General features: G+C 69.2%; 57 protein-coding genes and 2 pseudogenes (1 of these 59 only partly in view). 31 read left to right on the forward strand and 28 right to left on the reverse strand.

The features are described 5' to 3' along the window. Positions 1-31 precede the first annotated feature (31 nt). From QMK34_RS18900 to QMK34_RS18910, 3 genes are all read right to left on the reverse strand, one after another. Positions 32-1,231: a GTPase gene (locus QMK34_RS18900; protein WP_326415410.1), complete on the reverse strand. Its 1,200-nt coding sequence runs from the start codon at positions 1,229-1,231 to the stop codon at positions 32-34. Further along, complete coding sequence (locus tag QMK34_RS18905) at positions 1,228-3,003, reverse strand: dynamin family protein (protein ID WP_326415411.1); 1,776 nt, start codon at positions 3,001-3,003, stop codon at positions 1,228-1,230. Before QMK34_RS18905 ends, QMK34_RS18900 begins: the two co-directional genes overlap by 4 nt. A 109-nt stretch (positions 3,004-3,112) precedes the next feature. Next, on the reverse strand, positions 3,113-4,018 hold the full coding sequence (locus QMK34_RS18910) for an IniB N-terminal domain-containing protein (protein ID WP_326415412.1): 906 nt from the start codon (positions 4,016-4,018) through the stop codon (positions 3,113-3,115). 299 nt (positions 4,019-4,317) lie between these two features. On the opposite strand from QMK34_RS18910, the gene QMK34_RS18915 reads away from it, so the two are divergent. After that, the gene (locus QMK34_RS18915) at positions 4,318-5,427 is read left to right on the forward strand and encodes a molecular chaperone DnaK (protein WP_326415413.1); all 1,110 of its coding nucleotides are present in this window, start codon (positions 4,318-4,320) and stop codon (positions 5,425-5,427) included. Continuing rightward, complete coding sequence (locus tag QMK34_RS18920) at positions 5,424-7,850, forward strand: helix-turn-helix transcriptional regulator (RefSeq protein ID WP_326415414.1); 2,427 nt, start codon at positions 5,424-5,426, stop codon at positions 7,848-7,850. The genes QMK34_RS18915 and QMK34_RS18920 overlap by 4 nt, the downstream gene beginning before the upstream one ends. Positions 7,851-8,078: 228 nt before the next feature. Here the strand turns inward: QMK34_RS18920 and QMK34_RS18925 are convergent, their stop codons facing one another. The 4 genes from QMK34_RS18925 to QMK34_RS18940 form a co-directional block, all read right to left on the reverse strand. Further along, positions 8,079-9,242, reverse strand: coding sequence for an adenosylhomocysteinase (locus QMK34_RS18925; RefSeq protein ID WP_326415415.1), 1,164 nt, complete (start codon positions 9,240-9,242; stop codon positions 8,079-8,081). A gap of 132 nt (positions 9,243-9,374) precedes the next feature. Next, positions 9,375-10,130 (reverse strand): ferredoxin reductase, encoded by a 756-nt coding sequence (locus QMK34_RS18930; protein ID WP_326415416.1) that lies wholly within the window; start codon positions 10,128-10,130, stop codon positions 9,375-9,377. Beyond that, positions 10,100-10,699 carry a sulfite oxidase-like oxidoreductase gene (locus QMK34_RS18935; protein WP_326415417.1) on the reverse strand — a complete coding sequence of 200 codons (600 nt, stop codon included), beginning with the start codon at positions 10,697-10,699 and terminating at the stop codon, positions 10,100-10,102. Before QMK34_RS18935 ends, QMK34_RS18930 begins: the two co-directional genes overlap by 31 nt. A gap of 10 nt (positions 10,700-10,709) precedes the next feature. Further along, a complete protein-coding gene (locus tag QMK34_RS18940) occupies positions 10,710-11,306 on the reverse strand; it encodes a pentapeptide repeat-containing protein (protein ID WP_326415418.1) in 597 nt (198 codons plus the stop codon). Between the two features lie 52 nt (positions 11,307-11,358). Here QMK34_RS18940 and QMK34_RS18945 point away from each other — a divergent pair, with 52 nt between their 5' ends. From QMK34_RS18945 to QMK34_RS18960, 4 genes are all read left to right on the forward strand, one after another. Beyond that, positions 11,359-12,291: an ornithine cyclodeaminase family protein gene (locus QMK34_RS18945; RefSeq protein WP_326415419.1), complete on the forward strand. Its 933-nt coding sequence runs from the start codon at positions 11,359-11,361 to the stop codon at positions 12,289-12,291. A 135-nt stretch (positions 12,292-12,426) separates the two neighbouring features. After that, positions 12,427-12,720, forward strand: a complete 294-nt coding sequence (locus QMK34_RS18950) for a hypothetical protein (protein WP_326415420.1) — start codon at positions 12,427-12,429, stop codon at positions 12,718-12,720. Positions 12,721-12,780: 60 nt separating this feature from the next. Continuing rightward, positions 12,781-13,575, forward strand: a complete 795-nt coding sequence (locus tag QMK34_RS18955; RefSeq protein WP_326415421.1) for an LmeA family phospholipid-binding protein — start codon at positions 12,781-12,783, stop codon at positions 13,573-13,575. Between the two features lie 38 nt (positions 13,576-13,613). Next, positions 13,614-14,177, forward strand: coding sequence for a hypothetical protein (locus QMK34_RS18960; RefSeq protein ID WP_326415422.1), 564 nt, complete (start codon positions 13,614-13,616; stop codon positions 14,175-14,177). Here the strand turns inward: QMK34_RS18960 and QMK34_RS18965 are convergent. The 5 genes and pseudogenes from QMK34_RS18965 to QMK34_RS18985 form a co-directional block, all read right to left on the reverse strand. Then, positions 14,168-14,302: a hypothetical protein gene (locus QMK34_RS18965; protein WP_326415423.1), complete on the reverse strand. Its 135-nt coding sequence runs from the start codon at positions 14,300-14,302 to the stop codon at positions 14,168-14,170. The two genes, QMK34_RS18960 and QMK34_RS18965, sit on opposite strands and share 10 nt — an antisense overlap. Positions 14,303-14,503: 201 nt before the next feature. After that, a complete protein-coding gene (locus QMK34_RS18970) occupies positions 14,504-15,016 on the reverse strand; it encodes a GNAT family N-acetyltransferase (protein WP_326415424.1) in 513 nt (170 codons plus the stop codon). 68 nt (positions 15,017-15,084) lie between these two features. After that, positions 15,085-16,606 (reverse strand): annotated as a pseudogene (locus tag QMK34_RS18975) (carboxylesterase/lipase family protein). Continuing rightward, positions 16,606-18,030 carry an ATP-binding protein gene (locus QMK34_RS18980; protein ID WP_326415425.1) on the reverse strand — a complete coding sequence of 475 codons (1,425 nt, stop codon included), beginning with the start codon at positions 18,028-18,030 and terminating at the stop codon, positions 16,606-16,608. The pseudogene QMK34_RS18975 and the gene QMK34_RS18980 overlap by 1 nt, the downstream one beginning before the upstream one ends. Continuing rightward, on the reverse strand, positions 18,027-19,685 hold the full coding sequence (locus QMK34_RS18985; RefSeq protein WP_326415426.1) for an FAD-dependent oxidoreductase: 1,659 nt from the start codon (positions 19,683-19,685) through the stop codon (positions 18,027-18,029). Before QMK34_RS18985 ends, QMK34_RS18980 begins: the two co-directional genes overlap by 4 nt. 142 nt (positions 19,686-19,827) lie before the next feature. On the opposite strand from QMK34_RS18985, the gene QMK34_RS18990 reads away from it, so the two are divergent. Then, on the forward strand, positions 19,828-19,950 hold the full coding sequence (locus tag QMK34_RS18990; RefSeq protein ID WP_326415427.1) for a hypothetical protein: 123 nt from the start codon (positions 19,828-19,830) through the stop codon (positions 19,948-19,950). Positions 19,951-20,118: 168 nt separating this feature from the next. Further along, positions 20,119-20,475: an alcohol dehydrogenase catalytic domain-containing protein gene (locus QMK34_RS18995; RefSeq protein WP_326415428.1), complete on the forward strand. Its 357-nt coding sequence runs from the start codon at positions 20,119-20,121 to the stop codon at positions 20,473-20,475. Here the strand turns inward: QMK34_RS18995 and QMK34_RS19000 are convergent. Beyond that, a complete protein-coding gene (locus QMK34_RS19000; protein ID WP_326415429.1) occupies positions 20,472-20,837 on the reverse strand; it encodes a hypothetical protein in 366 nt (121 codons plus the stop codon). The two genes, QMK34_RS18995 and QMK34_RS19000, sit on opposite strands and share 4 nt — an antisense overlap. Beyond that, positions 20,834-21,271 (reverse strand): hypothetical protein, encoded by a 438-nt coding sequence (locus tag QMK34_RS19005; RefSeq protein WP_326415430.1) that lies wholly within the window; start codon positions 21,269-21,271, stop codon positions 20,834-20,836. The genes QMK34_RS19000 and QMK34_RS19005 overlap by 4 nt, the downstream gene beginning before the upstream one ends. A gap of 342 nt (positions 21,272-21,613) precedes the next feature. Here QMK34_RS19005 and QMK34_RS19010 point away from each other — a divergent pair, with 342 nt between their 5' ends. Further along, the gene (locus QMK34_RS19010; RefSeq protein WP_326415431.1) at positions 21,614-21,865 is read left to right on the forward strand and encodes a hypothetical protein; all 252 of its coding nucleotides are present in this window, start codon (positions 21,614-21,616) and stop codon (positions 21,863-21,865) included. Between the two features lie 144 nt (positions 21,866-22,009). Next, positions 22,010-22,147, forward strand: coding sequence for a hypothetical protein (locus QMK34_RS19015; RefSeq protein WP_326415432.1), 138 nt, complete (start codon positions 22,010-22,012; stop codon positions 22,145-22,147). Positions 22,148-22,211: 64 nt separating this feature from the next. On the opposite strand, the gene QMK34_RS19020 is transcribed toward QMK34_RS19015, so the two are convergent. The 4 genes from QMK34_RS19020 to QMK34_RS19035 all read right to left on the reverse strand — a co-directional run bounded on the left by QMK34_RS19020 (position 22,212) and on the right by QMK34_RS19035 (position 26,631). Continuing rightward, positions 22,212-23,036, reverse strand: coding sequence for an LLM class F420-dependent oxidoreductase (locus tag QMK34_RS19020; protein ID WP_326415433.1), 825 nt, complete (start codon positions 23,034-23,036; stop codon positions 22,212-22,214). Between the two features lie 89 nt (positions 23,037-23,125). After that, positions 23,126-23,959: an oxidoreductase gene (locus tag QMK34_RS19025; protein ID WP_326415434.1), complete on the reverse strand. Its 834-nt coding sequence runs from the start codon at positions 23,957-23,959 to the stop codon at positions 23,126-23,128. Positions 23,960-24,021: 62 nt separating this feature from the next. After that, a complete protein-coding gene (locus tag QMK34_RS19030) occupies positions 24,022-25,050 on the reverse strand; it encodes an NADPH:quinone reductase (RefSeq protein ID WP_326415435.1) in 1,029 nt (342 codons plus the stop codon). A gap of 21 nt (positions 25,051-25,071) precedes the next feature. Then, complete coding sequence (locus QMK34_RS19035) at positions 25,072-26,631, reverse strand: MFS transporter (RefSeq protein WP_326415436.1); 1,560 nt, start codon at positions 26,629-26,631, stop codon at positions 25,072-25,074. A gap of 178 nt (positions 26,632-26,809) precedes the next feature. Here QMK34_RS19035 and QMK34_RS19040 point away from each other — a divergent pair, with 178 nt between their 5' ends. Both QMK34_RS19040 and QMK34_RS19045 read left to right on the forward strand, forming a co-directional pair. After that, positions 26,810-27,256 (forward strand): MarR family winged helix-turn-helix transcriptional regulator, encoded by a 447-nt coding sequence (locus QMK34_RS19040; RefSeq protein ID WP_326415437.1) that lies wholly within the window; start codon positions 26,810-26,812, stop codon positions 27,254-27,256. Between the two features lie 184 nt (positions 27,257-27,440). Beyond that, a complete protein-coding gene (locus QMK34_RS19045; RefSeq protein WP_326415438.1) occupies positions 27,441-29,060 on the forward strand; it encodes an FAD-dependent monooxygenase in 1,620 nt (539 codons plus the stop codon). 67 nt (positions 29,061-29,127) lie between these two features. Here QMK34_RS19045 and QMK34_RS19050 read toward each other — a convergent pair whose 3' ends face one another. Beyond that, positions 29,128-29,937, reverse strand: coding sequence for an AfsR/SARP family transcriptional regulator (locus QMK34_RS19050; protein WP_326415439.1), 810 nt, complete (start codon positions 29,935-29,937; stop codon positions 29,128-29,130). A 438-nt stretch (positions 29,938-30,375) separates the two neighbouring features. On the opposite strand from QMK34_RS19050, the gene QMK34_RS19055 reads away from it, so the two are divergent. Continuing rightward, the gene (locus tag QMK34_RS19055; protein WP_326415440.1) at positions 30,376-31,521 is read left to right on the forward strand and encodes a sensor histidine kinase; all 1,146 of its coding nucleotides are present in this window, start codon (positions 30,376-30,378) and stop codon (positions 31,519-31,521) included. A gap of 16 nt (positions 31,522-31,537) precedes the next feature. Continuing rightward, positions 31,538-32,281: a response regulator transcription factor gene (locus QMK34_RS19060; RefSeq protein ID WP_326415441.1), complete on the forward strand. Its 744-nt coding sequence runs from the start codon at positions 31,538-31,540 to the stop codon at positions 32,279-32,281. Here the strand turns inward: QMK34_RS19060 and fabG are convergent. Beyond that, positions 32,227-32,931: a 3-oxoacyl-ACP reductase FabG gene (gene fabG / locus QMK34_RS19065; RefSeq protein ID WP_326415442.1), complete on the reverse strand. Its 705-nt coding sequence runs from the start codon at positions 32,929-32,931 to the stop codon at positions 32,227-32,229. The genes QMK34_RS19060 and fabG overlap by 55 nt on opposite strands. 9 nt (positions 32,932-32,940) lie before the next feature. After that, the gene (locus QMK34_RS19070; RefSeq protein WP_326415443.1) at positions 32,941-34,011 is read right to left on the reverse strand and encodes a ketoacyl-ACP synthase III family protein; all 1,071 of its coding nucleotides are present in this window, start codon (positions 34,009-34,011) and stop codon (positions 32,941-32,943) included. Between the two features lie 239 nt (positions 34,012-34,250). Here QMK34_RS19070 and QMK34_RS19075 point away from each other — a divergent pair, with 239 nt between their 5' ends. The 8 genes from QMK34_RS19075 (at position 34,251) to QMK34_RS19110 (ending at position 39,973) form a co-directional block, all read left to right on the forward strand. Then, entirely contained in the window at positions 34,251-34,523 is a 273-nt protein-coding gene (locus QMK34_RS19075) for an acyl carrier protein (RefSeq protein WP_326415444.1), read from the forward strand. Then, positions 34,516-35,742 (forward strand): beta-ketoacyl-[acyl-carrier-protein] synthase family protein, encoded by a 1,227-nt coding sequence (locus tag QMK34_RS19080; RefSeq protein ID WP_326415445.1) that lies wholly within the window; start codon positions 34,516-34,518, stop codon positions 35,740-35,742. The genes QMK34_RS19075 and QMK34_RS19080 overlap by 8 nt, the downstream gene beginning before the upstream one ends. After that, positions 35,742-36,896 (forward strand): beta-ketoacyl synthase N-terminal-like domain-containing protein, encoded by a 1,155-nt coding sequence (locus QMK34_RS19085; protein WP_326415446.1) that lies wholly within the window; start codon positions 35,742-35,744, stop codon positions 36,894-36,896. Before QMK34_RS19080 ends, QMK34_RS19085 begins: the two co-directional genes overlap by 1 nt. A gap of 14 nt (positions 36,897-36,910) precedes the next feature. After that, positions 36,911-37,861 (forward strand): AfsA-related hotdog domain-containing protein, encoded by a 951-nt coding sequence (locus QMK34_RS19090; RefSeq protein ID WP_326415447.1) that lies wholly within the window; start codon positions 36,911-36,913, stop codon positions 37,859-37,861. Positions 37,862-37,910: 49 nt separating this feature from the next. Beyond that, positions 37,911-38,588 carry an HAD family hydrolase gene (locus QMK34_RS19095; protein ID WP_326415448.1) on the forward strand — a complete coding sequence of 226 codons (678 nt, stop codon included), beginning with the start codon at positions 37,911-37,913 and terminating at the stop codon, positions 38,586-38,588. Position 38,589: 1 nt separating this feature from the next. Continuing rightward, positions 38,590-38,997 (forward strand): FAS1-like dehydratase domain-containing protein, encoded by a 408-nt coding sequence (locus QMK34_RS19100; protein ID WP_326415449.1) that lies wholly within the window; start codon positions 38,590-38,592, stop codon positions 38,995-38,997. Then, the gene (locus QMK34_RS19105; protein WP_326415450.1) at positions 38,955-39,416 is read left to right on the forward strand and encodes a MaoC/PaaZ C-terminal domain-containing protein; all 462 of its coding nucleotides are present in this window, start codon (positions 38,955-38,957) and stop codon (positions 39,414-39,416) included. Before QMK34_RS19100 ends, QMK34_RS19105 begins: the two co-directional genes overlap by 43 nt. Before the next feature lie 86 nt (positions 39,417-39,502). Next, on the forward strand, positions 39,503-39,973 hold the full coding sequence (locus QMK34_RS19110) for a helix-turn-helix domain-containing protein (RefSeq protein WP_326415451.1): 471 nt from the start codon (positions 39,503-39,505) through the stop codon (positions 39,971-39,973). A gap of 499 nt (positions 39,974-40,472) precedes the next feature. Here QMK34_RS19110 and QMK34_RS19115 read toward each other — a convergent pair whose 3' ends face one another. From QMK34_RS19115 to QMK34_RS19145, 7 genes are all read right to left on the reverse strand, one after another. Further along, the gene (locus tag QMK34_RS19115; protein WP_326415452.1) at positions 40,473-40,616 is read right to left on the reverse strand and encodes a hypothetical protein; all 144 of its coding nucleotides are present in this window, start codon (positions 40,614-40,616) and stop codon (positions 40,473-40,475) included. Between the two features lie 401 nt (positions 40,617-41,017). Further along, on the reverse strand, positions 41,018-42,490 hold the full coding sequence (locus QMK34_RS19120; protein ID WP_326415453.1) for a helicase: 1,473 nt from the start codon (positions 42,488-42,490) through the stop codon (positions 41,018-41,020). Between the two features lie 17 nt (positions 42,491-42,507). Then, entirely contained in the window at positions 42,508-43,137 is a 630-nt protein-coding gene (locus tag QMK34_RS19125; RefSeq protein WP_326415454.1) for a DEAD/DEAH box helicase family protein, read from the reverse strand. Positions 43,138-43,504: 367 nt separating this feature from the next. After that, positions 43,505-43,834, reverse strand: a complete 330-nt coding sequence (locus QMK34_RS19130; protein ID WP_326415455.1) for a hypothetical protein — start codon at positions 43,832-43,834, stop codon at positions 43,505-43,507. 220 nt (positions 43,835-44,054) lie between these two features. Continuing rightward, positions 44,055-45,017, reverse strand: a complete 963-nt coding sequence (locus QMK34_RS19135; protein ID WP_326415456.1) for an amidohydrolase family protein — start codon at positions 45,015-45,017, stop codon at positions 44,055-44,057. Next, on the reverse strand, positions 45,014-46,081 hold the full coding sequence (locus QMK34_RS19140; protein ID WP_326415457.1) for an amidohydrolase family protein: 1,068 nt from the start codon (positions 46,079-46,081) through the stop codon (positions 45,014-45,016). The genes QMK34_RS19135 and QMK34_RS19140 overlap by 4 nt, the downstream gene beginning before the upstream one ends. A 251-nt stretch (positions 46,082-46,332) precedes the next feature. After that, positions 46,333-47,040: a GntR family transcriptional regulator gene (locus QMK34_RS19145; protein ID WP_326415458.1), complete on the reverse strand. Its 708-nt coding sequence runs from the start codon at positions 47,038-47,040 to the stop codon at positions 46,333-46,335. Positions 47,041-47,198: 158 nt separating this feature from the next. On the opposite strand from QMK34_RS19145, the gene QMK34_RS19150 reads away from it, so the two are divergent. The 9 genes and pseudogenes from QMK34_RS19150 to QMK34_RS19190 form a co-directional block, all read left to right on the forward strand. Next, positions 47,199-48,041 carry a fumarylacetoacetate hydrolase family protein gene (locus tag QMK34_RS19150; protein WP_326415459.1) on the forward strand — a complete coding sequence of 281 codons (843 nt, stop codon included), beginning with the start codon at positions 47,199-47,201 and terminating at the stop codon, positions 48,039-48,041. Then, entirely contained in the window at positions 48,038-48,571 is a 534-nt protein-coding gene (locus QMK34_RS19155; protein WP_326415460.1) for a flavin reductase family protein, read from the forward strand. The genes QMK34_RS19150 and QMK34_RS19155 overlap by 4 nt, the downstream gene beginning before the upstream one ends. A gap of 25 nt (positions 48,572-48,596) precedes the next feature. Further along, positions 48,597-49,793, forward strand: a complete 1,197-nt coding sequence (locus QMK34_RS19160) for an acyl-CoA dehydrogenase family protein (RefSeq protein ID WP_326415461.1) — start codon at positions 48,597-48,599, stop codon at positions 49,791-49,793. A 15-nt stretch (positions 49,794-49,808) separates the two neighbouring features. Further along, positions 49,809-50,729, forward strand: coding sequence for a VOC family protein (locus QMK34_RS19165; RefSeq protein ID WP_326415462.1), 921 nt, complete (start codon positions 49,809-49,811; stop codon positions 50,727-50,729). Further along, positions 50,726-52,576, forward strand: coding sequence for an acetoacetate--CoA ligase (locus tag QMK34_RS19170; protein ID WP_326415463.1), 1,851 nt, complete (start codon positions 50,726-50,728; stop codon positions 52,574-52,576). Before QMK34_RS19165 ends, QMK34_RS19170 begins: the two co-directional genes overlap by 4 nt. A 176-nt stretch (positions 52,577-52,752) precedes the next feature. Further along, entirely contained in the window at positions 52,753-53,250 is a 498-nt protein-coding gene (locus QMK34_RS19175; protein WP_326415485.1) for a DJ-1/PfpI family protein, read from the forward strand. A gap of 204 nt (positions 53,251-53,454) precedes the next feature. Further along, positions 53,455-54,447, forward strand: a complete 993-nt coding sequence (locus QMK34_RS19180) for an amidohydrolase family protein (RefSeq protein WP_326415464.1) — start codon at positions 53,455-53,457, stop codon at positions 54,445-54,447. 633 nt (positions 54,448-55,080) lie between these two features. Then, positions 55,081-55,308: a DUF2637 domain-containing protein gene (locus QMK34_RS19185; protein WP_326415465.1), complete on the forward strand. Its 228-nt coding sequence runs from the start codon at positions 55,081-55,083 to the stop codon at positions 55,306-55,308. Between the two features lie 33 nt (positions 55,309-55,341). Then, positions 55,342-55,590, forward strand: a pseudogene (locus tag QMK34_RS19190) (IS630 family transposase) (it continues 814 nt past the right edge of the window).

A 55,590-nucleotide genomic window follows, 5' to 3' on the forward strand; every position in this document is an offset into this window, starting at 1 on the left:
CAACTCGTCGACGAGTTGCGGGAGGGGGGGGTCAGTCGAACAGGGCGAGGACACCTTCAGCGCTGCGCACCACGACGCGGGCGGCGGCACGCTCGGCCGGGGCGGCGTCGGGGCGCTCGGCCTCGTGGCGCCAGCGCTGCACCGCGACCAGGCCCGCCGCGTAGATCTCGTCGTCCTCGCTCTCCGGCTCCAAGCCGAGGCGGTCGGCCGGGAAGCCGCCCTGCGCGCCCAGCAGCCGGACGGCTTCCTCGGCGACGGGCTCGGCCAGCGCCGTGCGGCCGCCGCGGATGTCGGCGATCAGGCGCAGCTCGGCGACGTCGTGCGCGGCCGCGGCGACCCGCTCCACCCTCGCGGCGAGGCGGTCGCTGTGCGGACGGGGTTCGGCCTGCAGCAGGGCTTCGAGCCGCAGCAGGGCCGTCCGGGCCTTGAGCGCGTCCGCCCTGGCCACGAAACACCCGGCGATCGTGTCCCGCAGCTCGCCGAGACCGCTGCGCCGCACCAGGTCGGCCGACAGTTTGATCCGGTTTTCGCAGCCGGTGCGGATCAACGTCGTGGCCAGCCGGACACCGTAGAGCCCGAAGCGGGTCAGCAGCAGACGGCGCGCGTCCGGGGGCAGCTGCACCGGGAACGGCTCCGCGACGAAGGAGTCCACCGAGAGCAGATGCCGCTCCAGGGTCTCCCTCGGCACGGAAGCGAGCGCCGTGAGCGCGCCGAATTCGTCGTCCTGCAGCGCGCGCCCGGCGTAGGCGAGCTGCCCGGCGACCGCGATCACGCCCTGGAACCCCGTGCACAGCGGGTCTTCGCGCCACGACCGGCGGGCGAGCTGCTTGGCGGTGAGCAGCGCGTCGATCCGCCCGGCACTGACCTCGTCGGCCCTCGACAGCACCAGCACGACGTTCACCGCGCTCTGCCGCGCGAACGCGGACCCGCCCACCGGCCGGACGCCGGCGAGCTCGTCGGGTTCGAGGTGGCGGACCAGCCGGACGGTCGCGTCCACGTGCGCGGCGGGCGACGGGTCGTCCACCAGGGTCAGCTCCCGCAGCGCACGGGTGGGCCACTCGCCGAGCGCGGCGGCCAGCGTCGACTTGCCGGTGCCGTCGGCGCCGGTGAACCCGACCTGGACGGGCTCGCCGATCCGGTCGAGGCATTCGCGCAGCACGGTGGCGGCGCGCGGACTGTCCCGGTAGAGCGCCGCGGCTTCGGCCAGCAGCGCCCGGATGTCCTCGGTCACGCCGAAAGCTCCCGGCGCGGCCGCGCGGCGGTGCCCAGCACCCCGGCCCGCTTGTGCAGCCCGGCCAGCCGGTCGATCTCGCGCCTGACCTGCTGGGTGCGGCGATCCCGCTCGGCCGAGCCGGCGATGATCCCCTCCCGCTCACGGCTCAGCTCGTCGTTGAGCTCGTCCGACAGCGCGGTGAAGTGATCCCGCAGCCGCCGCTGCACCAGCCGGATCGAATCGCGGGTTTCCTTGCTGAACCGCAGGAAGACGTCATCGACGTGCCGTTGCGCGGCGGCCTTGGCCACGACCTGGCGCCGCTGCAGCCGCATGCCGCCCTCGTCACGGACGGTCTTCGCGGCGAACGCCGCGCCCGCGCCGAGCGAGATCGGGTTGATCAGCGACAACCCGGCCAGGCTGGTGACCAGGCCGAACATCAGCACCCCGCCGTAGGAGCCGCGCAGGCCGGTGAACAGCTTCTGGCCGAGTTTGAACCGCTCGATCCGCGGCTGGTGGACGTCGTCGATCTCGGCCACGCCGGCCCCGTCGAGCCCGAGGTCGGGCAGGGGACGATCGTGCCGGGGCCCGAAGGTGGCGGCGACGGCCTGGGCGACCCACCCGGCCCGGTCGGCCAGCCAGGCGTAGTTCGTGTCGACGGCTTCGGCGAGGTTGTCCTCGAGCCACTCCTGGAACTCCGCCCAGACCTGCGCGGGATCGCCCTCGTCGAAGGTCCGGTCGATCGTCTGGACGATCTTGCGGGTGCGCTCGCGCAGGTCGTACTCGACGTCGGAGAGCAGGTCGGTGATCTCGTCGGAAAGCAGGTTCTGCCAGCGGGTGCTGTGGCGGCGCAGCTCGTCGGCGTTGCGCTGGGAGCGGTGCAGCAGCGTGATCTGGGTGACCCCGGCGTCCTGGCCCGCCGACTCCAGCCGGTCGCGCAGGGTGTCGACGAGCTCGGCGGCGGCGGCGCGCACGCTCACCGCGGCGAGCAGCACGCGGGTCTGCTCCATCGGGCGCGCGGCCTGCTCGGCGACCCAGGCCAGCAGCTCCGGGAACCCGGACCGGGCGTTGAGCTCGACGTCCTGGGACTTGGCCGCGGCGAGGCGGACGGTCGCCGAGATGGGCACCACGGTGGCGTTGATCCCGGCTTCGGCGAGCAGCGCGCGATCACGCTCGGCCACCTGGCGCCACTGCGGGCAGACGTCGACCTTGGTCAGCGCCAGCACGACGTTCGGGAACCAGGTGCAGACGTGCTTGGCCAGCGCGAGTTCCGCCTGGTGGAGTTCCTGGGTGGCGTCGGACACGAGCACGACCGCGTGGGCCTCGGCGAGGACGTCGAGCGCGGCGGCCGTGCGCGGCGAACGCGGGTCGCCGATCGAGGGGGTGTCGATCAGGACCAGGCCCGCGGACAGCAGGTCGCGCGGGACGCCGACCTCGACGCTGTGCAGGGAGCCGGGCGGGCGGAGGGCGAGCTCACCGGTGAGCCGTTCCACCGCGACCGGGACCCGGTCGCGGGTGTGACCGATGAGGGTCGCGCCGGGCTCGGCGGCGTAGGAGACCTCGGTGGGCACCGCGGGGGTGGCGGCGTCGCCGACCGGGCAGACGGGGGCGTTCAGCAGCGCGTTGACCAGGTAACCCTTGCCCTGTTTGGGGAAACCGAGCACGACGATCCGAGCCGCGTCGGACGGCTGGTCGCGGCGACGGCGAAGCCGCTCGGCGAGATCGGCGCGGCCGTGCGCGGCACAGGCGTCCAGCGTCTCGTTGAGCACTTCGAGCCAAGCGGGGGCGGTCACGTCGATAGAGTGTTCCTGTTCCCCGACGCCCGCGCTAGCCCGAACGATGGCCCCGCGGTTCGAAAACCGCGGGGCCATCGTGAGCCAGGCACTGGCGCGGATGTGCCGACTAGTGGGAAAGATGCACGTCGTTGCCCGAAAGGATGCCGCCGACGTCGACGTGGCCGATGTCGCCCACGTTACCGATGCCATTGGCGGTGTGCGAGACGACGTCGTGGACGTCGGAGACGCCCGAGCCGGCGCCGATGTTGTTCGCCACGTCACCGATGTGCGAGGTGACCTCGGTGACCGGGCTGTTGTGGCCGACGTTGGCCACATCGCCCACGTGCGAGGTGAGGTCGCCGACGACGTGCTTGACGTCGAGGTCGTTCGCACCCTTGATGCCGCTGGTCAGGTCGCCGAGGTGGTTCGTGACGTCGCCGAGGCCCTGCGTGTGGCCGTTGCCGACGGCGCCGGTGATCGCGGAGGTCAGGTCGCCACCGGAGACGGCGCCGGTGGCGTCGCCACCGGAGACCGCGCCGGTCAGGTCGCTGACGTGGCTGGTGACGTCGCCGAGGCCCTGGGCGTGGTCGACGTTGCCGGTGATGGCGCCGGTCGCGTTGCCCACGATGGAGGAGTCGAGGCCGTGCGAGAGGTCGGCGCCGGAGTGGAAGTCACCGGTCAGGTTCTTGGCGATCGCGGTGAGGCCCGCGGCGTTCGCGATGTTCGCGTCGGCCGGGTTGTCGTTCACGCCGAAGTTCTGGGTGAAGGCCTTGAGCTGCTCGATGGCGCCCTGGGGGCCGTCCTGCGGCACGCCGAAGCCGTGGTCGGTGCCGAGGTTGCCGAGGCTGTTCATGTTGCTGACCGGGGCGTAGTCGAGCACCAGCGGCAGGACTTCGTGCACGTCCGCGGCGCTGACGTCGCCAAGGCCGGCGTCGGAGAGCGAGCGCTCCGGGTCCGCGCCGAAGGCCTGGCGGGCCGCCGAGTCGTTGAGCAGGTTCATCGTGAAGTCGTGCAGCGTCTGGGCGGGGTCCATGGGAGGTCTCTCCTGAGTGCGGAAGCGGTGGATCTACGGCAAAGCGCCGGTCAGTGCGACCCGGCTGCTGAGGATCAAGGTAGGGAAGGCGCTCCCCCGGCACATCGGGGATTACTCCGAGTCGTAGTCCATTCAGCCGATAGGGGATCGATATGTCATCGTTAGGGAGTTAGGGGTTCAGCCGCGCTGCTCTCCGTTGGGTTAAATGCGACGGACTGCCGGATCGGGTGAACCAGAACGAGGACAGCTCCGAACCCCTAGGGCCAGGCCCCGGTCACCGGTGTCCGTGAAGAAGGAGGGTGCCCCCGTTGCCCTATGTCCTCGGCATCGATCTCGCCCCGTCACGCACCAGCGCCGCCACCAGTGGCAAGCACAGTGACGGCTGGGACGCCCCCGAGCCCGTACTGCTCGGCGCGCGCGGCCCGTCGACGGCTTCGGCGTTGTTTCTCGACGACGAGGGCTACCTGCTCACCGGGGACGCCGCCAGGCAGGCCGGGGCGGGTGCGCCGGCCCGGCTGGTCACCGGCTTCCACCAGCGCGTCGGCGACGACGTCCCGCTGGTCGTGGCCGGGGAGCGGTTCTCCCCCGAGTCGCTGAGCACGGTGCTCGTCGAGGCGATCGCCGAACAGGCGGCCGAACACCTTGGCGGCGCCGCGGGGCATCTCGTACTGACCCATCCGGGCAGCTGGGGCGGCTACCGCCGCGAGCTGCTGCGCCAGGCACTCGCCGACACCGGGCTCACCGCGCTGACCCTGATCCCCGCGCCGATCGCCGCACTGCACGCCCACCTGCCCCTGCCCGGACCCGGCGACACCTTCGCCGGGGTCTGCGAATACGGCCCGGACGGGGTTTCGGTGACCCTCGCGGCGTCCGCCTCCGGGGGCTGGCAGCCCCGGCTGAGCGCGGAAGGCGTCGACCCGGCCGCCGCCGTGGGCACCCTGTTCGAACTCGCGCACACGGCCTCCGTTCCCCCGAACGCGCTGGCTGGCGTGGTGTTCTGCGGTGAGGTCGAGCCCGCCGCGCTGCCGCCCCGGCTGCCCTGCCCGGTGTTCGCCGGGCCGGAACCGGTGCTGACGGCGGCGCTCGGCGCGGCGATACTGGCCCGGCGCACGCGAGTCCCCGTCGAGACCACCCTGCTCCCCCGGGTCAGCGCGGTGCCCGAACTCACCGAGCGCCCGCCGAGGCCGCCGGTCGAAGTCACCCCGTTCGTCCTGCCCGAAAAGGTGAGCACGCTCAAACGCCTCGGCAAGCGACGGCCGCTGGCCGCCGCCGCGGCCGTCGTGGCGGTTGCCGCCACCGTCGGTTTCTTCACGCTGAACAACCACGAAGCCACCGCGGTCAAACCCACTCCCCCGAGCTCCTGCACCCCCGCACCGGGCAGTACCCCCTCCCTCGAAGGTCACTGTTGAACCCTCAGCTGTCGCACACCCCGCCCGGCACCGCCCTGGTCCATCCCGCCGCCCGGCAGCTGCTCACCGAGGTCGCCACCCATCCGGGTAACCCCCTGCGACTGGCCGTCGCGGCGCCCGGCGGCTACGGCAAGACCACGGTGCTGACCGCGCTCGGCCGTTCCTTCCGCGACGCCGGGGTGGACGCCGTGCTGATCGACGACGCCGACCGCCTCGACGAGGACGGCCTCGCGAAGCTGGTCGAGCTGGCCGGGCTCGACACCCCGCGCCTCGTACTGGCGCACAGGCCGGGGCGGCTGCCCGCGACGCTGCGTTCGGTGATCGAGGGGTTCGGCCGCGAAACGCTCGTCCTGACCGCGCTCACCCAGGGTGAGGTGAGGCTGCTCGTCGAGAACGTCACCGGTCGCCCGGCGACCGCGGGACTGGCGGCCGAGGTGCACGCGCTGACCGGCGGGGTTCCCCGGTTCGTCGAGCGGGTGGCCGCCGGGCGGACCGCGGAGTTCCGCGGCGAGCTCGCCGAACTCGACGAGGACGTCCTGCACTACCTGATCGCCGCGGAGGCCGGGGCCGGGCGCAACCTCGACCTGCTCTGCGCGCTGCTGGACTGCGACCGCGACCGGCTGCCCGCCGTGTTCGACGGCGCCAGGGCCACCGGGCTGCTCGGCGAGAACGACGTCCTCCTGCCGGTCGCCGCCGACGCCGTGCGGACCCACGCCCCGGCCGCCCGGCGGCTCACCGTCCTTCAGCGGCTGGTCGAGCTGCAGCTGCGCGACGGACTGCCGGTGCTCGACCTGGCGAAGTCGCTCCTGGACACGGGCAGCTCCGGCACCAGCGCGGCCGCCGCGTTCGAAGCAGCGGCAGGGGAGGCGCTGGCCGAGGACGCGAAGCTCGCGGTGCGGCTGTTCGAGGCCGCGGCCGAGGCGGGCGGGCGGGGTTCGAGCCTGTCGGTCGGCTGGGCCACGGCGGCGGCGCTGTCCGGGGACCTCGACACGGCGTTGCGCCTCGGCGACAGCATGCTGTCCGGCGCCGACCCCGAAGCGAGGGCGGCCGGGGCCGAGGTCGCCGCCACCGTGCTCGCGCATCGTGGCGAACTCGCCCGCAGCGCGGAGCTGTACCAATGGTCGGGACGAGGCAGCGCGCCCGCGTTCGCGGCGATCGCACTGCTCGGCACCGGTGACCCGGCGGGCGCCCGGCGGCTGCTGGACACCCCGGCGCCCGGAGCCGTGCCCACGCTGTTCGCCGGGGCCGCCGCCAGGATGGCGCACGGGGTCGTCGAATCGGTCTCGGACGGCGCCACCGAAACGCTGTCGACCCTGCTCGGCGCGGCGGCGATGCTGGAGCCCGCGGGCACCGGCGCCCCACTGCCCGACAGCCCGGCCGCGCTCGCCGCGCTGGTGGCCCTGCACTCCGGGGAGCTCGCGCTGGCCGAATCCGTGCTCAAGCGGGCGCTGGACAACGGGATCGGCGGCGACCTGCTCGCCGCCCGGCACCGGCTGCTGCTCGGCTGGGTGGCGATGACCGCGGGCGACCTCACCACGGCCGCCGCGCATCGCGACGCCGTCGCGGCCGGACCTCTCGAGGCACGCGACGAACTGTTCTTCGCCACCCTCGAACTCGGCCTCGCGCGGCGGGCCAGCGACCTGCTCGGCCTGCAGCGCGGCTGGGACCGGGCGTACCAGGCGTCGATGCGTCAGCAGACCGACCTGTTCACCCTGCTGCCGCTGGGCGAGCTCGCGATCGCGGCGGCCAGGGTCGGCGCCCACCCGAAGCTCACCCGCCAGCTCGACCGGGCGCAGGCACTGCTGGCCGACCTCGGCGACCCTCCACTGTGGACGGCGTCACTGCACTGGAGCAGGCTGCACGCGGCGATCACCCTGGAGGACCACGAGGCCGCCGAGACCCACCTCGCCGCGTTGACCGGGCTGGCCCCGTGCGGCCGGTACGACGCGGCGCTGGCCGAGGCGGCGCGCGGCTGGCTCGCGGTGCTGAGCGGCGAGTTCGACCCGGACGAGATCTCCGCGACGGCCGCCGAACTACACGGCTTCGGGCTGTGCTGGGACGCCGCCCGCCTCGCCGGGCAGGCCGCGATCCGCACGTCCGACCGCAAGGCGATGGTGCTGCTGCTCGAAGCCGCCCGGCAGTTCCAGGGCGCGCCGGGACGTCGCGAACCCAGCGGGCCGGAGAGCGTGGGCACGGCGGGGCTGAGCGCGTTGAGCGAGCGCGAGCTGGAAGTCGCCCGGCTGGTGGTCGACGGGCTCACCTACAAACAGGCGGGCGGCAAGCTGTTCATCTCCGGCAAGACCGTCGAGCACCACATGGCCCGCATCCGCGGCAAGCTCGGCGCGGGCGACCGCCGCGAGCTGCTCGCCACCCTGCGCGACCTCCTCGGCCCCACCCCCGGCCAGCCCGCCGACGAGGTGTAGCCCCTCGGCCGTCGGTCCGGTTTACCTGCCCAGTTGGTCCCTGAAGGCCACCTTCACGGCGTTTTACGCCGTGAAGGTGGCCTTCAGGGACCTTCGAAGTCGGTGGTGGCCGCGCGCGCCTGAGTCGAAAAGCAGAGGTGCGCGACAGCCGGATCAGCCACGATGTGCTGATGAGTGTGTTCAGCGGCAACCGGTCCGCACCCTCCGCGAAGGCGCTTCGAAGCTAGCTCACCGCGTGAGCACGTCGACGAGGTCGGCCGCGATGGCGCGGTCGACCTCGTCCGGCACCGGCTGCGGGCCGGGCGCCAGCGGCGTCGTGGCCACCGCCGCCAGACTCCGCGCCTGCAGGGTGAGCCCGAGGTCCATGGCCTCGATGGGATTGCCCTTGGCTGCGGTCAGGTTGATCATCCTGGTCCCGGCGAGCACGACCAGGCTCCGGCCGTCGTGCAGCAGGTGGGTCGCCCGCTCGGCGCCGCTCTCCCCGATCCGGCTGATCGACGCCGTCCGCTCGGCCAGCGCGTCCGCGTCGAGTTCCCAGGCCACGTGCCCGACCCCGGCCACCAACGTCCCGTCGGCGACCAGGTCGAGCGAGGGCCCGTCGAGCACGGAAGGCGCGCCGGTCGCGAGGAAGAGCAGCCGGGTGTGTGGCAGCAGCTCGGCGAGCGGGGCGACCTCGTGTCCGTGCATGACCGCCTCCAGCGCGCGGTAGGCGTCGGTCTCGGCGACCGAGACCCTGGCGCCGAGGCGCGCCAGGGTGTTCGCGACGCCGCGACCGCACGGGCCGTAGCCCACCACGGTGGCGCGGGCGCCGGGCAGCATCAGGTTGGTGGCGTTCACAAAACCCTGGACCACACTCTGGCCCACCCCGAACTCGTTCTCCACCAGTAGTTTCAGCCTGCTGTCGTTGATCACGACCACCGGGAACGGCGGCGGGGTCTCCCAGGCGCGCACGCGCAGCCCGCCGGTCGTGGTCTCCTCGGTGGCGCCGATCAGGTTCGGCAGGCCACCGGCGGCCATCACCCCGGCGAGCAGGTCCGCGCCGTTGTCGAGCACCAGGTGCGGATCGCAGCCGAGCACCCGCTCGACGTTCCGCCGATGCGCGGCCTCGTCGTCCGACCGCCGTCCGACGACGGTGACCCCCGCCGCGCGCAGGGCGTCGGCGGTGTCCTCCCTGGTCGTCCCGGGCGAGCCGGTCAGGAACACCTCGGCGCCCGCTTCGGCGAGCAGCCCGACGAGCACCGCGGTCTTCGGTTCGATGTGCAGGCACATCGCGATCCGCTTGCCGTCGAAAGCGGCGGCCCGCGCCCGCACGCTTCGCGTCACGAGCGGCATGTGGCGCGCGGCCCAGCGGGTGTCGCCGTCGGCGACGGAGGTCAACGGAGAAAAAGGCATGACGAATCCTGACTACGAAGGGAAAGGGACGCGGAAGCTCCGACGTCGTCAGGCGTAGAAGTCCTGCCGGTAGCAGTGATCACCGAACAACGGCAGCCGGCGCCGCAGTCCCCCACCGAACGCCATCAACGGTCAGTCACGACTCGGGCCGAAGCGCTCGGTGCGGATCCGGTGCGGTTCGTGGCCGAGTTCGACGAGGACGTCCGCGACGGTCTCGACGAATCCCGTCGGCCCGCAGACGTAGCACGCCGGGGCGAAGTCGGGCGGCCAGCCGCCGTGGGCGATCGCCGCCGCGTCCAGCCGTCGCGGGATGCCGGGCCGGTCCGCCGGGAACGCGCGGGTGTAGTTGTACGTGACGTCGAGGCCGGGCCGCGGCAGGCGCAGCTCGGCGGCGTAGTACAGCTCGGCGGGCGTGCGCAAGGAATAGAGGAGGCGGAACGGCGTGCGGCTGCCCGCCGCGCGGCGGGCACGGAGCATCGCCATCACCGGCACGATCCCGGAACCACCCGCGACCAGCAGCACCGGCTCGGGATCTTCGGGCCGCCAGACGAACCAGCCGCCGACCGGGCCGCGCAGCTCGATCGGGTCGCCGAGCGCGTAGCGGCCGGTGAGGTGCTCGGAGACCTCGCCGCCCGGCACCCGCTGGACCGTCAGCTCGACGCGATCGCCGTCCGCGGGCGCGGCCAGCGAATAGCTGCGCTGCGCGCGGTAGCCGTCCTCGGCGGTGAGACGGACGTCCACGTGCTGACCGGCGAGGTGCCCCGGCCAGCCGGGAACGTCCAGCACCAGCGTCCGCGCGGTGGGCGTCTCCTCCCGGATCTCCGCGAGCCTCGCCACGCGCCAGGCGAGGCGGGCGGTCAGTCGCCCTGGTACCGCTGCTCGCGCCATGGGTCTCCATAGTCGTGGTAGCCGAGGTTCTCCCAGAACCCCGGCTCGTCCTTCAGCTTCAGCTCGAGCCCGCGCACCCATTTCGCCGACTTCCAGAAGTACAGGTGCGGCACCAGGAGCCGGGCCGGGCCGCCGTGCTCCGGCGTCAGTTCGGCGCCGCCGAACTGGTAGGCGACCCAGGCCTGGCCGTCGACGAGGTCGGCCAGTGGCAGGTTCGTGGTGTACCCGCCGTAGCTGTGGACCAGTACATAGTCGGCTTCGGTTTCGACGCCTTCGAGCAGGGTGTCCAGCGAGACGCCGCGCCAGCGGGTGTCCAATTTGGACCATTGGGTGACGCAGTGGATGTCGACCCTCGGCTTCTCGCTCGGCAACGCCATCAGCTCGGCCCAGGACCACCGGTGGGCGGCCCCCGTCTCGGTGGTGACCGTGAACTGCCAGCTGTCCGTGCGCACCCGGGGCGTCGGGCCCGCGGACAGCACCGGGAAGTCCTCGACGAGGTACTGCCCCGGCGGCACCCGGGGGTTCCCTTCCCGCGCACGACCGCGGAACCCGGGCGTCACGATGCTCATGGCCGGGAGCCTACCCGCGCACCTGCAGGCCCATCGAGGTCACGAGCACCGTCGCCTGTTCGGGCGACACGATGGCTTCGGTGAGCTCGACGTTGTACGGATCGACCGACGACAGGTCGCTCCCCCGCAGGTCGGCGTTGGTGAACTTCGCGCTGTGGAGCTGCGCCGCGGACAGGTCGACGTCGGCGAACGCGGCGTCGGCGCAGTTCGCGCCGGTCAGGTCCACCTCGCGCATCCGGACGCCCTGGAACCTCGTCCCGCGCAGGTCCGCGCCGGGCAGACCGGCGAACGACCAATCGCCGCCGAGGACCTTCAGCGGCCGCAGCACGCAGTCGGTGAAGATGCTGCCGACGAGCTTGCAGCCGGTGAACTCGGCGTCGAAAAGGTTGCAGCGCGTGAAGGTGCAGCCGGTGAACGCCGAGTCGGTGTGCCGCGACGAGTTGAACCGCACGTTGCCGAACCGGCAGTCGGTGAACACGACGCCCTTCGTCGCCGCCTCGGTGAAGTCGACCTCGAGGAACTCGCACCGCGTGAAGACCCGGCCCGCCCACTCCTCGGCGTACCAGTCCTCGTTGCGAAACGTCTGCTCCTCGATGGTCTCGGTCATGACACCCAGGCTAGCGTCGGGCACCGACAGAAACCGGCCGAGGGGAGCACGCATGTCCGCACCGAGGACGCTCAGCGCCGGGGAAGTGCGCGCGGCCGTCCCCATGGGCGCGGCGGTCGACGCCGTCCGCGAGGCGTTCCGCGAGCTGGCGAACGGGCGATTCACCCAGCCGAACAGGCTGGTCTTCGGCGACGACGCCCAGGCCGTGCTGGTCATGTCGGCGCATCACCAGCCGAGTGGGTCGGCGGTGGTCAAGACGATCGGCCTGGTCCTCGACCGGGTCCCGGCGATACTGGGCACCTTGGTGTGGACCGACCGCGATGGCCAGCTCGTCGCCGACGCGAGCACCGTGACGACGCTGCGGACCGGCGCGGTGGCCGGGGTCGCGACGGATCTGCTCGCGCCACCGGACGCCCGGCGGCTCACGCTGCTCGGCGCGGGCGCGCAGGCCGCCGACCAGGTCCGCGCCGTGCTGGCGGTCCGCGAGATCCGCGAGCTCACCGTGTTCAACCGCGATCGGGCCAAGGCCGAGGCGCTGGTGACCGGCCTGGCGGCGGAGTTCCCCTGGCTCAGCGGCCGGGTCGCGGCGAGCGCCGAGGAAGCCGTCGGGCAGGCCCAGATCGTGTGCTGCGCGACTTCGTCGAGCACGCCGCTGTTCGACGCCGCCGCGCTGCCCGGCCGGGTACACGTCAACGCGATCGGCTCGTTCCGCCCGTCGATGCGGGAGCTGCCGCCCGAGCTGCTGCAAGCCGCGTCTGCGGTGGTCGTCGACCAGCTCGAAGCCGCCGTCGAGGAGGCGGGCGAGATCATCCACGCCCTCGACACCGGGCTGCTGGAGCGCGCCGCGATCCGCGAGCTGGGCCCGGCGCTGGCGGATCCGCCGGACCGCACGGGCCGGACGGTGTTCAAGTCCGTCGGCGTCGCGGCGCAGGACTGGGCGATCGCCCGCCTGCTCGCGGCCCGGATCCGCGCTGTGACCGCGTAGGCCACCGGCTCAGGGGCGCGAGATCGGCCCGGCTTGCGCACCGGACTACCTGAACCGGAGCAATCTCAGCGGCCAATCGGCGCAACTTCGCCGCTGAAGCGTTTGAGCTGGGCACGGAAGCGGCATTTCCCGGGTATGTCCAGATGGCGAACTACCAGCAGTCGCGGCACGGCCGTCCGAGTGGTCACCGGAATCGGGGCCCTGTTCGCGTTCATCGAAGTGCTGTACATGATCATGCTGCTCGTCGGGGCCAACGCCGGCAACGGGTTCTTCGTGTTCATCCGGTCGCTGGCCGACCCACTGGCGTTGTTCTTTCCTGGTCTCTTCCCCGTCAGTGACGCGAGTCTCGCGATCGTGCTGAACTACGGCCTCGCCGCCGTGTTCTGGCTGGTCGTGGCGTCCCTTATCGCCCGCATCGCGGGCCGCTGACCTCCGGTCGGGGCACCCACCCACCCCTCATCGAGCTCTCGCGTCCGCCACAATGGTGTGGTGAGCGACGCGAAGTGGTTCGACGGGTGGGTGCCCTGGCCGGAGCTTTCCGGGCTGGCCGCGGCCGGCCGGGCGCTGCTGCCCGGTGTGCCGACCTCTCCGGCGGCCGCGCTGCGCATGGTCACCGAGCGGCTCATCGGGCGGCGGATCACCGCGAAGGTCGGTGAGCACGACGTCGCGTTCACGCTGACCGAGCTCGACTACCGGGCCGATTCGCTGCGCCTGGCGACCGGCAAAGTGGGCGACGTCCGGATCGTGGCCGAGGACATCGACTGGCCGGACACCCCGCTGCGGCGGATCACCGTGCTGGCCCGCGACGTCCGGCTGAAGTCCCTGCCCTCCCCTTCGGCGACCCCGGCTTCGGTCGGGATCGACATCGCCGTCGCGGGCGACGTCCTGCGCGAGCGGATGGCCGAAGCCCGCCCCGACCTGGTCGTCACCGCGGGCGAGGACGGGCTGATCTGGGTGCGCTGGGCCCGCCGCGCGCACTGGGGCCACCTGACGCTGGAGCCGAGGGTGGACCATTCCGCGATCGTCCTGCTCCCCCGGACGCTGCACGTGCGCGGCCGCCGGTTCCGCGCGCCCGCGAGGCTGAAGCCGATCCTCCTGCCGCTGCCCGAGCTGCCTCCCGGCCTCCGCCTGACCGGCGTCGAACCCCGCGCGGACGAGCTGCTCCTGCACACCGTCGCCGACGAGTGGCCCGAACGGCTTTCCCGCATTCCGCTGACCGACCTGCTGAGCTGGGCGACCACGGCCGCCCTCACGTTGACCCTGCCCCGCCTCGGCTCGCGCTGAATCAGGCTTCGGTACCGCGGTCGCGAAGGTAGCGGGTTGTGGTCGGCCTGCTGGTTCAGCTCCGTCGAATAGAACCGCTCGGCGAGCTTCTGCGCCTCGGCTTCGAGCAGTGCCAGCTGGGTGAGCAGCTCGTCACCCGCGCTCGCCTCGGCGCCCGCCCGGCGTTTGACCGCGAACCACCAGGGCAGGTTCAGGTACGTCTGCACCGAAAGCGGCAGGTCGGTCCTGGCCAGCGTCGTGGCGGCGTGCAGCACGTCGGGGTTCGCGCTCAGCTCCCGCGGACGCGCGAACAGGCCGTCGAGGATCTCCGCGATCCGGCGGACGCTCTCCACCGCGCTGCCCGGCATCCGCCCGGCCTGCTCGGAAACCTTGCGCACCAAGGTTTCCAGCTCGGCGCGCAACCGCCCGGCCTCGGCCGCCGCGTCGGGCACCAGCCGGACGCGCTCCGGCGGCCCGAGCAGGGCCCCCACGCCGTAGAGCCCGGCGACCACCAGCGGCCAGAAGGAACCGACCACGCCGGTCAGGTACAGCACCAGCCCGAGCAGGCCGCCGACGCAGCCGACGAGGTTCTTGGCCGACCCGAGGTAGCGCGTCATTGGTAACCGCGGATGTCCTGGAACACCTTGGACAGCTGCGTTTTCCGCGCGTCGAAGACGTTGCCACCGGTCAGTTTCGCGACGCGCTGGAGCTCATCGGCGTTGCCCTCGCCGAACAGCACGGTGAACACCGGGACCCGCCGGACGTTCTCCGGCAGCGACGGGAACCGGGACTCGAACGCGCCGCGATGGACAGTCGGCGTTTCACCCGTACATCTCCCCCTACCCCAGTCATCCCCCGTACGAGGACGATCCTTCAGTCCCCCAGACTCTTTTGACGCGCGAGCCGACCCCCTGGGCGTGAACGGTTGATGAACGAACGGTGTCCGGTGTCAGCTTGGTGCCACCAGTGGCAGGAACCAGTCCTCGCAACGGATCCAGGAGCCCTTCGGGAACTCGAAGTCGCACTCCCCGCGCAGGCCGAACCCGGCCCGGCGGCACACCGCGCCCGACGCCGCGTTGACCAACGGCGGGAACGCGTGCAACTCCTCACGCGTGCCGTCGACAGCGGCGAACCTGGCCAGCTCGACCGCGGCCCTCGTCGCGACCCCGCGGCCCTGAAACTCCGGCAGGACGTGCCAGCCGGTTTCGTAGACCTCCTCACCCTCCCAGTCCTTCTCCCAGTAGCCGACGGACCCCGCGGGCTGCCCAGCCACCAGGATCACGTACATACGCCCGGCGTCCGAGCCGTTGAGCTCGAGAAACCGTTGATGGCGATCCAGCACGGCCTGTTCGGACTCGGGCCCGCCCAGGTGTTTCCACATCTCGGGCGTGTTCGTCCGGCGCAGCAGCGGCAGGTCGCCCTCGGCCCACGGCCGCAGCTCGATCAGCTCGGTTTCGGTCATGCCACGACGTTAAGCGAGGGGTCCGACAATTCCGGGGTTCCGGCTCCCGCTCGTGCGAGAGGAGGTGGTCAGGCGGGCGAGCCGGGCAGCCCCGGCACCGGGAACCACGTCCCCGACTCCCAGCGCGTGTCGCCCCAGGCCAGCCGTTCCTCGCGGCGCGGGTCGAGCTCGAGGTCGGTGTCCTCGCGGAAGATCATCACCGGCCGGGTATCGGGGCCGTAGAGCGGCCAGTCGGGGCCGTCGGCGGTGGCCACGCCGTCGAGGACGAACCGCGTCCAGCAGCGGTGGATCAGCAGGGCGGTGTGCGCGCGTTTCGGGTTGACGGCGGCGGCGTCGCCGGCCAGCGGCAGCGGGGTCTTCCAGGCCATGGTCGTCTCGGTGCCGTGGCCGCCGTCGAGCAGGTCGGGGACGCCGGGGGCGGCGATGTCGACGCGGTAGCGGTACACCGGGCCGTGCGGGCTGTGCGCGTCGGCGAGCCGCTGGGTCGGGACGCCGTAGCGCTCGTCACCAAGCGCGGCGACCCGCGCGGCCGTCAGATCCGGCAGATTTCGTTGGCGCAGATAGGTTTCAAGTAGACGCCGGGCGCCGACCGGGCCGAGGATCCCGGCGAGTACCTCGTCGGCGGGCGCGGTGACGGCCTCGGGGCCCATCATCAGCGAGTAGGTGCTGCCCTCGTTGCTGTTGGAGCCGATCAGCAGCGCCACCCCGGCGGCGCTGCCACGGGCGATCAGGTCGAGCGGCAGCTCCGGCAGCACCCGTGGGTGCATCGTCGGGCGCCACAGCCACAACGCGCTCAAACCGCCGAGAATCCGTTGCTGCGCCTCAAGGATCTCCTTACCGGGCAACGCACGCAACGCCTTCGGGTCAGGGCAGTCGAGCTCGTCGAGCAGCCGGAGCGCGACGGCCCGACCCGCTTCCGGCGTCGCGACGTGGTCGGCGCCGCCGCTACTGGAGATGGCCTGGGCGAACATCCCGGCGCTCTCGGGACTGCCCATCAGGTTGCCGACGCTCTTCGCGCCCGCGGAAACGCCGTAGACGGTGATCCGCCCCGGGTTCCCGCCGAACGACGCGATGTTGGCGCGGGTCCAGCGCAACGCCGCGATCTGATCCAGCAGCCCGCAGACACCCGCGTCCTGCTCCGCCTCGCCGAAGACCCCGCCGAGGTGCAGGAAACCCAGCGCGCCGAGCCGGTAGTTCACGGTGACCACCACGATCCCGGCGCGCGCGAACTCCTCGCCCTCGCCGACCTGCTCGCCGTGGCCCATCAGGTACGCGCCGCCGTGCAGCCAGAACAGTACCGGCCAGCCACCCTCGGGCGGTTTGCCGACGGGCGCGCAGACGTTGAGGTACAGGCAAATCCTCGTCGCAGCGCGCGGACGGTTGCGCCAGGTCCGGCGGCTGGAGCGCGTGCGGCCCGAACTCCGCGGCCACGTGCACGCCGTAGGGCAGTGCGGGCGGGCGCGGCGCTTTCCACCGAAGCTCGCCGACGGGCGGCCGCGCGTACGGGATCCCGCGCCACCGCCGGACTTCGTCGCCGGCCAGCCCGACCAGCGCGCCGCTGCCGATCGTCACCGTCGGCACCGCAGCCATCAAAGCGAGGCCTGTTCGGTGAGGGGGAGCAGCACCTCGAACCGGGTGTCACCGGGCTCGGAGGTGACGCGCAGATCGCCGTGGTGGCGCTCCACCACGATGCGCCACGAGATGTCCAAGCCCAGCCCGGTGCCCTCGCCGACCGGCTTGGTGGTGAAGAACGGCTCGAAGATCCGCTGCCGCACCTCGTCCGGGATGCCGGAGCCGGAGTCGCCGATCTCGACGACCACGCGGTCGTCCACGCGGGAGGTGCGCAGCGTGAGCGTGCCCTCCTCCCCCATCGCGCCGACGGCGTTGTCGATCAGGTTCGTCCAGACCTGGTTCAGCTCGCCGCCGTACGCCGGGATCGTCGGCAGGGTCCGGTCGTAGTCCTTGACCACCTTGATGCCCTCGCCGAGCTTGCCGGTGAGCATCACCAGCGTCGAGTCGAGGCCCTCGTGCACGTCGATCCACTGATGCGGCGCGCGGTCCATCTGGGAGTACTGCTTCGCGGCACCGACCAGCGCGGAGATGCGGGTGGTCGAGTCCTCGATCTCGCCCATCAGCATCTCGGTCTCCAGCGCGTACGCCAGCCAGCGGACGGAGGCGTCCAGGAAATTCTCGCCGACGGACTCCAGCACGTGGTCCATGCTCTCGGCGGTGAGCCCGGCCGAGACGAAGATGTTGGCGATGTCCCACCCGCGGTCGACGTCGTGGCCGTCGAGCCAGTCGCTGACCTCGTCCTCCCGGTCGGAGGCCTGCATCGCGGTCAGCTTCGGGGCCGACGCCACCTGGCCGACCAGCCTTTCCTGCACGTCGAGCAGCTGCTGAAGCAGGTCGGGGTCGATGTCCTTCTTCGCCAGCAGGGCCAACTTGTGCCGCATCCCGGCGACGCGCTCACGCAGCGAAGCCGTCGCCCGCACCGCCGCGGCGGCGGGGTTGTTGAGCTCGTGGGTCAGCCCCGCGGACAGCTCGCCGAGCGCGAGCAGACGGCGGCGCGAGCCGATCACGGCGTCGCTGTTGCGCCAGCCGAGGTACATGCCCTCCAGCAGGTGGGTCGCCATCGGGAACCAGCTGCGGAACTGCGCGGCGAACGGCTCCGCGGGCAGGGTGAGGAACGTCAGGTCGCTCACCGCGTGCACCGAACCGGCGTAACGCTGCTCGCCCTCCTGACCGACGAAGAACTGCGTCGCGCCTACGTACGCTCCGCGCTGATCAGAGCGGACGGTCTCGACCTCGTTGCCGCCGACCAGCCGCGTCATCCTCAACGCTCCCGAAAGCAGCAGGTAGAAGCAGGTCGCCGGATCACCCTCCCGGATGATCGTCGTGCCGCCGGTGTAGTGCTCCAGCACGACGTGCTCGGCCACCCAGTCCAGCTGCGGCTCGCTCAAGTGCTCGAACAGGAAGAGGGAACGCAGTTCCTCCCGCGACAAGGCCTCGCTCATTGCTGCTCCAGGTAACGGTGCACGAGGGTGACGGCCATGGCGCCTTCGCCGACGGCCGAGGCGACCCGCTTGACGGACTGGGCCCGCACGTCCCCGGCGACGAACACCCCGGGGATCGAGGATTCGAGATAGTGCGGATCGCGTTCGAGCGTCCAGCCGGGTGGTCTCTTCCCCTCCACCAGCAGGTCCGGCCCGGTGCGGACGAACCCGTGGCCGTCCCGCGAGATGTCGTCGCCGAGCCATTCGGTGCGCGGGGCGGCGCCGATGAAGATGAACAGGTGCCCGGCGGGGACGGTCTCGGTGACGTCGTTTTCCTTGTCGCACAACGTGAGTTCCTCGAGGTGCTCGACGCCGTGCGCCTTGATGACGGTGGTGCGGGGCCGGACGTGGATGTTGTCGATCGCCTCGATCTGCTCGATCAGGTAGTGCGACATCGACGCCTGCAGCGACGGCCCGCGCACGAGGATCGAGACTTCGCTGGCGTAGCGCGAGAAGAACACCGCGGCCTGCCCTGCCGAGTTCGCGCCGCCGACGATGTAGACGTGCTCGTTCTTGCACTCCGGCGCCTCGGTGGACGCGGACCCGTAGAACACGCCGCGGCCGGCGAGCTCGGCGATGCCCTCGGCCTCCAGCGCCCGGTAGGCGACCCCGCTGGCGAGCACGACGGAGTGAGCCGAGATCTCGGAGCCGTCACCGAAGGTGATCACCCGGGAGGACCCGCGGGCTTCGAGCCCGGTGACGTCGCGAGCGGTGAGCACCTCAGCGCCGAACTTCTGCGCCTGACGCCGCGCCCGGTCGGTCAGCTGGGCACCGGAAACGCCGTCGGGGAAGCCGAGGTAGTTCTCGATCCGCGAGCTGGTCCCCGCCTGGCCGCCGGTCGCCTTCCGCTCGACGAGCACGGTCCGCAGCCCCTCGGACGCCCCGTAGACGGCCGCGCCGAGCCCGGCGGGCCCGCCGCCGACCACGACGAGGTCGTAGAAGTCCTTCGCGGGCTGTGTCGACAAGCCGACAGCGTCGGCGATCTGCTGGCCGGTGGGCTCCTTGAGCACCGCGCCCTCCGGCGTGATCACCACCGGGATGTCGGCGGCGGTCGCCCCGGCGGCCTCCAGCAGGCGGCAGGCCTCCGGATCGTCGACGCCGTACCAGCGATACGGCACGGCGTTACGGGCCAGGAAGTCCCGCACCTGGTACGACGGCGCGGACCAGCGGTGCCCGACGAGTTTGATCTCGCCGACAGGCTTGTCCCCGGCGGCCCGCCAGGTCTCGACGAGCGCGTCGATGACCGGGTACAGCTTCTCCTCGGGCGGGTCCCACGGCTTGAGGAGGTAGTGGTCGACGTCGACGACGTTGATCGCCTGGATGGCGGCGTCGGTGTCGGCGTAGGCGGTCAGCAGCGCGCGGCGGGCGTGCGGGAACAGGTCCATCGCCTGTTCGAGGAAGGCGATGCCATCCATCTGGGGCATCCGGTAGTCGGCGAGGATGGCCGCGACGGCGTCCCCGCGCAGCTTGATCTCGCGCAGCGCGTCAAGCGCATCGGCCCCGGAATCGGCACGGATGACGCGATACTCCTTGCCGTAGCGGCGGCGCAGGTCGCGGGCGACCGACCGGGACACGGCGGGGTCGTCGTCGACGGTCATCAGGATCGGCAGGCTCACCGCCGCAGCCTACTGCGCCCGCTCCCACCTCTAACCGCGTCAGGTAGCGCTTGGTGACCCGGCCGCCGTAGCCGTCGATCAAGTCGGCGATGGCGACGAGCAGGCCATCCCGGCGGGAGGCAGGCAGCGCACGATGCCCCGAATGGGTCGGCAGCAGGTCGACGCACGCGGTGGTGTCACTGTCATCGCGGGCGTGATGGTGGCCCGCACCTTCGGCTTCGGCAACGCCTGGACACTCGCTCTGCGAATGGGCATCCCGGTCTGATGTCTCGCCGCCGACGGTGCCAGCCTGGCTGAGCGTGGCATCTCACGAGGTTGGTTCCGCGCTCGTGATCACTGTGCGGGTGGGCCGTCTGCCCCGGTGGTCTGTCAGGGCCTGGCATTACCAATTTTCTGGACTTGCTAGTCCATTTTTGTCGTCCTACCGTTGCCAGTGTCCGGCAGGAGACGAAGTCCGCCGTACCCCGAAGCGACGAGGAGGTGTCCCCTGCACGCGATCTTCGTGGAGCAGTACGGCGGCCCGGAGGTCATGACCTGGACCGAGCTCCCGGACCCTGTTCCAGGGCCGGGGGAAGTGCTGGTGCGGCTCGGTATCGCGGGCGTGAACTTCATGGACGTCGGAGTCCGTACCAGGCCGCTGCCCAGCTGGTCGGTCCCCGCCGTCCTGGGTGTGGAGGGAATGGGCCGTGTCGCCTCGCTCGGCGAGGGCGTGCGAGGGCTCACAGTCGGCGACCGGGTCGCCTGGTACTACCACCAGGGCAGCTACGCGGAGCAGCTCGGTCGGTCCTAGAACGCGTCTGAGAACTGTCGCAGCAGCCGCCGCTCGAAGCCTCGGGCGCCTGGCCTTCGAAGCCGCTTACCCTCCACAAAGGACGGAGAATCTGCCCATTCGTTGGCCGTGGTACCCGACTGGCGCTCGCGGCGCTGGGTGCCTTTCTGGCTTGTGCGAGCGGCCTCGATGTGCGCGCGGACGCCCTCGGCATAGACGAGCCAGCTCGACGCCCCTGCGGCTTTGGCGACGCCGAGGAAGGTGATCGGCTCGCCAGTCGCCTTCAAGTCATCCACCACGGCGAGAACCCTGGCCCGCTTGGCCAGACTGTCGCGTTTACGAGCTTCCCGGAGCACATCAGCGGGACGACGCTTGGCCGTCACCGCCTGACCTCGCCGGCGGGTCGGACCACCGGCATGGGAAGCGCTACCGGCCTGGGCACGGTGGCACCGGCGCGCAGACGCCGCAGAATCTTGCTGGCTTTCTCGACCTCGTGGCGTTCCTCGTCGGACATGGACTCCAGCTTCACCATCATCTTCTTGATCACGTTCTGGTAGTCGACGATCTCGCCTTCCCTGCCCCGGATGGTGTAGTCAGCCGTGCTCATCGCGCGGGCCAACTCCAGGTTCACCTTCAGACTCCGCACCTGGTCCTCAATGGATGGAAGATGTGACGGGTCGGGCCGATACGACGAGCACCCTGAACACTGAAGACGGATCGGGCAGGCTTTTCCTCCGGCCTTGACGTTCGACGGCTCGACGCAGTTGCCCCACGGCACGGCAACCGACCGCACCTCGGATGCTGCCGCCGAGGCCATCCGGACAGGCCACCAACGCCAACCAGCGTCACGTCGACTGGCACTTCACCACAGAAGACGCCCGCACCCGACTCCGCCACCTAATACTCCAACAGGTTAGAGGCGACAGTTTACTAGGACATCGCCCGGCAGACAGCGGCGGCGCGACCCGATATCGACTTCCACACCGTCCGCGGTTCCGATCACGGGTTTGACACCCGAGGGCGAGAAGACGAGGCCATCGAAGTCACTGCGGAGTGGCTGATCGGCAACACCGGGAGCGAGACATGACCATCAAGTCACTATTGTCTGGTCGGCAACCTGGTCGTCACCCACGAAGGCGTTCAAATCGCAGCAGACTGTGTGATCGACGATCGCGTGCGGATCGGCTACGACAGCACGATTGGCGAGCGGACGCGCCTTGCCTACGGGACTTATCTGTGCGACCGGATCACAGTCGGCGCCGACGCGACCGTGGCCGGGTTCTTTTCTGACGGAACCACAATCGGGGATGGTTCCACCGTGATGGGCGACCTTGTTCACAAGTACACCCGACCGCACGAGGCTGATGGGAGATCGACGAGGAGCCACCGGTGGTCGAAGCCGATTCTGTAGTGGGCTACGGAGCTCGCGTGGTAGGCGCGGTTCGGGTTGGACCGAGCAGACAGCTGCCGCCCCGCCCTGGGTTCACTCTTGTGTGGACTCACAGCGTGCAATGTCATCACTCATAGTGCCCATCCCGCCGGACCTCAGCCCGGCGTGTCGGGCCGAAACCCCGTTCCCTGGACAGTCCCGCTGCCCGCATTGCGGCAGTTCGTCGGCAGGCACGAGGAACTCCTCGCGGAGCCGCCGGAGGAATATCTGGACACCATGTTCAGCCCGTACAGCAGCGAATGAACAGAGCCGATGCCCCCGGTAAAGCCACCGGGGGCATCGGCTGCCGCGATACCGTGAGGTGAATTCACCTCAGTAGACCCTTATTGCGCTCGTCTCGCCAGGCAATCGCCTTGTGCAGTTCGGTCAGGTCGTGTGGCGACCAGAGCACCAGGGTGAAGAACGTGACCCCCGCGTTTGCGTACTCATCCGCCACTTCCAGACCGGCCCATTCTTGCGAACGTTCGATCTCCGAGTGGTCCCGCCCGATGATTGTGGCGTTCTCCTCAAGTATCTTGTTCTTGCGGGCAAGGGAGTCCAGTGTGTCGAAGTAGTGCCAGATGTCCGCATACCGGGCGACCAGCGGTAGCGTCTTCTTCTCCCCGCCGCCGCCGATGAGGATGGGGATCTTCCTTATCGGAGCGGGGTTGAGCACCGAAAGGCGGTGACTGATCCGCTCCAGGTTCTCGGCGAACAGCTTCATCCGCGAGCCGACGGTGCCGAACTCGTATCCGTAAGTGAGGTAGTCCTTTTCGTACCAGCCCGCACCTAGCCCCAGGATGAGTCGGCCGCCGGAGATGTGGTCGACGGTACGGGCCATGTCCGCCAGCAAGTCCGGGTTGCGGTACCCGGTGCCGGTGACCAACACACCGAGTTCAAGGCGCTCGGTCTGCTCAGCCCACGCTGTCATGACAGACCAGCCCTCGAAGTTCTCCACGTCAGGCTGGTCGCCCTTCGCGGAAATACCCTCGACCGGGTCGATCGTACCCACCGGGACGTTGAAGTGGTCGTAGCTGAAAAGAATATCCGCGCCAGCTTCTTCGATTTCGAAGACCTTGTCCCGCAGTTTCCCGTAGGTGACCCCTGTGCCTCCTTGAACCAGTTGCACACCGATACGTACTGGCTTGGTCATTATTTCCCCGCTTCAGGCCGAAGTCATAGATTTACTCTCTACTGAAAAATCTACCGACCCGGAATTGATTCGAGTATGTTTCTTTGGTGTCAGGCAGGAAAGTCCGTGCTGCGGGCCAGCGATTCCCATTCGAAGATTTCGACGCGGGAACCCTTAAGGCTCGCGGCGATGCTGTCTACCGCGTCGTTACCGAGCGGCAGCCGCAACGGGGGCTCTTTCGCGTCCACGGCAGAAAGGATCGCTGCCGCCGCCTTGACCGGGTCGCCCGGCTGGACGCCGTTCGCACCGGCAAGGGCGGAAAGGACCGGACCGACCGTGTCCTGGTAGGTCTCGTTGTTCTCGGTGAGCAGCACCCCAGGCTCGTTGAACGACGTCCGGAAGGCGCCGGGCTCGACGATCAGCACGCGGATCCCGAACGGCGCGACCTCCGGCGCCACGCCCTCGGACCAGCCCTCCAGGGCGAACTTCGTGGCGGAGTAGCCGCTGATACCGGCGAAGGAGTAGCGGCCGGCCTGGCTGCTCATCTGCACGATCGTGCCGTCGCGCCGCTCACGCATGTGTGGCAGCACCGCGCGGGTCAGCTCGACCGGGCCGAAGAAATGCAGGTCCATCAGTCCGCGCAGTTCTTTGTCACCGACCTGTTCGGCGGCGCCGGCCAAGCCACGGCCCGCGTTGTTGACCAGGACGTCGATCCGGCCGTGCCGCGCCAGGACCTCGTCGACGGCGGCGCTGATCCGCGCGTGGTCCGTGATATCGAGCTGGACGGTGGTAACGCGGTCGGGCTCGGCGGCGACGAGGTCGGCCACGGAGTCCAAGCGCCGGACGGCGGCGACCACGACGTCGCCCGCGGACAGTGCAGCTTCGGCGATCGCACGCCCGAAGCCGGAGGAGGCACCGGTGATCAACCAGACGCGTGGGCTCATAGTTCTTCGACCTCTATCAGTTGGGTGACGTTCAATGGGTGTAACAGTCCGGAGTACGCGTTCTACTCTGCATAGATATCAACAAGCGCCTTCCCGACGAGCGAGGCATCCATCACCGCGTCGTGCGCATGCGGAACTTCGGCGAACGAAAAGCGGTGCAGCGGTAAGCCCGCGTCCTCACCGACACGGAAAGCGCCGTCAGCGAGTGCGGCCGACACCGCAGCGAGGCCATTCTGTTCAGCGAGGGCCGAAATACCGTACAAATATACGCCCTGCCAGCGGAAATTGGCCATCACCGTTTCCCGGATCGGCAAGCTCACCGTACCGCTGTCAACGTTCGCGTAATATGCGACGACTCCGTTCGGCTTGAGCACCGCGAGATCCAGGGCGGCGTTCTCGGCGACGGACACCTCCACCACCTGGTCGACCCCGCCGGGAAAGACGCGGCGGATCGTCTCGGCCGCGTCTTCGGCCCGGTAGTCGACGACGTAGTCGGCTCCGGCCGCCTTCACCAGCGTCGCCTTGGCCGGACTGCTGACGGTGGTGATCACCGTCGCGCCAGCCCAGCGGGCGAGCTGGATCGCGGCGTTGCCCACCGCGCCGGCACCGCCCGCGACCAGGACCGTCCGGCCGGACAGCCTGCCGGGGGCCAGCCTCGCCGGGCCGTGTTCACCCAGGGTCAGGCAACGATGCGCGGTCAGCACCGGGATACCCACGCTCGCGCCGAGTTCGAAGGACGCGTTGTCCGGCAGGGGAAGTGCCAGTTTCTCCGGCAGCGCGACGTATTCCTGCGCTGTGCCGCCGGGGTGTGGCCTACCCGCCCACGGCCTGCCCGCGGCCCACAGCCAGACCCGTTGCCCGGTCCGGTTTTCAGCGACTCCAGGGCCGACCGCGTCGATGACTCCGGCGCCGTCGTGGTTGGGGACGTAGTCGAGCGCTTCGGCCTTGCCGCGTGCCCGGGCATCCAGCGGGTTCACCCCGGAGACGTGGACGCGCACCCGGACCTCGCCGACACCGGGGACGGGCAAGGGCCGCTCTTCCAGACTCGGCACCGTGACGCCGCCGTTGCGGCGATAAACGATGGCTTGCATAGGACTTCTCTCCAATGCCGGTCAGCCGGCGGACTGGTTGGTGAGTTCTTCGACTGACCGTAGTTCGACGGGAACAGTACGGTCACGGGCGAGCAGGCCGACCATGACGGCTCCGAGCACGGAGATCGCGGCGATGGCCCACAGGCCGACGTGCATCGCCTCGGTGTACGCCTCGGCGGCTGTCCGGCGCAGCGACTCGGCCGGGCCGGTGCCTGCGGCCACCGCGCTTGCCATGTCGCCCTGCAGCATCTGGGCCGTGACAGCGCTTGCCTCACCGGCCCCCAGGGCCCCGGTGAGGTGGGATTGGGTGACGGCGGTCAGCAGCGAGCCCAGGATGGCGATCGACACCGACTCACCGCCGAGGCGCATCGTGTTGAACACCCCGGCCGCCATCCCCGCCCGCGCCGACTCGACCGAGGAAACCGCGGCGCCGTCGAGAATGGCCAGTGACACCCCGAACCCGGACCCGATGAGCAGCAGCGGGCCGGCGAGCTCACCGGAGGTCGAACCGGGGTGGATAACGGTCAGCCAGGCCGCGCCCGCCGCGACCAGCGCCATGATCACGACCAGCAGCACGACCTGGGGGACGCGGTGCGCGATCGAGCTGACCAGCACGGGCGCGACCAGTGTCGGTCCGGTGAGCAGCACCAGCAGCAAGCCGGCGGACTGGGCGCTCATCCCGTCGACGGCCATGAAGTACGCGGGTAACGACATGAGTAGTGCGACGAACCCGATGGCCAGCAGGACGGGCATCGCGCAGATCGCCAGGAACCGCGGTTCGGCGAACAACGAGACGTCGATCATTGGATGACCCTTGCGGCGCTCGATCACCACAAACACCACCAGCAGGACCACGAACGCGGCGAACGAGCCGACGACCAGCGGGCTGCCCCAGCCCAGTGACGGCCCCTCGACCAGGCTCAGCACGAATAGGGACAAACCGAGGGTGAAGGTAACCGCGCCCGCCCAGTCCGCACCGTCGGGATGGGCGTTCTTGGATTCGGTCAGCAACGGGACCAGGGCCAGCAGCGGCAGAAGCACCACGGCGGCGACCAGGAAGAACACCCGCCAGCCGCCGAGCGAGGTCACCAGCACCCCGGCGATCAGCGGGCCGAACGCCAGCCCGAGACCGATCGCGGTGCCGAAGACGCCGAACGCCTTGGTCCTGGCAGGACCCTCGAAGGCGTGGGCCAGCAGGGCGCTGCCACCGGTCGTGGCGCAGGCCGCGCCGATGCCCGCGATCACGCGCGCGGCGATCAGCACGAAGATCGAAGGAGCGAACGCCGCTACGAGCATCGCCGCGCAGAACAGCGCGAGGCCACCGGCGAACATGCGCCGGCGCCCGGTCAGGTCGGCCAGCGAGCCACTGATCGCCATGAAGCTGGCGAAGGTCAGGAAGAACGCGTTCACCACCCATTGGGCGGACGTGAGACTGGTGCCCAGGCCCGCGCTGACGTCGGGCAGGGCGACCGCGGCACCGGTCGCGGTGACCGGCACGAGCACGATCGCGGCGCACACCACGGCAAGCGTGAGGCCGGGCCGGGTGCGGCGCCGCGTGTCCGCTGCGGCGTTGACCACCATGAATGAACCTCTCCAGACCTCGTAGTGCCTTACATCCATCAGGTTTCTGATGTATAGAAGACATGGAAGCATCTACGGGCAGCCGCCGTCAAGCACAAGACTTCTGTTCTCAGTGAGAAAGCTGATAGTTTGTTCACCGGACACGGAACACCCCGCCCGAGCATGACGAGGAGGCCACATGGGCATCGAAGAACGGATCTCCAAGGGCCTGGAGTCACGGCTGGGCACCTTCCTGAAAAGTGCCGAGCAGGCTTTGATGGCCGAGAAGAACCGGGTACTGAGGCCGTTCGGCCTGTCCGTGCCGCAGTACGCGGTGCTACACGCGCTGTCCGTCGCCCCGCTCTCAGGCGCCCAGCTGGCGCGTGTCTGCTGCGTGACCCCGCAGAGCATGGCGTCACTGCTGTCCACGATGGAATCGAAGAAGCTGGTCGAGCGCAGCCCGTCGGACGTGCACGCCCAGGTCCTGGTGGCCAAGCTGACCCGGACCGGGCACGCGACCTTTCGCAAGGCCGACGCGGCCGCGCTTGCCGTGGAGGCCAGGCTTTCCGCCGCGTTCAGCCCTGACGAGGACAGGTCCTTGCGTGCACTGCTGCGGCACGCGGTCACCACATTGTCCACCGGCTGAGTCCGGCTGTCACCGCTTCGGCGACACAGCTTTCGCCGGCACAGCTTTGGTGACACTGAGGCATACGTTCGGGACATGACGGCCGCTTGGAGGCGGTGCCGCCCGTAGCGTCCGAACTGCTGTCCGGGGCGGACCGGACGGCACGGACGAGTCCCGTCGACGACGGCTGAGAGGTGCGCTTCAAATGGACGAGCAAGTGGTGATCGTGGGAGCGGGGCCGGTGGGCACCCTGCTGGCGTGTGAGCTGCTCCAGCAGGGCATCGCGGTGCGGCTCATCGACGCCTCACGGGAACATTCGGCCCATTCCCGGGCCACGATCATCTGGCCGCGACTGCTGGAGCTGTTGCGGCACAACGACCTCACCGACCGGCTGGCCGACAATGGCCATCCGATCGACGGGGTCACCTATTTGTCACAAGGGCGCCCGCTGGGCACGGCGTGGATGAACCGGCTGCGGGACACGCCATACCCGTTCGCCGTGGCGATCAGCCAGCACGAGACCGAGCGGATCATCGAGGACCGCCTCGGTGAGCTGGGCGGGAAGATCGAACGTGGGGTGCGGCTGAGCGACCTACGGAACGCGACGGGGCCCCGCCCGGTCGCCGTGCTGCAGGGGCCGGACGGCACCACCGAGGAGGTAGAGACGAGCTGGCTCGTCGGCGCGGATGGGGCGCACAGTTCCGTGCGCAAGCTGGTCGGGTCCTCGTTCGAAGGTGCGCAATTCGACGTGAGCTTCGCCATCACCGACGCGGAGATCGTCGGCGACGCGCCGCAGAACGTGGTGAGCTATTGCTACGCACCGCAAGGCAGTCTGGCTCTGGGCCCGCTGGGTTCGGGTGTCTGCCGGGTCGCGGTCAGCGTGCCGCATCCGGAGGACGACACCCCGCCGTCACGGGAGTTCTTCCAGGCCATCGTCGACGAGCGCGGCCCCGGCCGGAACGTACTGGGTGAACTGCGGTTCAGCGCGACCTTCCGAGTGCACGCGCGGACAGCCTCCCGATTCCGGTCCGGCCATTGCCTGCTTGTCGGCGATGCCGCGCACATCATGAGCCCGGCCGCCGCCCAGGGCATGAACACCGGGCTGCAGGACGCGATCAACCTGGCGTGGCGACTCGGCGGCGTCCTCAATGGACGGCTTCCGGAGTCGGTGATCGACGGCTACGACACCGAACGCCGCGATGCCGCGCACGCGGTCGCCAAGATCACAGCGCTGCAGACGGAGTGGGGGCTGCTGCGCAAGGCGCCGCAGATCGCCGTGCGGGACGTGGCCCTGCGTGCCGCCTCCGCCGGTGGGCTGCTCCAGCGTGCGCTCGGCCCGCTGGTCGCCCAGACAGGGGTGCGTTACCCGTCCGCCGCCCGGAACGTGCTGCTCGACGCGTTCTCCGGAAAGCGGGTCCGGCCGGGCGAACGGCTGCCGGTACTACCGATGCCGGGCACCGCCGCGGCCGGGGAAGCGTCTGAGCCCGAAGTCCGGGTCGCGGGCCGTACATGGACAGCGATCAAGGCCGACGAGTTCACCGTCCTGTGCTGGCCGGGACGCAGGCTGCGGCCTGATTGGGAGGAGGTTATCCGTCGGGCGTGCCAGCTGGCCGGACCGGACGCGGTAGTCATCGAGGCACGGTATGCCGAAGGACCGTTGTCCGACGCGCTGGGCAACGACGCCATCCTTGCCGTGGTGCGCCCAGACGGCTATCTGCACGCCACCATGAGCACCTCCCACGTCGAAGCCCTCGGCGCGACGCTCACCGCCGCCCGGTCCGGCCATAGCCCGGCCTGGAAGCGCCGCGGGAAGTCTCGCGCCTGAGCCACCGTGGCAGGTGGACGAAAGGCCCCTTCGTCACCGGACGAAGGGGCCTTTGTCAAAAGACCGGTTAGGACGCGGCGCTCAACGAGGGCATCCTGCCCGCAGTACGCCAGCCATCCTCGTCGAGCAGGATGCCGCGTTGGAGCTCGCGAAGTCCCGTCGACGGCCGGACGCCCAGTTCGAGGTCGAGCGCCACACGCAGCTCCTGGAAGGCTTTCAGCGCGTCCGCACGCCGATCCGCGCGGCGCAGCGCCTCCATCAAGCAGGCGTGGAACCACTCGTTGAGCGGGTCGCGGACGATCAGGTCACGCAGTTCCGGGATGAGTTCCCGATGCCGCCCGGACGCCATCTCGGCTTCGATGCGGACTTCCAGCAGCTGCGTGTGCAGTTCGCCGAGGCGCCGCACGTGACCGCCGAGGAGCCGCCCCGTCCGCACGTTCGCCAGCGGGGCCCCACGCCACAACCCGAGTCCCTTTCGGGCAGCCGACAGGGCATTCCCCAACCGGCCGGCATTGCACAGCTGCCTGCCTTCGGCCGCCAGCACGGCGAACCGGACCGCATCGACCTGATAAGGCTCGACAGCAAGGACGTAGCCCGACGCTTCAGTTCGCACGAGCTCACCGCCGGGAACGCCGTGGTATTCGCTCAGCAGCCGCCGCAGGTGGTAGACGTGCGTCCGCACGGTGCCGACCGCCCGGGCCGGCGGGTTCTCGCCCCACAGCTCCTCGACGAGCGCGGTGGTCTCCACCGGCAAGGCCGGCCGCAGCGCGAGCATGGCGAGAATCTTCGTGATCTTGGGACCGCGGGGCGAGTGCGCACCTTCGCGCGACCGAATGGTCAACGGACCCAGAAGGTCAAACCGGATTTCGACTGCCATGATGCCGCTCCTCGTGGACTAGAACCCCCAGCGGGCGCCGAACCGGATTCTTCAACGGTTCGGCAGGTCTTCGAATAGAAGCACGCGACCTTGGTGCGATCGCGGATAGATGGCCCGCAAGGTGCACACGACTACTCCGAAGGAAGTATGTGCGCCAAGTCACGCTGAAGGCGCTGAAGCTACTCCATCCGACGCGGTAAGCTGCGGCAAGGGGACTAGAGAACTGAACAAATTCCCTCATTGTGCGACTGGGATCGCACCGAGGGAGTCACCGCATTGGCGCGGTCGCCGGATTTTCCGCAGGGTCGGCCAACGCGCGAAAATCTAACCGGGGCAGATGCTGATTCAGCATCAGTCCAGAATCCATTTTTCTCTTGGAACAGTCCACGAGAACAGGGGATTCTTTACCGGATGTAATGGGTGGGGAGGATTACCGCTTTGCATTTACTGCATATCGGCAAACAACTGGCATTGGCGATCCCGGAAGTCATCGAACGGCTGCGGAGAACGCTGGTGGCCGCTGCCAATCCACTCGGCACCGATCCCGAGCTCTGGGCGGAGTCACGAGCACACGCCACTCTGCTGCTCGAAGCCTGCGCCCGCGCGCTTGAACTACCGCTCGAACGCGTCACCGACCAGAGCCTGGAAGAGGAATTGCGCGCGTCGCCGGTCGCCGGTGGATTGTGGGTCTGCTGCCGCGGCCGGATCGTCGACGCGCTCAGCGCCATGGAGGCATTGGAACGGCACACTTTCGGCAAGGTCGTCGAGTTCTCCGCGGCTGTTCCGGTCGGCGCCCGGGCCGATGTGATCGTCGCGGCGGCCAAGGTGGTCGACCGCATCGGAGCGCTGCACGCGAAGACCGCCGCGCAGAGCTACGACGCCTACCTGCTCCAGCAGATCGAACAGGCCAATTCCGAGGACCGGGGCAAGCTCGCCCGCGACATCCACGACCACCTGGGCAACTGGCTCGTGCTGGCGTTCCGGAACCTTGAGTTGTACCGGACGAAGACGACCGAAGAGAGCCCTGCGGTCCGGTCGCATCTGGACGCGATCCACGCATCCCTCGAGCAGGCCAGCGGCTACACCCGGGGACTGGTTTCCGGCCTCCGTGCGGAAGCGCCGTTGACCAGTCTCGTCGAGGCGGTCGTCGACTGTGCCGACGCACTGAACTTCGGTGACACCACCGTGCGAGTCTCAGTGCACGGTGATGAGACCTGGTTGCCCGACCGGCATCGGGGGGAGGTCTTCCTGATCGTGCGGGAGTTTCTACGCAACTCGTTCGCCCACGCCGCCCCCGGCACGGTCGGGGTGCGGATCCTGATCAGGCCCGGCAGTGCCGAGGTGGAGGCTTTCGACGACGGTTCCGGTTTCGCTTTCGGCGAGCATCACCAGTCTCCGGGCACAGGCGGGGCCGGGCTGTCAGTCATGCGGGAACGGACCGAACAGCTCGGCGGGCAGTTCTCACTGTGCACCGAACCCGGCAAGGGCACCCGGATCCAGCTGTGGGTCCCGCTGCCCCAACGCGAACAGGCCACGACGATGGGACTCACCGTGGCCTTGCCGATCCAAGACTACATGGTGTGACAAGGGGATTCGACCGATGGACGACATTCGTATTCTGATCGTGGACGACCACACACTCTTGCGCACCGCGCTGGCCAGCCTGCTCACCAGCGAGGACGGCTTCCACGTGGTCGGGGGTGCGGGCAGCGCGGGCGAGGCGGTACGGCAGGCGGCCGAGCACCAGCCGCACGTAGTGCTGCTCGACATCGAAATGCCCGGGAACGACCACCCGCCGAGCACCGTGCGAGCCCTGCAGAACGCGGCTCCCGGAGTGAACATCCTCGTCCTCACCATGCACGACGGGGCCGCGCTCGTGCAATCCCTGCTGCCGCTGGGGATCAGCGGGTTCCTGCACAAGACGGTGCCGCACCAGGCGCTCTCTGCCGCGGTCCACGGGGCCCGTGACCCAGGTGGCCTGGTGACGGTCTCGTTGTCGGCGAACAAGCTGCTCAGCCCCGACCCGAGCGACTCCGGCCCGCTGTCGCCCCGCGAAGCCGAGGTCGTCAAACTCGCGTCCCACGGGCTGAGCAACTACCAGATCGCGCGGCGGCTCAGCATCGTCGAGGGCACGGTGAAACGGCATATGCGCAGCATCTTCGACAAACTCGAAGCCCGTTCACGGGTGGAGGCGTCGAACAAGGCCGTCGAGCTGGGACTGATCTCGCCGCCGGTGCCGAGGCCCCGGCGGCGGCGGGAGGCCGCGTCGGCCCAGTTGCCCCTGTCAGCTCAGATGCCCATCCCGATGCCTCCACCCACCGGCAGGACGGCGCCAGTGATGTAACCGGCGGACTCGCCGGCGAGGAACCGCACCGCCGCGGCCACCTCGTCGGCCGTGCCCGGCCTGCCGAGCGGGGTCATCTTCATCGTGTCGCGCATCCGGCGCTCGCTGAGGTCCTTGGTCATGTCGGTGTCGATGATGCCGGGGGCTACGACGTTGACCGTGATCTGCCGCGAGCCGAGTTCCCAAGCCAGGGAACGGGCGAAGCCGAGCAGCGCCGTCTTCGTCGCGGCGTAGTTGGTCTGTCCTGGCGAACCAAGGAAGCCCAGCGCCGAGGACATCAGCACGATACGGCCGCGGCGGGCCGCGAGCATGCCCCCCGCGGCGGCACGCACGGTGCGGAACACTCCGCGCAAGTTGGTGTCCAGCACTTCATCGAAAGCCTTGTCGTCCATACGCAGCAACAAGGTGTCACGGGTGATACCGGCGTTGGCGACGAGCACCTCCACCGGTCCTTGTTCGCGGTCGATGGTCGCGAAGGCCGAGTCCACCGAGCTCTGGTCGGTGACTTCGCAGGGCACGCCGAACAGCTCCGCAGGCGGTTCGCCGGTCCGGTAGCCGACGGCGACGCGGTCGCCGTCGGCGGCCATCGCCCTGGCCACGGCCAGGCCGATTCCGCGGGTGGCGCCGGTGACGAAAACAGAACGCGACATGGGTTCCTCCTACGATCGATGACTTGGGTTGGTTCCGTGACGAGGCGCTTGGACCACCAGGCAGGACCAGGTGAACCCGGCGCCCGCGCTGAACACGAGTGCCGCCTCACCGGGTTCCAGGACCCGCGTGCGGATCAGGTCTGCCAGCCCCGCGGCGGCATCCCCGGCGCCCAGATGGCCGGTGGTCCGGCCCAGGTCGACGAGTTCGGCGGTGAGCTGCGCCCCGAGCACCGGGATCCAAGACTCGGCGAGGGTCTTCCGGCCGAACCGTGGCAGAAACGCGTACCGCAAGCACGGGTCGTCCTGCGCCAGGCAGGCGTCCCGTAGCGCGTTCGCGACCACGGTGCGAATGCTGTGCTCGTTGATGTTCCGGAACTGCTCGCTGCCGTGTTCGTGCAGGTAGGCACGTTTCGTGGCCCGCATATCGACCCGCTCGCGGTGCGTGCGCGCGGCGGCGCCGAACGGGTCGGCACCGCGGTGCATGGCTTCGAGCCCCGGTGCCGCCACAGTCGCGATCGACCGCAACAGCAGCGCGTCGCCGGGGCCGGCCGGGGCGCTGAGCACCACCGCCGTCCCGGCGTCGCCGTACGCGACGCCGTAGTCACTGGCCCACCGGTCGAACCCGGGCTCGGCGAACCGGTCCGCCGTGCTCACCAGCCCCCACCGCGTGGATCCAGTACCCGCCGGAGCGGACAGCCGCGCGGCGATCAGTTCCAGCGCGGCCGCTCCCCCGTTGCAGACCTGCTGCACGCCCACCGGGAATGCGTCCAACGCTCCCAGTTCACGGGCGATGTAGTGCGCGGGAGACCAAAGGTCGTGACCTTGGTAGTACATCCACGCGTGCGCGACGACGCTCAGCTCGGCCGCGTCGAGTTCGGCTTCCTTCAACGCGCTTCGCGCCGCGCATACCGCCATGTCCGGTGGTGCGTCGACGCCCGCGACCGGAACCGACCGATGTCCTAGGTCCTCGGCCTGCCGCCCGCGCAAGCGTCCTTCCAGGACAGCCGATTCCGCCGTTTCCACCTGGTGCGGCAGCCAGAGCGTCGCCGAGGTGATGCCCACCGGATCGACTGTTCTCACTTCGCTGCCCCTTTCGCCGAATTCCTTGCCGTGCTCGAACATCATCGACCAGTGGGATCAAAACCGGATCAAAACCGGATGAAAGCACTGGTGTCACTTTGGGAGTGCTTGCCGAAACGGGCCGGCTGGTATTTGATTCGATGGTGCGGATAAAGGGGATGGCGCTCTCTGCGGCTTCGCCTGCAACACCGCGCACGAAGACCTTTCCGACGCTCTCTCGTTCAACAAAGGAGAAAACAATGAGTGAGACCACAATTTCCGAAGAACTGCGCGAGAATGTCCGCTCTATCGTCGCCGACGTGCTCGAAGTCGAGCCGGCCGAGCTGACCGACAACGGCAGCTTCGGTGAGGACTACGACGCCGATTCCCTGTTAATCATCGAGATGTTCGCCCGGTTCGAACGCAACCTCGGGATCAAGATCCCGCAGGGCGACCTGGTCGAGCTGGACAATCTTCCCGCTGCTTACGCGCTGGTCGCGCAGCACAGCGCGCAGGAGCAGGTCAGTGCCTGAACGGGCCGCACGCCGGGTGGTCGTCACCGGGCTGGGGGCAGTGAGCAGCCTCGGCCTCGGTGTCGAGGCGCTCGTCGCCGCTGTGCGCGCGGGGCGCAGCGGAATCGGCCCGGTGGAACAGTTCGACGCCAACGGATTCGATCATACGCTGGCCGGGGAGGTACGGGACTTCGTCGCGGACGACCACCTGCTGCGCACCGATCCGGCCCGGTGGGGCCGCTCCGGCCAGTTCGCCGCAGCCGCCGCCAGGATGGCGGTGGCGGATGCCGGGGCCGACCCACGCGCGCTGAGCGCCGGACGCACCGCGAGCTGTTTCGGGACCACCAACGGCGAGTCGCAGGTGATGGAGCGCCTGGCGGCCGAACTCGTCGCCCACGGCCCCGGTGCCGTCCGCCCTGAGCTGGCGGACCAGGCGGACGCCGGACGCATCGCCACCGCGGTCGCCGCCGAACTCGACCTCGGCGGCGAAGCACTCACGTTCGGCACCGCATGCGCCGCCGCAAACTACGCCATCGGCTACGCGTTTGATCTCCTCCGCAACGGACGAACGGACGCCGCGCTGTGTGGTGGGGCGGACGCCTCGAACCGCGCCACACACGCAGGGTTCCACCGGCTCGGCGCGCTCGCCCAGGATGTCCCACGGCCATTCGACGAGGAACGCGACGGGATCGTCACCGCCGAAGGCGGCGTGGCCCTGCTGCTGGAAACGCTAGAAGCCGCTCTCGCACGCGGCGCCCGCATCTACGCGGAGATCCTCGGCTATGGCGTGACCTGCGACGCGAGCCACATGACCAACCCCGACACCGCGTCCATCGCCGAATGCATCCGCCTCGCCCAGCGCGACGCGGGAATCAAGCCCGAAGAGGTGGACTATATCTGTGCCCACGGCACGGGAACACGCGCCAACGACTCGACAGAGGTGGCCGCGGTACGAGCGGTGTTCGGCGACACCCCGCCGCCGATCAGCTCGATCAAGTCGATGCTGGGACACACGATGGGCGCGGCCAGCGGTTTCGGCGCACTCGTCTCGTGTGCCGCCGTGCACGAGGGTTTCCTACCGCCGAACGCGACGCTGCGCACAGTAGACCCGCAGTTCGGTCCCGGCGTGGACGCAGTCGGGAGCGTGGCAAGGAAGGCGGAAGTGCGGATCGCGCAGAACCACGGATTCGCTTTCGGCGGCAACAACGCCATCACCCTGTTCGGCAAAGTGACCAACTGATGACCGCCACTTTCGCAGGTTCCCCGCATTCGGTCGCCGATATGTCCATAGTGGACATCGTGAGTTGTGGCGTATTCAGCGCAGCGGGCCGGGGCCTGGCTCCGCTAGCCGAGGCTCTGGTGTGCGGGACAACCGCCCTGCCCGCCGATGCCGTCGAACCCGACTGGCCGCCGGTCGAGGTACGTCCGCTGGGCGGCTTCGACCCCGGCGCGCTGCTCGGCCGCAAAGGACTCAGCAGGCTGACCCGGACCGACCAGCTCGCCATGGCCGTCTGTGCCGACGCGCTCGTCGGGCCGGGCCCGACCGACACAAAACCGGCTTACACGGACCCCGCGCACACCGGGATCGTGCTGGGCACCGCGACGGGCAGCACCGCGGCGATAGTGGACTTCTTCCGCGACACCCTCGAACAGGCACGCCCGTACATGGTCAACCCCGCGCACTTCCCCGGCACACTGATGAACTCGGCCGCTGGGAAGACCGCGATCAGGCAGGGACTGACCGGGCTGAACGCGACCGTCTCCGGCGGCGCGATGGCCTCGATGAACGCGCTACGGTACGCGCGTTCGATGCTCATTGAGGGCCGCGCTCGACGGCTGGTCGCGGGTGGTGTGGAGGAACTGTCCCTGTTGGCGGCGTGGGCCTGGCACCGCGGGCTCGGGCTTGCGACCCGCAGCGCGCTCGCCGAGGGGGGCGCGATGTTCGCCCTTGATGCCCCTGGGGGCAAAGGTCCTGTCCTGGGCAGGTTGCTGGCCGGAGAAAGCAGCTTCAGCGACCCGGCCAAGGGGCTGCCCGTCGTGTCCACCCAGCTCGCCGCATGCGTCCGGACGGCACTGGAACACAGCGGTCTGGCACCCGGAGACGTGTCGGTGATCGTCCCCGGCGCCGGTGGACGGCGAGGCTGGGCGGCGGTCGAGGAGCGTGCGCTGCGGGCGGTCTTCACCGGTGCGGCCGTCCCCCGCCTGCACACACACCATGTGCTCGGCGAAACGTACTCAGCCGGTACGGCGCTGAACCTCGCAGCGCTGCTGGCCGGCTGGCGGCAGCCCGCCGCGGAAAGTCGTGCGGACGAGCGGCATGTCGCCGTGCTGACTTCAGTCGGCTTCGACGGGTCGGTCGGCTGCCTCGTCGTAGCGCATCCCGATTTCACCTGATCCTGGAGGAACATATGGAAACCACGCTCGTCCCGACGCCGTCCGCCCTGTCCTACGAACAGACCGTGCCGCGCGGGCTGGTACATCGGTGGTCGCTCTCGGAGGTATTCCTGACCGACTACCATGACACGGACAGCGCGGGATTCGCCTGCGCCGCCCAGCTTCCCTTGTCTCACGCCTACTTCCGCGACCAGCCGGACCTGCATGAGTGGCAAGACACTCTCAACGTGCTGGAGGCAGGGCGGCAGGCGGTGACCTATGCGGCGCACATCAACCAGGGCGTCCCGCGCGACACCACGTTCATGGTCACCGCGTGGTCGCTCGACTTCACCGACGCGGCGGCACTGGCCTGCGGCGAACGTCCCGGTGAGCTCCGCGTCGACGGCGCCGTGACCGACCGCCGGGAGCGTGGCGGTCACGTCCGTCTGCTGGCGTTCTCGATGGGCCTCGTCCTGGACGACAAGCCGCTGGGAACGCTCACCATGGACGTCGGCTGCACCCCGACCGAGCAGTACCACCTGCTGCGCCGGATGCAGCGCGGGACCGAGGTGCCCAGCGCGTTCACCCAGTCGGCCGAGCCATTCGGCGAGCCGGTGCTCCCCGCCGACGTCGGCCGCGTGAACCCCGCCAACACCGTGCTCGACGGCGTGCGGTCCACCGTGGACGTGCTCACCGCGACATTGAGCCCACGCACGTTCGCGAACCGCAGCATGTACGACCACCCGTACGACCACGTACCCGCGATGGTGCTCAGCGAAGCCGCGCGGCAGTGCGCGCTCTTGCTCTCGGTCGAGGGTTCGCACCCGCACCGGGTGCTACGACTGGACGGGAAGTTCCTCAAGTTCGCCGAGCTCGACAGCCCGGTGACGCTGACCGCAAGGGCGACCGGCGAAACCAGCGCCTACCGGATGACGGCCGAACAGGCCGGGGCCGAGGTCGCCGAGGTCGACGTCCTCCTCGGTTGAGTAGACGCCGCCCCCTATCCGTCAGCACTGTTCCGGCCAGGAGGCCAGCATGTCTTCAGCGACTAGGACGTCGATGGCCTTTTTCGACGTCGACGAGACGCTCATCTCGATCAAAAGCATGGTCGACTTCTACGACTACTTTCTCAAGGCGGCGGGCCACAGCCCCGAAGAACAGCGGCAACTGCACGAAGCGGCGCGGGATCTGCTGCGTCCCGGCCTACCCAGGGAACAGCAGAACCGCCTTTTTTACCGCAGGTTCGCCGGCCGCAAGGTCGCCGAGGTCGCCGCCGCCGGACAGCACTGGTTCGAGGAACGGCTCAAGGGAGGAAAGTTGTTCCATACCGATGTCCTCGACGCGCTGCACGCACACCGGGCGGCGGGGACGACCGTGGTGCTGGTCTCAGGCTCCTTCTCCGCCTGCCTCGACCCGGTCAGCGCCCACTGCGAGGCAGACCTGGCCGTCTGCACCGAGCTTGGGGAGCGGGATGGGATCTACACCGGCGAGGTGACCCGAGCAATGATCGGCGATGCGAAGGTCATCCTCGCCTGCGAGCTGATCGCCGAAGCCGGGACAACGGCGGCCGGCTGCCACGCATACGGCGACCACGCCTCCGACCTCGGCCTCCTGCGGCTGGCCGGCCACCCGGTGGTGGTCGGCACCGATCCCGGGATGCTGACCGTGGCACGGGCGTCCGGCTGGGCACTGCTGCCCGGGACACCGGGCTGACATGGCGATCAACCGGGAGTTCATCGGCCGCACCTATCCCCCGACCAGGCCTTACGAGGTGGGCAGAGAGAAGATACGCGACTTCGCCGCGGCGCTCGGCGAAACCGGCTCCGACGGCATCATCGCGCCGCTGACATTTCCCGTCGTGCTGTCGATGCGCGCCGAACAGCAGGTGCACCTCGACCCGGAACTCGGGCTCGACTTCAGCCGCGTGGTGCACCGGGAACAGGAGTTCATCCCGACGCGCTCGATCCGCGCGGGAGACCGGCTCACCGTGGTCGTCACCGTCCTGGACGTGGCCGACGCCGGGGGCAACGACGCCGTCACCACCCGTGCGGACATCCGCACGGTGGAAGGAGAGCACGTATGCACAGCAGTGTCGACCATGGTCGCAATGGCGCCCGGGTGAGCGCACCCGGCTATACGGACGTTGAGCCCGGCCTGCGGCTGCCGGACCGCGAGTTCGCCGTGGGGCGGCGGGACCTGGTGCGATACGCCGGTGCGTCCGGGGACCTCAACCCCATCCACTGGAACGAGCGCGCCGCAAATGAGGCGGGCCTGCCCGGCGTCATCGCCCACGGCATGCTCACCATGGGCCTGGCCGCCCGGACGGTGACCGAGTGGACGGGCGGGCCCGACGCAATCGCCGGGTACCGCGTCCGCTTCCGCCGTCCCGTCCAGGTCCCGGACAGCGGACAGACCTTGGTGGTCGTGTCAGGAGTGGTCACGGAGAAGCTCGAAGGGCGCCGCGTCACAGTGGAACTGACTGTCCGGTGTGGACCGACAAAGGTGCTGACCGCGGCCAAGGTCGTCGTCCAGATGCCCTAGTAGTGTGTCGCTGCTTAGTTGTGGTGCCTGTGGCTGGGGGGCTGTTGTCCGGCAGGTTACTTTCCTGCCGGACAAGGACTGTTGCTATGGCCTCACTGTTGAAACGGCCGGTCACGTTGTCGGCGTGGGATCGTGAAGAGTTGATCCGGCTGAGCACCACGGGTGTGCGTTCGGCATCGGCGATCAGGCGGGCGCGGGTGCTGCTCGCACTCGACACCTCGGCGGGCGAGCCTGATCCGAGAGACGTGATCGCGGCCCGGCTCGGAGTCTCGGGCGAGACGCTGCGACTGGTCGCCAGGCGGTTCGCCGAGACCGGCGGCGATGTCCTTGCCACGATCTCGCGCAGAAAACGTGACCTTCCGCCGGTGCCGTCCCCGGTGACCGGCGAGGTCGAGGCCCGGCTGATCGCCCTGGCGTGCTCACAGCCACCGGCCGGGCATGCCCGGTGGTCCCTGCGGTTACTGGAAAAACACGTCGAACTCACCGAGGACATCCCGAACCTCGACCACTCCACCATCGGCCGGGTCCTAAAAAAACGGAACTGCGCCCTCACCTGAGGAAATGCTGGAACATCCCACCACGGGCGAACGCGGAGTTCGCCGCCCGCAGAGAAGACGTCCTCTCCGTCTACGCCAGGCCGCACAATCCCGCCCGCCCGGTCGTATGCAGGGACGAGAAAGCATTCCAGCTACGCCCGCGACCCGCTCCCCGCCCGGCCAGGCCGAGACGCCTGCCAGGACAGCGAATACGTCCGGTGCGGCACCTGCTCGAACTTCGTGTGGACAGAACCCCTGCAAGGATGGCGCCATGTCCACGCCCTGGCCCAACGAACCAAGATCGACTGGGCCGGGCCGGTCAAACAACTACTGACCGTCGACTACCCCGACACCGAGACCGTGGTGCTGGTCATGGACAACCTCGGGCACCCACAGCATCGCCTCGCTCTACGAAGCCTTCAAACCCGCCGAGGCCTTCACTCCCGCCCAGCGCCTAGAGATCCACCACACCCCCAAACACGGGTCCCGGCTCACCATCGCCGAAATCGAACTCTCCGCGCTATCGCGGCAATGCCTCGACCGCCGCATCGGCGACCTCGACACCCTCAACACCGAACTCGCCGCCTGGCAACACGCCATCAACACAGAACAACGCCAAGTCCGCTGACAGTTCACCATCGACGACGCACGCGTCAAACTCCACCACCTATACCCCAAAAGTTAGCCGCGACAATCTACTAGCCGGGGTCCTGACTTGGACAAAGGGGCACCACCCAGCGCGGTGTTGAACACCGTGGACGTTGACCGGCACTCCGCTGGAGGGGTAGACCCTGGAGGACGCCGTCGCCGACCTCGGGATCATGCTGCACGAGCGGTGGTCGATCTCATGGAGGTAGCTGCCCAAGTTAGCCGCCGGAGAGCAGGTCGGCGGGCAGCCAGTACAGGCCGAGCCGTCCCCGGCCGGTAACCGGCTCGTCGAACAGCAGGGGATCGGCCAGCACCCGGTGGTAGGGGTCCCGGGATACGCGTCAAACTTGCCAAGCGAGCAGGTAGTACCTGGTCAGGTGTTTGTGCGAACGGTGCGGTCACGTTGGCCGCTGTGCTTCAGATGAGGGGGTGTCCGTCTCGTTGCGAGCGGCCGAGCAAGCCGCCCGCGATCCTGCGGAGCCGGCCGCCCGGTTCCGGTTGTTGCGGCGTCGACTGGAATGCCCGGTACCGCTGTTTGGTGACGCACACGATGACGGCGTGCATGAATTTCTCGCGGTCGGGCACTTGCACTGCCCAGCGTTCGTCGGTACGCGTATTCCAGAGCACGCCCGTTTGGTGTCCGCTCATCACGAGGTAGAGCGCCAGCTGCAGGAACATGGCGCGGTCGAGTTCGGAGACGAACTTCAGCTCGTAGACCTGGCCCTCGTGCACGGCGTCGGCAACACCGACGAACGTGATCGGTGTCGCCGCCGGTGCTGCGACAGCTGTTCCGGATAAGTCCATCGGCACCTGCGCTGCGCAGTCGCGGGGAAGCTGTGTCGCTAGCCGTCTGGTCAGCGCGTCGCGCACCTCGCCGCTGACTTTCCGGGTGACCTGTTCTGCGTAGCGCATCTGGTCTGTGTCGACGGCGGTCAGCAGCAGCGAGTTGTCCCAGGGGTCTTCGGTCAGCTTGCCGCTGAGCTGCTTCGCGATCGGTTTGGGGTTGAGGATCACTTCGAGGGAGGGGTTGTACCTGTCGAAGAACACCGCTTCCTGGTATTGCCCCACCACGGGGGAGAGGTCGATCAGCCCGTCGACGCGGTCGATGGTGATCTCCTCGCCCGCGCCGTCGTCGAGGCGTCGCCTGTCGAGCAGGTCGACACAGGCCTGGAGGTTCTCCGCGTAAGTGAAGTCGAAGCAGTCCGACGCCAGCAACGGCTTGTCATACATCGGCAGGTCCTCGGTCAGGAGCTGCGTGAATCGCTGTATGGGGATGAAGCCGATGCTGTTGGGTTGCCGGTGAGCATGTTGTGACCGCACGAAGAGGACGTCGTGCTTTCCCCGGGAGGCCGCGACCAGGAACACGTTACGCAGGACGGTTGTGTCGACGTTCGGGAAGCCGCAGCGCATGTTCCACATGGCCTCGTCGTAGTCGAACACCACGCTCGCCGGGCGTTCCAGGCCTTTGCTGGAGTCAAACGTCGTGAACACCGCGGTGTCGTCGTTGTAGGTCACCGAGGTGTCGCCATCCCGGATGGAGGCGTAGACGGTGTCCTTGTTGAAGATCTCGCCATGATCGCGTTCCAGGTGATTCAACGCCTCGGCCATCTGTCCGTTGCGTCTGCCCAGACACAGCAGGTCACCGGGCTTCTTCGCTCTCATGAAGTCGAGTGCCTCGTGGTAGGAGACGTACCGGATCGTCTGGTCGGGGTTGACGCCCACCACCGGCTTGTTCCATGCCTCGCTGAGCAGCGCGCCGAGTTCCCGGCCGGCCCGGAAGGACTGCGTGAACGGCATCAGTTCAGCCTGCCGGGTGATTTCCCGGGCGAAGCGTTGCACGTCCAAGGTCGTGTTCGAGTGCACTTTCTGAGCCAGGTCGCCGACCAGCACGGTCTGCATGGACGGGTTCAGCGACTTGATGTTGCGCAGCAGCTGCGCGTATTCCTCGTTGATGTCCTGGTACTCATCGACCACGAGCAGGTCAAACCTGGGGAACCATGCCGAGAGCTGGTGAACGCCGCGTTGAACCGTCGGAGGGATTCATCAAGACCGCACTTGATGCCCGCCCTGATCAGCGAGGGGTACACGATGCCGTGGTAGTTCTGGACTTTCGCGTGTTTCACCCGGCGTTGCGCGTCGGCTTTCAACAGCTTGCTGTAGGTCAGGTACAGCACCTTCCGGTCCCGGCCCACTTCGGTGCACAACGCCTGGATCGCCGTGGTCTTGCCCGATCCCACCGTCGCATCGACGATCACATCCTGCCCCGCCCGCACCGCATCGATCATCCGCCGCTGTTCGCCACTCAACGGCACCGGCGACACCGTGGTGTTACGGCCATGACTCCCGCGCCGGCCCGATGTTCGGTTCGGATTCGTGGCGGCGGCAAAGTCCGGGCAGGCCGCCAGTTGTCTCCGCAGCACCGCCTCGCCATCAGCCCGCAACGCCGGCCGTAGTTGCGGTGGCAGCAGCACCTGGCACCGTGCCTGCAGCGCACGAGGCGTGCGCTGCAACGTTCCCGCCAGCACGTCCAGCGCCACACCGCGCCGGAGCCCGTCCAGCAGTATCGCGGTGTCCTCCGCCGACCAGGCCGCGCCCGCGCGGCGCGGTGCGGACCCTTCGCCCTCGCTCCGGCTCTCAGTAGTCACCTCGTCACGCTATCGACAACCAGTGACACATGTGCCGGTTTCGTGAATAACGGGTACGCCGGGCTCTGAGGTTCCCGGGGGATCGTGAGTCCCGACTTCTCCACCGGAGCGCCGGCGACGTTGTCGGGGTCGGATCCGCCGAGCGCGCTGCAGCTGCTGGTCAGGGCCAGCGCGACCGCCAGGACTGAGCCGAAAGTCGTGCGTTTCGCGGTGAGCATGCGTGCTGCTCCTTCGTGGATGGGGTGGGAGCCGGGATGGGTCAGGCGCGCAAGATCGCGATGATCGGCACCTCGCCGGGCACGACGGTGTTCAGGGTGAGCGGGTGGAAGCCGGCCAGCACAGACCGAGATCCGCGTGACCGTCCTCCAGAGTGGCTATCTGGGGGGGTGTGCATGAGCACCGGGCGCCACGGTGGATCGGGCAGTCGGCGCCGCGACGATGCCGACAACAGCAACGGAAGCATCAATTGACCGAGTTTCGGGGTGTGCGCGACCACGAGATCCGAGGCTGCCCAGCGCGCGTTCTCGTGGGCCCGCGCCAGGCTCGTGAAGGGCTCCCGTATGTCGCCGAGCAACCGCAGTCCGGGCACAGTGAGGCTCACCCGCCGGCTCGAGCGGTCGAACGGTGTCCCCCGACCCGGCCGAGCGCCGCGATCGCTTCACTCACACTGGCCGGGTGTAGGTGCGACCGGTCCGCGGTGCGGCCTAGTGCAGTTCATCGGCGACAGCGAGAAAACACTCCAGCGGCCTCAGGTTCATCCTCACCATCGCCGCTCTCCTCGTACATGTCAGGCCGACTCGTGCCCGGGATCAGCTGAGGCGGGCCAGCCGGGGAAACAGCCGGGCGCAGTTGCCGGTGGTGAGCGCGCGCCAGGTGGTGCCCGCCGGCTGGGGTGCCGCGTCGATGTCGGCCAGTTGCGCGTCGACCGCGGCAGGCGGGGTCCAGCAGTAGTCACTGCCGTACAGCAGCCGTTCGGTGCCGAACGCGCGATCGAGGGCCGGGATCTGGTGTGGGAAGGGAGTTCCCGCCATGTCGAACCACAGCCGGGAGACCTGCTCCGGCAGCGGTGGGACATCGGGCTCCGCGGGTCCGAACATGCCGCGAAACAGCTCCATGCGCTCGGCCAGCAGGGGCAGCACCCCGCCACCGTGGGTGAAGATCCACGGGATGGCGGGGTATCGCTGTAGCACTCCGGCGAAGGCCAGATCGCTCACGGCGCGGGCGGAGTCGAACAGGAACTCCAGCATCGGCCGTGGCCGGCCGGATGCGATGGTTTCGGCGTGCGGTGGCGACGTCGGGTGGACGAATACCGGGGTTCGGCGCCGGTCCAGCTCTGCCCATAGGGGGGCGTAGCGGGGATCGCCCAGATACGCGCCCGCGGTGTTGGTCTCGACGGTCACGCCGTCACAACCGAGGTCATCGACGGCGTGAGCCAGCTCGCCGAGTGCACCATCCACATCGGGCAACGGGAGTGACGCGAAGTGGCCGAAGCGATCCGGGTATGCCCGGCAGATCTCAGAGCCGGTGTCGTTGACGTGCCGGGCGAGTCGGCGGGCCGCCTCGTCATCGCCGAAGTGTGTGCCGGGTGAGGAGATCGACAACAGCGAGGTGGCGACGCCCCAGTGGTCCATCAGTGTCAGGTGCCGTTCGGCGTCCCAGGTGGGCCAGCCGGGCATGCCGTCTGGTGACTGGTGGCCGGCGGCGTGGGCGGCGGCGACGTACTCCGGGGTGAGGAAATGCGCATGCACGTCCACCAGGGCGGTCGTGGTCATCGATGCGCCACGTCGACCTCGGCGCCGGCGGCCCAGATCCGCCGGATCGTGGTCGTGGCTTTGATGTCCAGGGACGGGTCGCCGTCGACGAGCACCAAGTCCGCGCGCAACCCCGGCCGCACGCTGCCGCGGTCGGGGAGGCCGAAGTGGTGGGCGGGCAGCACCGTCGCCGCACGCAGCGCATCACATTCGGTGAGCCCGGCCTCGACGAGCAGGGCTAGTTCGTGATGCAGGCTCGATCCGTGAATGACGGGGTTGGGCAGCGGCGCCGGTCCGGAGAACGCGTCGGTGCCGGCGAGGATTGGCACGCCCGCTGCGTGCAGTGCAGCGACGCTGTCGCGGCTGTAGGCGTAGTCCTGACCTTCGGGCCGCACCCCGGTGATCACCGCCTCCATCATGGCCAGGGTAGGGACAGCGATCTGGCCTTGTTCGACCATCTGGGCCACGGTGTCGGCGTCGAGGACACCGTCGCGCGGGACGTGGGTGACGACGTCGGCGCCGGCCCGGACCGCGCGGCGGTAGGCGTCGAGTGACGAGGCGTGCGCGACGGTGAGCTTTCCGCGGGCTTTGCCTTCGGCCACGACGGCGTCGATCGTGGGCTGATCGAGCAGGTCGCCTTCGATAACGACCTTGATGTAGTCCGACCCCTCGGCCACCCGGCGGGCGACGAACGGCGCGGCCTGCCCGGGCGCGGTGAGGATCGCCTCCGCCGGCATGCCGGGCATGCGGGCGTGGTTGCCGTCCGGGCCGATGGCCGGCACGCCCGCGCTACGGATGTCGGGAACCCGGCCACGGAAGGAGTCCACGCGTTCCTTCGGCCAGCACGCCATGTCCAGGGCCGTGGTGACGCCGTGCTCGGCGAGCTTGCGCAGGTCTTCTGGGAAGATCAGGTGGACGTGGGCGTCGATCAGGCCCGGCAGGACGGTGGCGCCACCGCCGTCGACGACCTGCCCGCCCGCGGGTTCGTTGCCGATCACGGTCCCGTCGATGGTCACGGTGGTGGGTTCGGTCAGTCCGGTGCCGTCGAAGACGCGGACGTTGGTCAGAATTGTCTTGGTAGTCATGAGCCCTTCTTGGGTGGCCAGCTGTGGAAGCAGTCGGGAAAGTCGTCCGCGACGGGGGCTGTCGCGGTTCCCGAGAACGTAGGTGTGCAACGGGTCGGACGCCCGGAAGCCGGTCAGCGCGTCCGGGTGGATGTCGATGTGCCCCGAGGTGAGGTCGCCGACCGGCGGGCCGAGCCGGTGTCAGGCGACGGTTGCGGACTTGGCGTTTCCGCGGGTCCGTCGAGTCATGGCGGGTCCGTCGCCGGTACCGGTCACGGTGCCGGCTCCGCGGCACTGTCCCCGAGAAGCGCGAGGCTGGTGTCCATCAGAATCTGCCGGGTGCGGTTGACGTGCGCCTCGAAGCGGGCCGCCGCCTCGTCGGCGTCATGAGCAAGTGCCGCGTCGACCAGGCCCTGGTGCTCGCCGGCCACGTCGCGGTGGTCCTCCAGGGTGCCGGGGCCGGACCAGGCACGGTAGAGCTCGGCGGCATCGGACAGGCGCGTGCAGATGTCCAGCAGCACCGCGTTGCCGCACGCCTGGATCAGCGTGTGGTGGAACTCCAGATGCGCCCGCGCCCATTCCTCGTTGCGGCGCTTGGGTGCCCCGGGTAGGAACATCGGCTTGCCGGCGAGCCGGTGGTGCGCGGCCAGTACTTCGGATTCCCACGTCACGCCGCCGCGCCGTACCGACAACCGCAGCGCGGCCCCCTCGTTGACCACGCGGGCCTCGGTGAGGTCGGTCAACGCCTGCAGCGACAGCGGCATGACCCGAAATCCGCGGTTGCGGTCGATCTGGACCAGGTCCTTGGCCGCCAGCAGCCCGAGGGCTTCACGCACGACGCTGAGGCTGACGGCGAACCGATCACCGAGCCCCGCGGGCTTGAGTCGCTCCCCCGGAGCCAGGTCTGCGTTGAGGATCTCCGACCGCAGCCGGGAGTACACCAGCACGGCCAGGCTCTCGCCACCCGCTCTCTTCGCCATAGTTCACACTCTAACACACTCTAAGGACAATAATCGATTCTTATGTTGACAGTCGCCTCTGCCTAGCAGAGTATGAGGGGACCGACGGTGGTGGGCTCCGACGACGAGCCACCCTCGCCACCGGGCCACCGTCTGCTCATCGACCGAAGGGTTCCTCGATGCGGATCGCCAATCTCGCTGGACGGCTTGTCCTCGTCACTGAGGTCGGCGCCGTCGATGTCGAGCGCGCCAGCAACCAGCGCTTCTCCGCCGATCCCGACGCGGTGTATGCCCGTTGGGAGGAGTTCATCGGCTGGGCCCGCGAAGCGGGGCACGAGAACGCCACGTCCTTCGACGACGCCGATCTGCGAGCCCCCGCGCCGAGCCCGGCGCAGGTGTTCGGGATCGGCCTGAACTACCGCGATCACGCGGCTGAAGCCGGGCTCGATCTGCCGGACTCGCCCACGGTGTTCACCAAGTTTCCCAGTTGCCTGACCGGCCCGTCCGGTCAGATCGCGCTCACCAGTCCTACCGTGGACTGGGAGGTCGAGCTCGTCGCCGTGATCGGCCGGCCCGCTCGCCGGGTGCCTGCCGAGCGCGGCTGGGACCACGTCGCCGGGGTGACCATCGGGCAGGACCTCTCCGACCGGACGCTGCAGCTGACCGGGCCGGCCCCGCAGTTCAGCCTCGGCAAGTCCGCCCCCGGGTTCGGTCCCACCGGACCGTGGCTGGTCACCCCCGACGAGTTCGCCGACCCGGACAATCTGGAGCTGAGCTGCGCGGTCAACGGCGAGTCCGTGCAGAAGAGCCGGACCGGCGAACTGATCTTCTCCGTCCCGGAGCTCGTCGCGCGGCTCTCGGCGATCCTGCCGCTGCTACCCGGCGACCTGATCTTCACCGGCACCCCCGCCGGTGTCGGCATGACCCGCACCCCACAGCGGTTCCTCGCCGCGGGCGACGAACTGGTCAGTACCGTCGAAGGCATCGGCACGATGCGCCACCGGTTCGTGGAGCCGTCATGACCACTGTGGACGGACACCGGTTCCGCGCGGTGATGGCCGCGGTCTGTGCCCCGGTCACCGTCGTCACCACCACCGGCGCCGACGGCGGCCCGCGCGGCGCGACGGTCAGCTCATTCACCTCATTGTCGCTGGATCCACCGCTGGTCAGTGTCGCCTTCGACCGGCGCTCGGCGTTGCTCGCCGAGATCCAGGTGGCAGGCCGGTTCGGCGTGAACCTGCTCGGGCACGGCCAGGACGATCTCGCTGTCCGGTTCGCCACCCGCGGGGCCGACCGGTTCGGCGGCGAGACGGCGTGGTTCACCGACGACGGGCTGCCCCGGCTGCGCGACGCCGCGGGCTGGGTGGCCTGTGACCTGGAACGGACCATCGAGGCCGGTGATCACCTGCTGCTGTTCGGCCTGGTCACCGATCTGGGCCGTGCCGACCTGCCGCCGCTGGTCTATGCCCATCGCACGTTCGGCACCCACTCCCGCTTCGCTGAGCGGCCCCGCCCGCTCATCACCGACCAGATCGCGGCCTGCGCCCGCTGACCCGCTTGGAAAGGACAACGCCGTCATGACCCTCGCCACCGAACAACCCACGCCCACCATCGAGCAGATCCTCACCCGGATCGCCGACATCCAGCCGCTGCTCGAACAGAACGCCGCCCAGGGAGAAACCGACCGCCGGGTGGCCGAGGAGAGCATCGCCGCCCTGACCGAGATCGGCGCGTTCAAAATCGCCCAGCCCCGCCGCTACGGCGGGTACGGGCTGCCGGTCCGCGCGATGCTCGACGTTTCCGCCGCGGTCGCCGAAGCCGATGGCGGCACCGCCTGGGTCGTCGCCTTGAGCAACGTCTGCGCCTGGCTGGCCGGTCTGTTCAGCCGCCAGGCCCAGGACGACGTCTGGGGTGCGAACCCGGACGCGAAGGTCTCCGGTGTCTTGTCCACGACCGCCGAGACGAGCAAAGTGGACGGTGGCTACCGGGTGACCGGCCGCTGGTACTACAACTCCGGCTCGTGGCACGCGGACTGGGCGAGCCTCGGCATCCCGCTGACCAACGAGGACGGCGAGGTCGTCGACCAGGGCATGGCCCTGCTCCCCCGCACCGACCTCGGCTTCGAGGACACGTGGTTTGTCGCGGGGATGCGCTCGTCGGGCTCCAACTGCCTGATCGCCGACGACGTGTTCGTGCCCGAGCACCGTGTGATGTCGGTGCCGCCGGCCATCACCGGCACGTACGCCAACGGCGAGCCCGAGGAGGACCTCTTCCGCGCCGCGCTCGTCCCCGTGCTCACGCTGGTGCTGGCCGGACCGCAGCTCGGCCTGGGCAGCAAGGCGCTGAAGTTGGTCACCGAGAAAGCCTCCCGCAAGGCGATCTCCTACACCAGCTACACCACGCAAGCCGACTCCGTCGCGTTCCAGCTGCAGCTGGCCGAAGCGGCGATGCGGATCGACACCGCCCGCCTGCACGCCTACCGGGCTGCCGACGACATCGACACCGCCGCCGCCGCACACACCTACCCGGACCTGACGCTACGGGCGCGGACGCGCGCCGACACCGGCTGGGCCGTGGAGAACATCACCCGAGCCATCGACATCCTGCTCTCGGCGCACGGCGCGGGCAGCTTCGCCGACGTCAACCCGCTGCAGCGGATCTGGCGCGACTCCGCCGTCGCCGCCCGGCACGCGATCGTGCTGCCCGCGGTCAACTACGAGGTCTACGGCAAGGCCCTGCTCGGGCGCGAGGACCAGATCACCCCGCTCATCTGACCCGGAGGACCCGTCATGAGCCTGCACCGCCTCACCAAGATCGCCATCGGCGTCCCGGACGTCGACGAAACCGCCAAGTACTACACCGAGTTCGGCCTCACCCCGACCGCATCCGGGTTCGCCACCGCCGACGGCGGCGAACAGCTCGAACTGCGGCAGACCCCGCAGCGCCGGCTGCTCACCCTCGGCATCGGCGCCGACGACCCGGACGACCTCGGCCGCATCACCGCGTCGCTGGCCCGCCTCGACGTCGCCAGCCGCATCGACGGCAACGCCCTCCACACCAAGGACCCGGTGACCGGGCTGGACGTCGTCGTGTCGGTGGCCCCGCGACTTCGCCAGGAACCACCGGAACCCGTCACCTACAACCAGCCCGGCTCGATTCAGCGCGCGAACGTCCGCGCGCCCGGCATCGACCGGGAGTCGCCGGTGCGGCCCCGCAAGCTCGGCCACGTCGTGTTCGGCTCCACCGACCAGGCCGCGACCCAGCGGTTCTTCACCGAAGGCCTCGGGTTCAAGGTCAGCGACGAGGCCCCCGGCCTGGCCGCGTTCATGCGCTGTTCCACCGACCACCACAACGTGCTCGTGCAGCAGGCACCGGTCAACTTCCTGCACCACACCTCCTGGGAAGTCGACGACGTCGACGACGTCGGCCGCGGCGCCACCGCCATGCTCGAAGGCCACCCGGAACGCCACACCTGGGGCCTGGGCCGGCACTACATCGGCTCGAACTTCTTCTGGTACCTGCGCGACCCCGCCGGCAACTTCTCCGAGTACTACTCCGACATCGACTGCATCCTCGAAGACCAGCTCTGGGAACCCCGCGTCGTCGCCGCCGAGAGGAGCCTCTACGCCTGGGGCCCACCGCCCCCGCCATCGTTCCTCGCCCCGGAGGACCTAGCCGAGCTGATGACCGACGCCCACGACGGCGCATGAGCGAGCTGGACGTCTTCGGCCGCGGGTTCGGCTCCTACGACGAGCTGTGGCGCTGGTCGGTCACCGATCTCGAAGGGTTCTGGGCGAAGGTCTGGGACCACTTCGAGGTCCGCGGCACCTACGACCGCGTCCTCGACTCGCCGGAGATGCCCGGCGCGCAGTGGTTCCCCGGCGCGGAGCTGAACTACGCCGAGCACATGCTCGGCGAACCCGGCGACGCCGAGCGGCTCGCCGTGCTCGCGCACTCCCAGACCCGCGCGACGATGTCGCTGACGTTCGGCGACCTGGCCGACCAGGTCGCCCGCGCCCGCGCCGGGCTGCAACGCCTCGGTGTCGGGCGCGGTGACCGGGTGGTCGCCTACCTGCCGAACATCCCCGAGACCCTGGTCGCGTTCCTCGCCTGCGCGTCGCTCGGCGCCGTGTGGGCGGCGTGCGCGCCGGAGTTCGGCGCCCGCAGCGTCGTGGACCGGTTCGCGCAGATCGAGCCGACCGTGCTGCTCGCCGTCGGCGGGTACACCTACGGTGCGAAGGAAATCGACCGGAGTGCCGAGGTGGCGGCGATCCGTACCGGGCTGCCGTCGGTGCGGCACGTCGTCGGCGTCCCCTATGGACAGTACACAGTGGATGATGCGACGTTGTGGCCCGAACTGCTGTCCGGCGATCCCGAACCCGGGTTCGAGCGGGTGCCGTTCGCGCACCCGCTGTACATCCTGTTCTCCTCCGGGACGACCGGGCTACCCAAAGCGATCGTGCACGGCCACGGCGGCATCCTGCTCGAACACCTCAAGGCGCACGCCCTGCACCTCGACACCCGCCCCGGCGACCGGATCCTCTGGCACACCACCACCGCATGGATGATGTGGAACATCCTCGTCTCCGGACTGCTGCGCCGGGCCACCATCGTGCTGACCGACGGGAACCCGCAATACCCCGACCTCGCGGTGCAGTGGCGGCTCGCCGCCGACGCGCGGGTGTCGCTGTTCGGCACCAGCCCGTCCTACCTCGCCGCCTGCCGCGCCGCCGGCATCGACCCCGGCGAGCTGCCCGCGCTGCGCACCCTCGGCGTCACCGGTTCGCCACTACCGGGCGAAGTCTTCGACTGGGCAACCGAGCACCTCAGCGACGCGGTCCACATCAACTCGATGTCGGGCGGAACCGACATCTGCTCCGCCTTGATCGCGGGCAACCCGTGGCTGCCCGCTCGCCGCGGCGAGCTGACCGCCCCCTGCCTCGGAGTCGACGTCACCGCGTTCGACACCGCCGGAAACGAAGTCGTCGGAGAGGTCGGCGAGCTGGTCGTCCGGCAGCCGATGCCGTCGATGCCCATCGGCTTCGTCAGCGACCCGGGCGACATCCGATACCGCGCCGCCTACTTCGACACCTACCCCGGCGTCTGGCGCCACGGCGACTGGGTGACCATGTCCCCCGAACGGAGCTTCGTCATCTCCGGCCGGTCGGACGCCACCCTCAACCGCGGCGGGGTCCGCCTCGGCACCGCCGAGTTCTACGCAGTCGTCGAGGAACTGCCCGGCATCGAGGACTCCCTGGTCGTGCACCTCGAGGACCCTGACGGCGGCCCAGGCCGGCTGCTGTTATTCGTCGCCCTCGCCCCCGGCATCGATCTCGACGACACCGTGCGGCAGCGGATCCGCCAGGCCCTGCGCGACCAGCTCTCCCCGCGGCACGTCCCCGACCGGATCGACGCCGTCCCGGCCATCCCGCGGACGCTGACCGGCAAGAAACTGGAGAAACCGATCAAACAGATCCTCCAGGGCCGCGCCCCGTTAGAGGTCGTCGCGCCCGACGCCATCAGCGGCTACGCCGCGATCGGCGCATTCACCGCCTGACGCTTCGCATCCGCCGCACCCCGGAAAATCCGTGGGCTACCCACGACCGGCTGCGGGGTAGTCCGGAAGGGAACCGAAGACGACCACCCGGTCGAAGGAGTACACCCATGTCCACACCGTTGCAGGGAAAACGGGTGGCCATCCTAGCCGCCGACGCGTCGAGCAGGTCGAGTTGGATGAACCGCGCGCGACAGTCACCGCCGCGGGCGCCACGGCCGACCTCGTCTCGCTCCGACACCGCGAGATCCAGGCCACGAACGGTGACATCGACAAGGGCAGCACATTCAGCGTCGCCAAAGTCGTGTCCAAGGGTGGCCGCCGACAACTACGACGCACTGCTGCTACCCGGCGGCACGATGAACCCCGACAACCTCCGGCAGGACCCCGCGGCCGTCCGGTCCGCGGGCGACATCGTCCGCGCGGGCACACCCGTCAGGGTGACCTGCCACCGACTGTGGACCCTGGTGCAGGCCGACGTCGTCCGAGGTCCCACGCTGACGTCGTTCCCCAGCCTCCGCACCGACCTCAGCCACACCGGCGCCGCCGTGGTTGACGAAGCAGTAGTGGTGGACAACAGCCCTGTGTCCAGGCGCAACCCCGCCGACCTGCCCGCATTCTGCGCCGCGATCGTCGAGACGTTCACCGGAACCCCCGGCTCCTCGCGCGACCAGTAGGTCCCGAACCGACGCCGACGAGCAGATTCTCGGACATCCCCACGGCAAACACACCGATCCTGGCAGCGCGCCGGGAATCCGGTGGCGGTGAGGACGAGGACAGCACAATCCTCGGTTCTGTGCTGTGCTGCGCACCAGCAGTGAAAACGACCGACCGCGTCCATGACTCGGCGCCTCGCTCAGCCTCGCAAGCAGGAGAACAACATGAAAATCATTGCGTTAGAAGAACACATGGTCACCTCCACCCTGCTGGACGCCTGGAGGCAGGCACCGGACGAGGCGGAGGAGCAGAACGCCGTCTTCAACGGCACAGGTCTGATGGGAGAGCGCCTGCTCGACGTGGACGCACGTCGATTGCAGGACATGGACGACCAAGGAGTCGACGTACAAGTCCTGTCCGTCACCCAACCAGGTGTGCAGAATCTGACACCGTCACTGGCGGTTCCGTTGGCGAAGCAGGTGAACGATCGGATCTCTGCGGCAGTCTCCCGTCACCCAGGCCGTTTTGAGGCCTTCGCAGCACTACCTACTCCGGATCCCCGTGCCGCAGTGGAGGAGCTGCGGCGCGCCGTGCAGGAACTGGGTTTCATGGGAGCAATGGTGTTCGGCCGCACAGGTTCGAGGAACGCCGACCATCCCGACAACGAGCCGATCTGGGCGGCGGCATCAGATCTGCGGGTACCGATATATCTCCACCCGCAGCGTCCGCAGAACTCGATCCGCAATGGTTACTACAGCGGACTCGGCGACCCCGTCGACCGCGCTTTGAGCACAGCTGCGGTTGGGTGGCACTTCGAAACCGGTATTCAGCTCATCCGGATGATCCTTGCCGGGGTGTTCGATCGCCACCCTGGCTTGCAGCTCGTCATTGGCCACTGGGGCGAGTTGATGCTGTTCTGGGAGGAGCGGTTCACGAGCATCCAACGCGCCGGGCTGCTCCCGAGCGGGCCGACCGTACTCGATGTCTTCCGTGAACACGTCTCCTTCACCGGGAGCGGTGACACCAGCCACCGCTATCTCCGATGGGCGAAGGAGGTGGTCGGCATCGACAGGATCCTTTTCGCTACCGACTACCCTTTCATTGACAACAGCGCAGGAATGGCCCGCTCATTTCTCAATGAAGCGGACCTCACCACAGACGAAAGAGCGGCGGTCGCTCACGCCAATTGGGAAAGGCTCACCGCCCACCTACGTTGACCGCAGAGCCGCGTGCCCGGCGCCTCCCGCGCAGAGCGAAACTGAGCCCGAGCTGATCGGCACGCCAGCGCAACGACAGGCTCGGCCAGGTCCGGCTGACCCAGTGCGAGCTGGGTCAGGTGCGCGGTGCTGGCCATCGAGGTCGAAGCTCGGCATCGGCGCCGCGGTGCCGATGCCGAGCTTGTCGCGGCGGCGAAATCCCGCGGTGACGGCTACCGCTGGAGCACCAACCCGATCGACACCGATCCAGTCGCTGTCGCGTTCTGGGTTCGTCGGTCGCCTCGACGATTCCCGGTCCACAGTGGGACTCTGGACGGATCTTGTACGGCAGGGCCAACTGCGTCAAGCACTCCCCGTGACGTGCACCGGAGCCCCCTGAGCGTACCAAGAGCGTTCCGTCGTGTACCGATGTTTCGAGCGGCAAAGATGCGGCGCCGGTTGAACGGCCGGTGGGTGCCTCGATGCGCCGATGAAGGAAAGGACACCGCCGTTAGCATGGGTTCGTCCCTCCGACGCGGTACACACAACATCAACAACACCGAAACTGGTCCGCGAACTGCGGATATCCGCGACGACCCGACTGATTCGGACCCGCAAGCGTCGAAACGACACCCCCACGACCGGTGACGCCAAATGACCGCCAGCCGACGTCCGGAAAACTGGACCCGACGGATCTGCGCGCTCATCGCCGCCTTCGTCGCCGCGCACGCGTCCTACGAACACCAACGATACTTCGCCCTCAACGGCGGCGCCGACCCCACCAGCTCAGCCTTCTGGCCGCTGTCCGTCGACGGCCTCCTCGTGCTAAGCACCTGGCCAGAAGTTATGTCTGTTAACGCGCGCGAGTCCAGCGGGATATGAAGAACCTCGCCAGGTTAGATCCGGTTACCACACCTGGATCGACCTGACGAGGCCACAACAAGTACGCGCCCAGCGCACATCTACGCCCAACCTGACTCCCCCACGGCACCACGAACTGGTCACCGCCTTGCACGGGCACTGGCGGATCGCCGCCCGGATCGTGATGATCCTGCTGTCCGCGGCCGGGATGAGCGCTCCCGAGATCGCTGACCTGCTGTGCTACGACCCGGTCACAGTGCGCCGGTGGATCGACCGCGACGGCATCAAGGGGCTGCCCGACCT

This window comes from Amycolatopsis sp. H20-H5 (assembly GCF_035828755.1).
Taxonomy (GTDB): Bacteria; Actinomycetota; Actinomycetes; order Mycobacteriales; family Pseudonocardiaceae; genus Amycolatopsis.

Bases quoted from the DNA above. Each gene is read 5' to 3' on its own strand.
- QMK34_RS19185 (WP_326415465.1), top strand. From the start codon at position 55,081: ATGACCGCCAGCCGACGTCCGGAAAACTGGACCCGACGGATCTGCGCG.
- QMK34_RS19095 (WP_326415448.1), top strand. From the start codon at position 37,911: ATGTCTTCAGCGACTAGGACGTCGATGGCCTTTTTCGACGTCGACGAG.
- QMK34_RS19030 (WP_326415435.1), bottom strand. From the start codon at position 25,050: ATGCAAGCCATCGTTTATCGCCGCAACGGCGGCGTCACGGTGCCGAGT.
- QMK34_RS18950 (WP_326415420.1), top strand. From the start codon at position 12,427: ATGTCCAGATGGCGAACTACCAGCAGTCGCGGCACGGCCGTCCGAGTG.
- QMK34_RS18970 (WP_326415424.1), bottom strand. From the start codon at position 15,016: ATGACCGAAACCGAGCTGATCGAGCTGCGGCCGTGGGCCGAGGGCGAC.
- QMK34_RS19025 (WP_326415434.1), bottom strand. From the start codon at position 23,959: ATGAGCCCACGCGTCTGGTTGATCACCGGTGCCTCCTCCGGCTTCGGG.
- QMK34_RS19040 (WP_326415437.1), top strand. From the start codon at position 26,810: ATGGGCATCGAAGAACGGATCTCCAAGGGCCTGGAGTCACGGCTGGGC.
- QMK34_RS19155 (WP_326415460.1), top strand. From the start codon at position 48,038: ATGACCACTGTGGACGGACACCGGTTCCGCGCGGTGATGGCCGCGGTC.
- QMK34_RS18980 (WP_326415425.1), bottom strand. From the start codon at position 18,030: ATGAGCGAGGCCTTGTCGCGGGAGGAACTGCGTTCCCTCTTCCTGTTC.
- fabG (WP_326415442.1), bottom strand. From the start codon at position 32,931: ATGTCGCGTTCTGTTTTCGTCACCGGCGCCACCCGCGGAATCGGCCTG.
- QMK34_RS19035 (WP_326415436.1), bottom strand. From the start codon at position 26,631: ATGGTGGTCAACGCCGCAGCGGACACGCGGCGCCGCACCCGGCCCGGC.
- QMK34_RS19045 (WP_326415438.1), top strand. From the start codon at position 27,441: ATGGACGAGCAAGTGGTGATCGTGGGAGCGGGGCCGGTGGGCACCCTG.
- QMK34_RS19160 (WP_326415461.1), top strand. From the start codon at position 48,597: ATGACCCTCGCCACCGAACAACCCACGCCCACCATCGAGCAGATCCTC.
- QMK34_RS19150 (WP_326415459.1), top strand. From the start codon at position 47,199: ATGCGGATCGCCAATCTCGCTGGACGGCTTGTCCTCGTCACTGAGGTC.
- QMK34_RS19175 (WP_326415485.1), top strand. From the start codon at position 52,753: ATGAACCGCGCGCGACAGTCACCGCCGCGGGCGCCACGGCCGACCTCG.
- QMK34_RS19050 (WP_326415439.1), bottom strand. From the start codon at position 29,937: ATGGCAGTCGAAATCCGGTTTGACCTTCTGGGTCCGTTGACCATTCGG.
- QMK34_RS19110 (WP_326415451.1), top strand. From the start codon at position 39,503: ATGGCCTCACTGTTGAAACGGCCGGTCACGTTGTCGGCGTGGGATCGT.
- QMK34_RS19105 (WP_326415450.1), top strand. From the start codon at position 38,955: ATGCACAGCAGTGTCGACCATGGTCGCAATGGCGCCCGGGTGAGCGCA.
- QMK34_RS19135 (WP_326415456.1), bottom strand. From the start codon at position 45,017: ATGACCACGACCGCCCTGGTGGACGTGCATGCGCATTTCCTCACCCCG.
- QMK34_RS18940 (WP_326415418.1), bottom strand. From the start codon at position 11,306: ATGACCGAGACCATCGAGGAGCAGACGTTTCGCAACGAGGACTGGTAC.
- QMK34_RS19020 (WP_326415433.1), bottom strand. From the start codon at position 23,036: ATGACCAAGCCAGTACGTATCGGTGTGCAACTGGTTCAAGGAGGCACA.
- QMK34_RS19005 (WP_326415430.1), bottom strand. From the start codon at position 21,271: ATGGCCTCGGCGGCAGCATCCGAGGTGCGGTCGGTTGCCGTGCCGTGG.
- QMK34_RS18990 (WP_326415427.1), top strand. From the start codon at position 19,828: ATGGGTCGGCAGCAGGTCGACGCACGCGGTGGTGTCACTGTCATCGCG.
- QMK34_RS18945 (WP_326415419.1), top strand. From the start codon at position 11,359: ATGTCCGCACCGAGGACGCTCAGCGCCGGGGAAGTGCGCGCGGCCGTC.
- QMK34_RS19060 (WP_326415441.1), top strand. From the start codon at position 31,538: ATGGACGACATTCGTATTCTGATCGTGGACGACCACACACTCTTGCGC.
- QMK34_RS19145 (WP_326415458.1), bottom strand. From the start codon at position 47,040: ATGGCGAAGAGAGCGGGTGGCGAGAGCCTGGCCGTGCTGGTGTACTCC.
- QMK34_RS18925 (WP_326415415.1), bottom strand. From the start codon at position 9,242: ATGCCTTTTTCTCCGTTGACCTCCGTCGCCGACGGCGACACCCGCTGG.
- QMK34_RS19170 (WP_326415463.1), top strand. From the start codon at position 50,726: ATGAGCGAGCTGGACGTCTTCGGCCGCGGGTTCGGCTCCTACGACGAG.
- QMK34_RS19180 (WP_326415464.1), top strand. From the start codon at position 53,455: ATGAAAATCATTGCGTTAGAAGAACACATGGTCACCTCCACCCTGCTG.
- QMK34_RS19090 (WP_326415447.1), top strand. From the start codon at position 36,911: ATGGAAACCACGCTCGTCCCGACGCCGTCCGCCCTGTCCTACGAACAG.
- QMK34_RS19085 (WP_326415446.1), top strand. From the start codon at position 35,742: ATGACCGCCACTTTCGCAGGTTCCCCGCATTCGGTCGCCGATATGTCC.
- QMK34_RS18930 (WP_326415416.1), bottom strand. From the start codon at position 10,130: ATGGCGCGAGCAGCGGTACCAGGGCGACTGACCGCCCGCCTCGCCTGG.
- QMK34_RS19100 (WP_326415449.1), top strand. From the start codon at position 38,590: ATGGCGATCAACCGGGAGTTCATCGGCCGCACCTATCCCCCGACCAGG.
- QMK34_RS18935 (WP_326415417.1), bottom strand. From the start codon at position 10,699: ATGAGCATCGTGACGCCCGGGTTCCGCGGTCGTGCGCGGGAAGGGAAC.
- QMK34_RS19165 (WP_326415462.1), top strand. From the start codon at position 49,809: ATGAGCCTGCACCGCCTCACCAAGATCGCCATCGGCGTCCCGGACGTC.
- QMK34_RS18910 (WP_326415412.1), bottom strand. From the start codon at position 4,018: ATGGACCCCGCCCAGACGCTGCACGACTTCACGATGAACCTGCTCAAC.
- QMK34_RS19140 (WP_326415457.1), bottom strand. From the start codon at position 46,081: ATGACTACCAAGACAATTCTGACCAACGTCCGCGTCTTCGACGGCACC.
- QMK34_RS19075 (WP_326415444.1), top strand. From the start codon at position 34,251: ATGAGTGAGACCACAATTTCCGAAGAACTGCGCGAGAATGTCCGCTCT.